The organism is Grimontia indica, assembly GCF_000333895.2.
In the GTDB taxonomy this organism is placed as follows: Bacteria; Pseudomonadota; Gammaproteobacteria; order Enterobacterales; family Vibrionaceae; genus Enterovibrio; species Enterovibrio indicus.
The window spans coordinates 1-57,671 of record NZ_ANFM02000055.1 but is presented as its reverse complement, the minus strand read 5'-3'; the positions used below and the strand labels follow the sequence as shown (position 1 = coordinate 57,671).

The following is a 57,671-nucleotide window of genomic DNA, read 5'->3' as shown; positions in this document are numbered from 1 at the left end:
GATCGATTTATTCGGTAAGCCCACGCTCATCATGCATGGCGACACATTGTGTATTCAGGATGAAGGGTATCAGCGCTACCGTAAAAAAGTGCACAACCCGCTAATCCAGTGGCTGTTCTTTAGATTGCCGCTTTTCGTCAGGCGCCGTATCGGCGAAAAAATCCGGGCTGGCAGCACCAAAAGCAACATGGAAAAATCGGAAGACATCATGGATGTCGACCAATCTGAGGTGTTGCGTGTAATGAAAGACAATGGCGTGACGCAACTCATTCATGGTCACACTCACAGACCGGATATTCATGACATTCGCATTGGAAATGATCCGGCTCAACGAATCGTACTCGGTGATTGGTACACTCAAGGCTCTGTTTTGGTCTGTACCGAAGAAGGCTGCACGCTGCAAACCCGCGCGTTTTAAATGCTCAATGCAAATCACGACGAGCTGACCGAACGGTCAAGATGAGAAAAGCATGAGTTTTCTCATTAATTTTCTTCGCGAAATATCAGCCATTATTAGCACTCTCAAATATGAGACTTTTTATACAATTGATTTCGTAATCCTCTTTAAGGAAACGTTGGCATTCTATGCGTTCAAACATTGCACGGCAGGCGATCTATAACTCAGAGCAAAAAGTCATTGCTTATGAGTTGTTGTTTCGCGAAGGCTACTGTGATTCTTTTCCTTGTATCGAATCTGACATCGCCACTGACAGTGTGCTGAATGATTTATTCTGCGAGACAACCGGCGGCGTCAGGCGTGTTTCTGATGGCCTCCCCTGCTTCGTTAACTTCTGTTACGACAGCCTTATTCAAGGCAAAGCACTTAACTATCCAGCTCAAGAATTGGTTATTGAGGTGCTTGAAGATTGTGTGGCGGACGCTGAGCTTTACAAAGCACTGGAAGACCTGAAGTCCCACGGCTATCAAATCGCGTTTGATGATTTTGTTCCGTCGTCCGACTGGCTCCCTTTCCTTCGATTGGCGGATTGCGTGAAAATCGACTTCCGGGCACAGACCCTGACTCAGATTTCCCAGTTTGTCAGCAAATACCGAAAGCGTTTTGAATTTAAACTGCTGGCTGAAAAGATAGAGACTGACGAGGAATATCACGCAGCGCTTGAAATGGGCTTCGACCTGTTTCAGGGTTATCAGCTAAGTAAACCCGAGCGCATTTTCTTTTCAAACGTCGCTTAACGTTCAATCATACCAATCACAGTAGGTAGCTGCTCAGAAATAGCGCAGGAAAAATGCTCGAGAACAAGGCGGAAAATTTCGATAAGTAGTTATTCTACAATCAAATTTTTCAACGCAGTTATCGAGCATTTTAACAAGCTAGGATGAGCAAATATTTACTACGATTGGTATCAGCACTCCACATGAAAAAAGGAACCGTTCGGTTCCTTTTTTCTTTCAGGCAAATTGCCATTATTTCATTGTTGGCATAATAAAATCGGCGTTCGCCCTGAGCCCGGTTGGCCATCGCGCGGTGATCGCCTTGCGTCTAGTGTAGAAGCGCACACCATCAGGACCGTGCACATGAAGCGAACCAAACAGTGAACGCTTCCAGCCGCCAAAACTGTGGAATGCCATTGGCACAGGGATGGGCACATTCACGCCAACCATACCTACCTGAATTTCATGACAGAACTGACGCGCTGCATCGCCATTTTGGGTAAAGATGGCCGTACCGTTGCCAAATTCATGATCATTAATCAGTTTCACCGCCGTCGCATAATCCGGCACGCGAACCACAGACAGAACCGGACCAAAAATTTCGTCGCGATAGATAGTCATTTCTGGTGTGACATTATCGAACAAGCAACCACCTAGGAAGTAGCCATCTCCACCTTCAGCCTGAACACCGCGGCCATCAACGAGGAGGTTCGCTCCTTCTTCCACACCTTTCGCCACATAGCCTTCCACTTTGCTCAGGTGTTCTTTCGTCACCAAAGGCCCCATTTCCATGCCTTCAATCACACCATTACCGACACGTAGTTCTTTCACTTTTGGCGTCAGTTTTTCAATCAGGGCATCTGCCACATTGCCTACCGCAACCGCCACAGAAATTGCCATACAACGCTCACCGGCAGAACCATAAGCTGCACCCATCAACGCCGCAACCGCCTGATCCAAGTCCGCATCCGGCATCACCACCATGTGGTTTTTCGCGCCGCCCAATGCCTGAACACGCTTACCATGCGCCGATGCCGTGCTGTAGATGTATTCAGCAATCGGAGTCGAACCCACAAAGCTGACCGCCTGCACATCTGGGTGAGTCAGCAATACATCTACGGCTTCTTTGTCCCCATTGACCACATTGAATACGCCATCTGGCAAACCCGCTTCAGTGAGTAACTCTGCGATACGCAGCGTTGAGCTTGGGTCTTTTTCCGAAGGCTTCATCACGAAGGTGTTACCACAGGCAATCGCGATCGGGAACATCCACATTGGCACCATCACCGGGAAGTTAAACGGCGAAATACCTGCCACCACACCCAAAGGCTGGTTGAGTGACCAGGCATCAATGCCCGAGCCAATTTGCTCTGTCATCTCGCCTTTCAATAAATGAGGAATACCGCAGGCAAACTCGACGACTTCCAGACCACGGGTTAACTCTCCTTTGGCATCATCCAGCACCTTTCCGTGCTCTTTGGTAATGAGCGCCGCGAGCTCGTCGATGTTTTCTTCCACCAACGCCTTGAACTTAAACATCACACGGGCACGGCGAAGTGGCGACATTTCGGACCATGCAGGAAAAGCGGCTTTGGCAGAAGCAATTGCAGCTTCGGTTTCGGCAACTGATGCCAAAGAGACTTCGCCACTTTGCTCGCCGGTCGCAGGGTTAAACAGCGCTTGCTTGCGCTCGCTTTCGGCTGTGTATTTGCCATCAATGTAGTGCGTTACAGACATATCCTTATATCCCCTTAAAGTTAAATCGCTTGCTTGATGGCGCGTTCCAGCGTGCTGACCATCTGATCGATGTGTTTCGATTCCATAATAAGTGGCGGCGACATGGCGATGATGTCGCCCGAAGCGCGCACTAACACACCGTCGTAGAAACAGCGTGTAAAGATGTCATAACCGCGTTTACCGACACCCTCACTGCTCGGCGAAAACTGAATGCCGGCAATCAAGCCTGTGTTTCGAACATCAATCACATTCGGCAAATTATCGAGCGAATGCAGTGCCTCTTCCCATTCAGTTTCCAGTTGCCTTGCGCGCTCGAACAGATTCTCGTCACGGTAAATATCGAGCGTTGCCAGCGCTGCTGCTGCCGCAACCGGGTGACCGGAATAGGTATAACCGTGGAAAAGCTCGATCGTGTCCTCCGGCGCTGCATTCATGCAGGCATCGTAAATACGATCACTCACCATTACTGCACCCATTGGGATCGCGCCATTGGTCAAGGCTTTCGCGGTAGTAATAATGTCTGGCGTAACATCCCAGCGCTGCGATGCAAAGGCATCACCCACACGGCCGAAGCCCGTGATCACTTCATCGAAGATCAACAGAATGTCGTGTTTGGCCGTGATTTCACGAAGACGTTTTAGATAACCTTTTGGCGGAAGAATAACCCCACCCGATCCTGACATTGGCTCAACCATCACCGCTGCGATATTTTCAGCGCCGTGCAGGGCAATCAGCTGTTCCAGCACCTCAGCACGTTCGATACCGTGCTCTGGCAAACCTTTCGAGAAGGCATTGCGTTCTATGTCCAAAGTATGTGGAAGATGAGCAACACTTGGCAGCAACTGACTGTTAAACGCTTTGCGGTTATTCACCATACCGCCCACAGAAATACCGCCAAAACCCGTGCCGTGATAGCCCTGCTCGCGACCAATAAACATGGTGCGATTGGCATGACCACGGGCCCGCTGATAGGCCAGTGCAATTTTCAACGCCGTATCGGCAGATTCAGAACCAGAGTTGGTGAAGAACACGCGGTTCAAATCGGCAGGAGCCAATTCTGCTAAACGCTCAGCGAGTTCAAATGGGAGAGGATGCCCCATCTGGAAAGTTGGCGCATAGTCGAGTTCTTTGATCTGTTTACTTACAGCGTCAGTGATTTGATCACGGCTATGACCCGCGTTGCAGCACCACAATCCGGCCGTCGAATCCAGCACTGAATTCCCCTCAACGTCGGTGTAATACATGCCTTCCGCTTTTGCGAGTAATCTTGGCGTGGTTTTGTACTGACGGTTTGCGGTGAAAGGCATCCAGAAGTTATCCAGACGTGCTCCTTCACTCTGCGGTTTGTTCACTGCCATAGTCAGGGTTCCTTGCTTGCTTCCGTTGTTAACAAGATGTTGCCTAGCGGCCAATATTTGCAATACTATGTCAAATATAACGAACAGTAAACGGCCTATGTTCAATATCTAAAGAATAATTTGCACCAATTGTAAAATATTTTGAAATGGTGCACAGTGGCCATACTCATCGCACATAACAGGGAAAAGGGGCTGCTATGACTTCGCACAAGTCTCGTCAAGACTGGGATGCACTCGCACAATCTATAACAATCAAAGGACAGGCATTCATCGATGGTGAATACCGCGATGCGGTTTCTAGAGAGACCTTTGCCTGCATCAGTCCGGTTGATGGTCGTGTGCTGGCTGATGTTGCCAGTTGCGATCTTGCTGACGCCAACCTCGCTGTCAGCAATGCCCGTGCAACGTTTGAGTCTGGTGTATGGGCTCACCTTCCTCCTGCTGAACGTAAGAAAATCGTGATCCGTTTTGCGGAATTAATTGAAGAAAACGGCGACGAACTGGCGCTTCTGGAAACACTGGATATGGGTAAACCTATCCGCTATTCCAAAGCGGTTGATGTGAACGGCGCCGCCCGTGCTATTCGTTGGTCAGGCGAAGCGGTCGACAAGATTTATGACGAACTCGCCCCCACGCCACACAATGAAATCGGTATGGTTACCCGTGAGCCTGTGGGCGTTGTGGCCGCTATCGTGCCCTGGAACTTCCCTATGCTGATGGCCTGTTGGAAGCTTGGCCCTGCCCTCGCCTCTGGTAACTCTGTTGTCCTAAAGCCCTCCGAGAAATCTCCACTTACTGCCATTCGTCTTGGCGAACTTGCCATTGAAGCTGGCATGCCCAGAGGTGTGCTAAATGTACTCCCTGGCTTTGGACACACAGTGGGCAAAGCGCTGGCGCTGCACATGGATGTCGATACGCTGGTGTTCACTGGCTCAACCAAAATCGCCAAACAACTGATGATTTACGCTGGCGAATCAAACATGAAGCGTGTCTGGCTGGAGGCTGGGGGTAAGAGCCCGAATATCGTCTTTGCTGATGCGCCAGATTTAGATGCCGCAGCCTCTGCTGCTGCGTCTGCCATTGCCTTCAACCAAGGTGAAGTCTGTACAGCAGGCTCACGCCTGTTGGTGGAAGCGTCTATCAAAGATGCCTTTATCGAAAAGGTCGTCGAAAACCTGAAAGGCTGGCAACCAGGGCATCCGCTCGATCCGGAAACTCAGGTCGGTGCCGTGGTTGACCAACAACAGTTGGATACCGTGCTTACCTACATCGACAAGGGCGCACAAGGCGGCGCCAAGATGGTATGTGGCGGTAGCCGTGTCATGGCAGAAACAGGCGGTTTGTTTGTCGAGCCCACAGTGTTCGATAATGTGAACAATGAGATGGCGATTGCCCGCGAAGAGATATTCGGCCCTGTATTGTCGGTGATCACCTTCGACACACCCGAGCAAGCAGTCGCGATTGCCAACGATACCGATTATGGCCTTGCTTCTGCGGTATGGACATCTGACATCGGTAAAGCGCACAAAACCGCGAAAGCGCTGCGCACTGGTATGGTGTGGATTAACCATTATGATGGCGGCGACATGACTGCGCCATTTGGTGGCTACAAGCAATCCGGTAATGGCCGCGATAAATCACTCCACGCGTTCGAGAAATACACGGAAGTGAAAGCTACCTGGATTGCGCTTTGATCTGACTAACACCTTAACTTGCGCAAAAAAGACCGGCTCATCGAGCCGGTCTTTTATATTTACCGATACCGTATTACTTATCTTTCAGTTCGGTAGTGATAACAATCTTGCCTTCCAGTGTTTTGTGTACCGGACACTTATCGGCAATTTCCAGTAAACGCTGACGCTCGTCATCTGTTAGGTCACCAAACAGTTCAATTTCGCGGGACATGACCTCGACCTTCGCGTTGTTTTCATCACAGTGCTCGCAATCTTCACCGTGCTGACGACTGTGCGACAGGGTCACTTTTACATCATCCAATGGCAGCTTCTTGCGGTTGGCATACATACGCAGCGTCATAGATGTACACGCACCCAATCCAGCCAGCACATGTTCGTAAGGGTCAGGACCTAGATTGTCGCCGCTGTAATCGACAGGTTCATCGGCAAACCACTGATGATGATCGGTCTGGATGGTACGGGTAAATTGTTTGTTGTGCTCATGCACCAGAACCTCACCACGTTTCACGCCTTCTTCAGCCTCTTTGACTGGCGCCGCCCTGTCTATGTAACGGTGAGACCAGGCCGCGATAAGCTCAGCAACATACTGAGCATCGTTTTTGTTGGTCAGCAAGTGATCGGCAGAATCCAGCGTCACAAAGCTCTTAGGATGCTTAGCGCGGGTGTAGATTTTCTCGGCTTCTTTAATCAGCACGATGTTATCGATTGGGGAATGCATCACCAGCAGCGGTACACGCAGGTTTTCGATATCGTCATTGTTGGCGCGGATATCATCAAGGAACTGTTTCTTGATCGTGAAAGGACGGCCAGCCAAAGAAAGCTCTGCTTCACCTTCAGCCTCAATTTGCTCCACGTGAGCCGCAAACTGTTTAGACACATGTTCAGCATCTGCTGGCGCGCCAATGGTCGCCACCGCTGAGACTTCTGGAATGCGATGTGCCGCCGACAGCACCGCGCGGCCACCCAGACTGTGACCAATCAGCAGCAGTGGCGCTTCATAGTTATCGCGCAGGAAATCTGCCGCTGCGACCAAATCATCAACGTTGGAAGAAAAGTTGGTATTGGCGAAATCACCGTCACTGCCGCCCAACCCCGTAAAGTCAAAGCGAAAGACCGCAAAGCCGATGTTCACTAAAGCGCGTGAAATACGGGAAGCCGCCGCCACATCTTTTCCACAAGTAAAGCAATGTGCAAACAAGGCATAGCCTCTCGCATTTTGCTCTGGTGTCTCCAACATCCCAGCCAACTCAAGTCCATTGCTTAGGAAGGTAACTTTGTTTCTTTTCCCTGCCATTTCCGTCTCCCGGTTATTTGATTCGCGTCATTTAGCTCACGCTAACATTCACAGACATGACCGGAACAGGGCATAAAAGATAACAAAGCGCCTCAGGCTTAAGCTTGAGACGCTTTAAACGGATGATTTAAGTATGAGGTTTATTGCAGTGCTTCTTTCAAACGGTGATAAGTCATGCCGATCGCCAACAAAGGCGAACGCAACAGAGGCCCACCAGGAAAGGTCATATGTTTCACCTTGGCGAACACATCAAAGCGCTCTGCGGTACCTGAGATCGCTTCTGCGATGACTTTGCCTGCCATGTGAGTAGCATTCACACCGTGACCGGAATACGCCTGTGCGAAGAAGATATTCGGGGCATCCGGCAACCGACCAATTTGAGGTAAACGGTTCGCACCAATGCCAATCATGCCGCCCCATTCGAAATCAATGCCAACACCTTTCAGCTGCGGGAAAACCCGCTCAAGATTTGGCAGCAAGGCTCCCGTAATGTCTTTCGGATCTTTTCCGGAATAAGTACACAGCCCACCGAACAGTAATCGGTTGTCGCCGGAGAGGTGGTAGTAATCAAGCGCGATGCTGAGGTCAGCAAACGCCATGTTCTTTGGTATGGTGCTGGCGACTTGTTCGTCTGACAGTGTTTCAGTGGCGATGATGTAACTACCTGCTGGAAGCACCTTCCCACCTATATAAGGTTCCAGTTTGTGGCCGATATACGCGTTACCTGCCAATAGCAGATAGTTGCAAGTTACTTGCCCTTGCGCCGTTTTCACGATGGGCTTTTGGCCCTTGATGATTTCCGTCGCAGCACTGTCTTCGAAAAGCTGGACGCCCAGACCAGCAGCTGCTGCCGCTTCACCTGTCACCAGGTTCAGAGGATGTAAATGGCCACTGCCCATATCCAACATACCGCCGATGTAACGGTCAGACCCAATAACTTCCGCAAGATCTGCTTTTTCGAGCATGCGGATTTCATGTGGATACTGGTTTGCGCTCAGATCATCAAAATCTTCCTGAAGCTCTTTCATGTGAGAAGGTTTCATCGCCAGATCGCAATATCCCATGGCGAGATCGCAATCGATGCTGAACTCATCTACACGATCTTTGACGATCTGCACTGCTTCCAAACCCATCTGACTGATGGCGGCGACACCTTCTTTACCTATTTGATTAGTGAACTGCTCGATGCCATGGCCAATACCACGGATCAATTCGCCACCATTGCGGCCTGACGCCCCCCATCCAATCTTGTTGGCTTCCAGCACAGCCACGGAATAGCCACGTAGAGCCAACTCAATCGCACTGTTTATGCCGCTGAATCCACCACCGACAATACACACATCCACACTGATTGATTCCGTCAAAGCAGGATAACGCTGCGGGTATTTCGCAGTGGCTGCGTAATAAGAAGAGGTATGGGGAAAATTCGATGGTGTATGCGCCATGCCTTACATCCTTTGTAAAATATAATTAACAAAGACTACCGTATTTTCCTTCGGGGGGTGAAGCAAAAATTGTACGGTGTGGTCAGGTTATCACCATCAGCTCAAGATACTTAACAAAGCAAAAGCCGCCTTCTAAAGGCCGAGCTGTAAGTGACCACCGAGAAAAGATGTTGATCAATAAGGTGCATAATACAATGCAAATTTGTGGTTTATATTTTTTACATAATGACGAAGTCATCACAAAACACTTGATTACTCACCTTATGGAAGTAGGATCGCTTGTTCAAAATCTATTACAGTGACTGAAGCTAGCTAACAAAACCCAGTCAAAGCAGGGAGAATCGAACATTGGACATTGGTGCAAACCTTAAAGCCGTTAGAAAAAGTCGCGGACTCTCGCAACGCGAACTCGCTAAACGCGCAGGCGTAACCAACAGTACCATCTCGATGATTGAGAAAAACAGCGTCAGTCCTTCTGTCAGTTCGCTGAAGAAAGTTTTGTCTGGTATTCCCATGTCTTTGGTTGAGTTCTTCTCTGCCGATATTGGACAAACAGAGTCAGCGCCTGTCATCTATCGCCAACAGGATCTACTCGAAATCGGCGATGACTCCGTATCAATGAAGCTTATAGGCAAAGAGTTCCCCAACCGAGCTATCTCTGTGCTTTCCGAAACCTATCCACCAGGTGCGCATTCCGGTGAGGAGATGCTACAGCATGAAGGCGAAGAAGCGGGTTTGGTTGTGGAAGGCAAGCTCGAACTGACCGTCGGTGACGATATTTTCGTTCTGGAAGTCGGCGACAGCTATTACTTTGACAGTAACCGCCCGCATCGTTTTGCCAACCCATTCGATGCCACTTGCCGTCTGTTTAGCGCAACAACGCCAGCGAATTTCTAAGCCATCAACCAAGTTGAAAAAACGCCCGGAAGACGAACCGGGCGTTTTTGTTTTCCCGTTATACCAATCACAGTAGGTAGCTGATCAGAAATAGCGCAGGAAAAATGCTCGAGAACAAGGCGGAAAATTTCGATAAGTAGTTATTCTACGGTCAAATTTTCCAACGCAGTTATCGAGCATTTTAACAAGCTAGGATGAGCAGATATCTACTACGATTGGTATTAAATGCCGAACTTGTCCCTGACTGAGTAATACCATGCTCCCAGCGCTGAAAACGGCACACTCAGCATGTGTCCACCGGGGAACGGCAAGTGCGGTAGGTTGGCAAAAGCATCAAATCGCTCCGCCTGCCCTTTCAGCACTTCCGACATTAATCTGCCTGCCAGATGGGTATAAGTGACACCGTGACCACTACAGCCTTGTGAGTAATAGATATTGTTACCGATACGTCCCACTTGCGGTAAGCGCGATAGGGTCAGCAGGAAATTGCCCGTCCAGCGGTAATCAATTTTCACACCGCTTAGCTGCGGAAAGGTATTCAGCATCTTTGGGCGGATAATAGCGTCTATATCAGCAGGATCCCGCGCACCGTAAACGACACCACCGCCATAGATCAGCCTTCTATCGCCAGACAAACGGAAATAGTCGAGCAAGTAGTTGCAGTCTTCGACACAGTAATCCTGTGGTAACAAACTCTTTGCCTGTTCTTCAGTAAGTGGCTCAGTGGCGATGACCTGTGTGCCGCAAGGCATAGATTTAGCACGAAGCTCTGGCACTAGGTTTCCCAGATACGCATTGCCCGCCACGATAACGAAAGAGGCAGTGACAGAGCCCTGCTCTGTTATCACTTTTGCTGGCTCACCGCGCTCAATGTTTACCACCGGTGAATGTTCGTAGATTTTCCCGCCCAAGCTTTCAACCGCAGCAGCTTCTCCCAGCGCAAGGTTAAGTGGGTGGATATGTCCGCCGGATTTATCCAGTAATCCACCAACATAGCGCTCCGTATCCACCACACAACGGATGTCGCTGTCATTCAGCATTTCGAGTTGGGTATTACCGTATTTCTCCCACAGCGCTTTTTGATGTTCCAGCTCCTGCATTTGCTTGTCATTCAACGCAGCAAACACACCGCCGTTTTTCATATCACAATGGATGTTGTATCTTTCAACGCGCTCACGGATGATTTTCCCGCCTTCAAAGGCCATTTCACCAAACAGGCCAATTTTTTCCTTACCGACGGTTTTCTCAATCACATCAATATCGCGACTGAAGCTATTCACTATCTGGCCACCGTTGCGGCCTGATGCCCCCCAGCCAACTTTGGCGGCTTCCAGCACCACAACCTTGAAACCGGCTTCAAGTAAATGCAGTGCGGATGAAAGCCCCGTATAACCGGCACCAACAATGCAAATATCGGTAGTGATATCTTCATTCAGCACTTCGCGCAGCGCTGAAGTGTTGGCAGAAGCGGCGTAATACGAAGGAGCATGTGCCTGACTGGCTTCCTGTCTGGTGTGTTGATACTGATTTTGTTGGTTCTGAATCGAACTGACTTGTTCCATGATGACAATCCTATTCCTGAAGCTCTTGGTTAAGGCGCTTCATGTCTTCCAGCGATTTTTGCTCTGCGCGACGTGCCACGTACCAGGACAAAAACGCAAACAGCGACACAACCAAAATGATGATGGTGGCAAGTGCATTGATTTTCGGTGAAACCCCAAGCCTGACAGAAGAAAAGACCACCATAGGCAACGTGGTAGAACCTGGCCCAGAGACGAAGCTCGCGATAACCAGATCATCAAGGGAAAGACTGAAGCTCAGCAGCCATCCTGCCACCAGCGCAGGGGCAATCATGGGTACCGTGATAACGAAGAAGACTTTAAACGGTGTCGCACCTAAATCCATACCTGCCTCTTCAATCGAAAAATCCAGTTCCCTTAGTCTTGAAGAGACTACCACTGCGACATAAGCAGCACAGAAAGTAGAGTGCGCGATCCATACCGTGGTCATGCCGCGCTCTGCAGGCCAACCAAACAGTTCCCCCATCTGCACAAACAGAAGCAGCAAGGATAGACCGATAATCACATCCGGCATGACGAGCGGTGCGGTGATCATATTGGAGAGTGTTAACCGTCCCCATGAACGTCTAAACCGCGTCATCACAAAGGCTGCCAGCGTACCGATAATCACCGCCATGGTAGAACTGTAGAAAGCAATGCGAAGGCTGGTCCAAACCGCCTGCAGGATTTGCTCGTCTTTGAACAGCTCGGCATACCATTTGGGCGAAAAACCACCCCAGACGGTGACCAGCTTGGATGCGTTGAAAGAATAAATCACCAGGATCAGCATGGGCAGATAGAGGAAAACCAAACCTACCCAAAGCATGACCGTCGAAAATTGCCAGCGTTTCATCGGTCAGCCTCCATGTCCTTGGACTGATAGTGATGGAACAGCGTGATAGGGATAATGAGTAGAAGCAGCATCACTATCGCCAACGCTGAAGCAACGGGCCAGTCACGGTTATTGAAGAATTCCTGCCACAGCACTTTGCCTATCATCAGAGTTTCTGGGCCGCCCAGAAGTTCTGGGATCACCACTTCACCCACCACAGGGATAAACACCAGCATTGAGCCCGCAATAATGCCGCCTTTCGACAGCGGCAAGGTCACTTTCCAGAAGGTGTTGAAGTTGCGTGAACCCAAATCTGCAGCCGCTTCTAGCAAGCTGCCATCCAGCTTCACTAGATTGGCGTATAGCGGAAGCACCATAAATGGCAGGTAGGTATAAACAATACCAATGTAGACAGCAGTGTTGGTATTGAGGATCTGGATCGGATCGGAAATCACGCCCAGCCACATCAGGGTGTTGTTGATGATCCCTGTGTTGCTAAGTAGCCCCATCCAGGCATACACACGGATCAGAAATGAGGTCCAAGATGGCAGCATGATCAGCAGCAAAAGCACCGTTTGCATTCTTGCTGGCGCGCGGGCAATCGCATACGCCATGGGGTAACCCAAAAGCAAACAGCCTAGCGTTGATACAAAGGCGATTTTTACCGAGCTCAGATAGGCAAGGTAGTAGAGATCATCATCCAAAATCCGCAAGTAGTTCTCGAGATTCAGGGTGATTTCGATGACTTCATCAACATAAGCGACAATGGCCTCGTAAGGAGGGATTGCCAACGCAGCCATCGAAAAACTGATTTTGAAAACGATAAGGAATGGCACAGCAAAAAAGAGCAGCAGCCACAGGTAAGGAATACCCATGGTGATGTGCCGTCCCTTGGGAAACAACATCTTATTTTTATGCGGCGCTTTGCTTGGTGCTGGCGTTTTCGTCTGCGAGTTCGTCAAGGTCGTCATAAGCGTAATACCACACCACCGGTGGCCTCCCAGCTGATGAACACCTCGTCATCCCAAGTGGGGCGATCCTGATGGCGGGAAACATTGGCCATACTGCACATCACCACTTTGTTGCTCGGTAACTTCACGTAGTACATGGAAGTACCACCAAGGTAGGCGATGTCATGTACTGTGCCCTTCGACCAATTATATTCACCGTCCGGTTGCTCTCGGCTAATAAAAGCTTTTTCAGGGCGAACTGCTAACCACACTTTTCTGTCTTCCACGTTGGTTGCCACACCGTGCCCCACGTAGATTTGTTGCGCTGTGTCGCTGGACGAAATGACACAGTGATCAGTTTCATCCACCACGATTTCGCCTTCAAACAGGTTCACCGAACCAATGAATTCGGCAATCATGCAGCTGTTTGGCGACTCGTAAATATCTGTGGGTGTGCCAGTTTGGGCAATCCAGCCTTCATGCATAATGGCTATGCGCCCTGCCATCGTCATGGCTTCTTCCTGATCGTGGGTCACCATCACACAGGTCACGCCAACACGCTCAAGAATATCTACCACTTCCAGCTGCATCTGGTTACGAAGCTTCTTATCCAATGCGCCCATCGGCTCATCAAGCAGTAAGAGTTTCGGGCGTTTCGCCAAAGATCGAGCCAGTGCTACGCGCTGACGCTGACCACCTGATAATTGGTGTGGCTTACGCTTGGCATATTGCTCCATGTGCACCAACTTCAGCATCTCTTTAACCCGATCCTGAATATCGGCTTTCTTGAGCTTGTCCTGCTTGAGACCAAACGCAATATTCTGTTCAACCGTCATATGCGGAAACAAAGCGTAAGACTGAAACATCATGTTGATGGGTCTGTCATAGGGCGCCATGTCGGTAATGTCTTCCCCATCGAGATAGATACGTCCGCTCGACGGGGTTTCAAAACCCGCCAATATACGAAGCAAGGTAGATTTCCCAGAACCGGAACCACCGAGTAAAGAAAAAATCTCACCTTTCTCAATCGTTAAGGAAACATCATCTACCGCGCGGACATCCCCGAACAGCTTGCTGACACGATCGATTCTCAACAGCTCCGGCTTCTTCGCGCCATTGCCATTAGGGTTGCTGGTCACCATCTCATCCTCCCTGTGACTGCCCCGGAACACACGAAAACAGGGAGCTGACATTTCAGCTCCCTGACGAAGCCATTACTGGCCAGTTTTCATGCGCGTCCAGGTTCGGTTGGACGTGCGGCTGATTTTCAGTGGAAGCACTTCAGAGACAAAGAGTTTGTCCATCACTTCTTGAGGAGGGTAAATAGACGGGTTGTTGAGCACTTCCGGATCCACCAGCTTGTTGGAAGCTGGGTTCGGGTTTGCATACGCCACGTAGTCAGTGATTGGTGCGATCACTTCTGGACGCAGAATGTAATTCATAAATGCATGGGCGTTTTTGGCATTTTTGGCGTCAGCTGGAATTGCCATCATATCGAACCAAATCTGCGCGCCTTTGCTTGGAATGGAATAATCAATCACCTGACCGTTACCCGCCTCTTCTGCACGATAAGCCGCCTGGAAGATGTCACCAGAGAAGCCATAAGCGAGACATATATCGCCATTGGCAAGGTCTGTGATGTAGCGGGATGAATGGAAGTAAGTCACGTAAGGACGGACTTTCGCTAGCACTTCCCCAGCTTCTTTGTAATCGCCTTTCTTGGTGGAGTTAGGATCTTTGCCGATGTATTGAAGCACCTGAGGCATTACCTCATCCGCAGAATCCACAACAGCAATGCCGCAATCCTGGAGTTTGGCGGCGTATTTTGGATCCAGCAGCAAATCGAGTTTGTTTTCTGGAATATCATCGCCCAAACGCTCTTTCACTTTATCGACGTTGTAGCCAATGCCATTCGTGCCCCACATGTAGGGAATCGCGTATTGGTTACCCGGGTCAGCCATTTCCAAGCGCTTCATCAGTTTTGGATCCAGGTTGCCACTGTTGGTCAAAAGACTCTTATCCAACGGCTGGAAAGCACCTGCTTTGATTTGTTTAGCGAGGAAGTTATTCGACGGAACAACGAGATCGTAGCCAGAGTTACCGGAAAGCAGCTTTGCTTCCAGCACGTCATTGCTGTCGTAAACATCATAGGTGACCTTGATGCCAGTCTCTTTCTCGAAGTTTTCTATCGTGTCTTCCGCGATATAGTCACTCCAATTGTAAATTCGAAGGATTTCTTCAGCCTGTAGCCCGGTTGAAACCATCAATCCTGCCAACACGACGGCAGAAACTTTGTTGCGGATTACCATCTTCATGTTTTCTCCTTTTGACCCGAGTCCTATCGAGGTCGTTACTACATTCCAATGTCCAAACCTGAACCAATCTTTGACTCTGGTTTTGATGGTTTGCCAGCATCAGGGTCTGTAGACCTTGAGTGCCGACAGAATTTCAATTCTTTCCGGGCTAAAGCGCGCCCTTGTCCTTAAGTGCCTGCAGCGTTAAATCCAATGCCAGCTTTGCCTTGTGGATCAGTTCATCCACCTCTGCGTGGGTGATAACTAGCGGCGGGCTGATGATCATGGTGTCGCCACACGCACGCATTACAAGACCGTTCTCCACGCTAATATCACGACAAACTTCGCCAATGCTGACTTCTTCATCAAAGCGTTTGCGGGTTGCTTTGTCTTGCACCAATTCAATCGCCGCCACCAGCCCAACACCGCGCGCTTCGCCAACCAGTTCGTGCTCGGCCAGCGTTTGCCATTGGGATTGCAGGTAAGGTCCAATATCTTCCTTCACATACTGAACCAGATTTTTCTCTTTCATCACTTTGAGGTTTTCCAGTGCAACCGCTGCTGCTACCGGATGACCGGAGTAGGTGTATCCGTGATTGAAATCACCACCTTTTTCTTCAAAAGCATTGGCAACGCGGTCACTGACAATCACGCCGCCCATTGGGATATATCCGGAGGTCATGCCTTTCGCAATTGGCATAAAGTCCGGTTTGATATCGAATGTCTGGCTACCGAACCATTCACCGGTGCGGCCAAAACCACAAATCACTTCATCAGCAATCATCAGGATGTCGTACTTCGCCAGAATACGATTGATTTCCGGCCAGTAGGTTGAAGGCGGAATGACTACGCCACCAGCACCTTGGACGGGTTCAGCGATAAAGGCCGCGACCTTGTCTTCACCAATCTCCAGAATGGCTTTTTCCAATTCCTGTGCCGCTTTCACACCAAATTCTTCAGGCGTTAAGTCCCCACCCTCGCCAAACCAATAAGGCTGCGGAATATGGTGAATACCTGGAATTGGAAGGCCGCCTTGCTTGTGCATGGCTTTCATGCCACCCAGACTTGCCCCTGCTACCGTGGAGCCGTGGTAACCGTTATGGCGGCCAATGATAGTGAATTTTTCCGGCTGACCTTTCAGCGTCCAGTAATGGCGAACCATACGCAGAACCGTGTCATTGGATTCTGAACCTGAGCCAGCAAAGAACACTTGATTCATGTGATCCGGTGCGAGTTCAGCAATCTCTTTAGCCAACTCAACCACAGGTGGATGGGCACACTGGAAAAAGCTGTTGTAATAAGGCAATTCCAGCATTTGCTTGTGGGCAGCATCAGCCAGACGTTTCTCGCCATAACCAATGTTGGTGCACCATAGTCCAGCCATACCATCAAGAATACGGTTGCCGTCACTGTCCCAGATATACACGCCCTGAGCGCGAACAATCATACGCGCTCCCTTTTCCCTCAGCGTTTTATGATCGCTGAATGGGTGAAGATAATGCGCATTATCCAATGCCTGTAGCGTTTGGGTGTCTGGGTGTTGTACGACGTGTGTCATTCTGACCTCCACATCCTTGAAGTTTGAAACATTGGCAACCGTCTTGGTTGTCTCCCTTGTAAAACAATGACTAAACGAGTCTGACCGTCTTCACATTACACAGTGAGCAACAGGAACTCCCGTTCCCAGGAACTGATGACACGTTTGAAGTTCTCCTGCTCTTTGCGCTTCACCGCGATGTAGCCACGAGCAAAGGACTCCCCTAAATACTCTGCAACCTCATCACACTGTTCCATGCGCTCCAATGCGCCTTCTAAGGTGTAAGGCAGCGCCGGGCTGCGCAGCTCATAGCCACGTCCCTGTACAGGGGGCGTTGGTTTCAAACCACGCTCCATACCGATGTAACCACACAAAAGACTGGCGGCAATGGCGAGGTAACAGTTAGCATCCGCCCCCGGCAAGCGGTTTTCTACACGACGCGCCTGAGGAGAACAGCTCGGCACACGCAAGCCACAAGTGCGGTTTTCTTCGCCCCACTCCACATTTACCGGCGCTGAGGTATCTGGCAGGAAGCGACGGAATGAGTTTACGTTCGGGGCGAACATAGGAAGCATTTCCGGAATGAACTGCTGAAGGCCAGCAATATGCCCATAAAAGAGTGGTGAGCTGGTACCGTCTTCATTGGTGAAAATGTTTTTACCGGTTTTCACATCAACGATGCTCTGGTGAAGGTGCATCGCACTGCCCGGCTCATCAGTGATGGGCTTAGACATAAAGGTCGCCACCACCTGATGCTTGAGCGCGGCTTCACGCAGCGTGCGCTTGAACAGGAACACCTGATCTGCCAGCACCAAAGGATCGCCATGACGGAAGTTGATTTCCATCTGAGCGACGCCTTCTTCGTGGATCAAGGTATCAATGGCGAGCCCTTGCGTTTCACACCATTCGTACATGTCTTCAAACAGCGGATCGAATTCGTTGGCAGCATCAATAGAAAAAGACTGCCGACCTGTCTCCATCCGTCCAGAACGGCCAATCGGCGGCTCAAGCGGTAAGTCAGGATCTTCGCACCGAGCTGTTAGATAAAACTCCATTTCCGGTGCAACAACCGGTTTCCAACCCTTCTCTTCGTAGAGCTTCAGCACCTTCTTCAACACGTTACGCGGTGTCAGTTCAATGGGGTTCCCCATTTTGTCGAAGGTGTCATGAATGATTTGAGCGGTTTTCTCAATCGTCCATGGAAGCAGGTAGACGGCGTCTTCATCCGGCTTACAGATGAAGTCAATGTCTGCCTCATCCAGCAAGGCGTAATAGATGTCATCATCCACATAGTCGCCCGTCACTGTTTGCAGTAAAACACTCTCTGGCAGACGCATTTCGCCTTCGTTAATGAACTTATCGACAGGTGCGATCTTTCCGCGAGCAATGCCGGATAAGTCACTGACAACGCACTCAACTTCCGTAATCTCGTTTTCTTTCAACCACTTCTTAAGCTTGTCCATATTCTTTCTCACGCTGATTCGCCCTTATTCGGCAGGCTTCCCCAAACATATCGAAGATAGCTGAATAAAAAGGATTTTTTGTGACTTTCCACTCAGGATGCCACTGAACTCCTAAGGCGAAGTTTTTTGCATCGATGACAGAGACTGCCTCTATTAGTCCGTCCGGGGCGTACGCTTCTGGTCGCAGTCCTTTGCCTAATCTGTCTATGCCCTGAGTATGGACAGAGTTCACGTCAGCAGAGGTGCGACCCCAAGCCTCGTAGAGAAGCCCCCCGGGTTCGATGTTTACGGTGTGAGAAATGCCGTATTGAATATCTACCGCAGCGGTTTTGTCTTCGCGGTGTTCGATAAATCCGCCCACCTCATGAAGTTTTTGATGCAGGCTTCCCCCCATGACCACGTTCATTTCCTGAAAGCCGCGGCAAATCGCTAAAACGGGGACGCCCATTTCTATGGCTAATGCAAGGAGGGGTAAGGTGGTGGCGTCCCGGGCTGGGTCATGATCTGTGCCCGCTTCGCTCGGTGAGCCTTTGTAATGATGAGGCTCAATGTTTGATGGGGATCCTGTGAAGAGTATCCCGTCGAGTGAAGCTAAAACGCGTTTCATGGGCAAAGCTTTGCCCAACGCAGGGATCACCATTGGGCAACCCCCAAAAGTGTCAGCCACACTCCTGACGTACTTATCGCCAACAATATGGAAAGGATGCAGACCCAGCTGAGAGGTACACCCTGTCACGCCAATCATTGGGATAGTTGAGTCTTCCATATCTTCCTCTGCATTGACTACCGAATCACAAAGCAAATCGCTATCTACTATCAGTATGCTATGCGTTCGTTTTTTTTCACGCTACACGTTAAAAATAAATTACGCAAGTGACACACACAACAAAATCGCACGAATTGTTTATCATTTCATTAACATTATTAAACCCATGAAGTTTCGAGGCTTATCGTATTGATTTGCAGTAAAAACAGAGGTTTTGTGACGTGAAACGCTGTTGACATAATCAAGGCTTTACTATTCACTCAGAACTACACACAGAGGTGATTGATATAATTTACACTCAGGTAGGTGTTTCATGCGATATCAAACAGACAGGGAAATGTTTACGTCTGAAGATGCACAATTGCCAGATGCAAACGAAGCCATTGAATTTCTTGAACAGAACCCGGATATAGAGTTCGTCGACCTGCTCTTGCTCGACATGAATGGCATCGTGCGTGGTAAACGTGTAGAGAAAGATAAGCTGCAAAAAGCCTATGAAAACGGCATAGCCTTACCCATCTCCATCTACGGTATGAATATCAAAGGGACACCGGTTGAAGAAACGGGGCTTGGGCTAGAAATCGGCGAGTCTGATGCGATTTGTTACCCAGTAGCAGGTTCACTCACCCGCCAGCCTTGGCAAAAGCGTCCTATCGCTCAGTTAATGCTGGAAATGTATGAAGATAGGGAAACACCACTCTTCGCTGACCCGCGGATGATCTTACGCCGCATTGTCCGCCAGTTTAAAGCCCGCGGACTGACACCCGTTTCGGCCTACGAGCTAGAGTTCTACCTGATTGACAGCAAGGTGCCCGGCAACGCTCCTCTTCCTCCTGTTTCACCTATCACTGGCAAGCGACCTGAAAATACCCAGGTTTATTCGCTCGATGAACTGGATGAATACGCAGAGCTTCTTACCCAAATCATCGAAGCCGCCCGCGAACAAGGTTTGCCTGCAGACACCATTGTTGCGGAATCTGCGCCTGGCCAGTTTGAAATTAACCTCAAGCATACTGATGATGCGCTCGCTGCCTGTGATCATTCCATCCTACTCAAGCGTGTTATCAAGCAAGTCGCTCATGATAATGATCTCGACACTACCTTTATGGCAAAGCCTTATGCTGATCAAGCGGGCAATGGCATGCACCTGCACATCAGCCTTCTCGATGACGATGGCAACAATGTGTTCGAACCAGAAGCCGAAGGTGAAATGACAGATATGCTTCGTTACGCGCTGGGAGGAATGTTAGCGCTGATGCCACAGTACTTGGCAATCATGTGTCCAAACATCAACTCTTACCGACGGTTCGCGCCTGATTTTTATGTGCCGAATGCTGCAACTTGGGGGATAGAAAACCGCACCACTGCCCTTCGCATTCCGGGGGATGTACCTGCTGCGACGCGCATCGAACACCGTGTGGCAGGTACAGATGCCAACCCTTACCTGATGATGGCAGCTTTGCTGGCATCCATCATGTATGGCATTGACAACAAAATCGAACCTTCCGAACCTGTGGTCGGTAATGCTTACGACTTGGATAACGAGCCACTGCCTACCAACCTGCGCGACGCATTGAGAGAGCTTTCTTCCTCTGATGCAATGCGACAGTTCCTCGGCACGGACTTTGTAGACGTGTTCGTCACCTGCAAAGAAAAAGAGCTTGAAGAGTTTGAGCAGCACGTCACTGCGCTCGAATACGATTGGTACTTGCACGCCTTCTGATTTCTCGCCTTCCCCAGACCGTTTTTATCGCGGTCTGGGTCGGCACTTCACCTTGACTCACTTCACGCTCACTTGGACAATACTGCCGTTATTTATTCAACGCGGTTTCTAGCTATGACGACAGCGCTTTGCCCTTGTGGCAGCCAAAAACCTTACAGCGAATGCTGTGAGCCAATCCATCAAAATCACGCCAATGCCGACCATCCAGAAAAGCTGATGCGTTCTCGCTATTCTGCACACGTAAAGGGGCTGGTTGATTATGTGGTGAAAACCTATCATCCCTCTTGTGGCGCGGAGCAACATCGTGACGCAATCGCTGATTCGGTTAACAGCGAATGGTTGATGCTGGAAGTGCTTTCAAGCTCAGTTGAACCGGGCGAAAAACAAGGTTTCGTTGAATTCAAAGCCCATTACAAAGACGTTGATAAACAATATTGCCTGCACGAGAAATCTCGCTTCGTCACCGAAGTAAAGGACGGCGAGACACTTTGGTATTACATCGACGGTGAATACCCGAAGGCTGAGAAAGTTGGACGTAATGACCCCTGCCCATGCGGTAGCGGAAAAAAACACAAGAAGTGCTGCGGTTAAAAAAACATCAAGTAACTACGGTAATTGCCGATAAAGAGGGGAAGCAACCATGAGGATAATACGATGGATTGGTTCCCCAAAATCTCAGATTACTCGCCACAAAAAGTGGGTAACGTCGTCAAACAGGATAAGACCAAGCAACAGCAACAAAAGCGCGCTGAGGAAGAAGAACGCCACGACGACAATAAAGAAACCACCACAGAGGAAAACAAGAAGAACAACGATGGTTTACTCGATATCTATGTTTGAACCTGATTGGAAAAGCTGACTTTTACCGGCGCCTAGTTTCTGATTCCCTAACTTTTTCTCTTCCAACTTCCTACTTTTTGGCCCGAAAGACTCACATGCCGCTCAAAGCGAATCAAATACGGTAAATCAGATTTAACTTATAAAAATACCTCCTAGGATGAAGTTTCGGCTGGTTCATCTCTAAATAGGATGTTTTATATGAAACAGAAGTTATCTCTTATCGCGACACTATTTATCTCCACCTATGCAACGCATTCAGCTGCAACCGATATCTATGTCGTTACCAATAAAGCTGACGGTAACACGATCGCCCATTTCAAAGATGACAAAGGAACCTTTGCAATGGTCGCTGAATATTCTTCCGGCGGCACAGGAACAGGCGATTTGGAAATCCCTGCTCTTGAGAAAAATCCAGACCATCCGTTAGCTAATGGCGATGACCCACTCATCTCAGCCAATGCCATTCGCGCTTCTGCAGACGGTAATCTCATTGTCTCGGTCAATCCCGGTGACGCCACCATCGCGCTGTCTGAAAGGCAAAAAGGCGGAAAGCTCACCTTGGTGAACACGGCGAAAGCATCCGATCTGTTCCCTATCTCTGTCGATATTTCCGGTGATTTAGTCGTTGCAGCAAGCGTGGGTGACAACAATGGCTCAGGTTCCATCGCACTTTACCAAATCAAAGATGGCAAACTGACGATAGTGGCAGATAGCCGACGCGACCTAAAAGCCCGCCCTTCTACGATCAGTTTCTCGACCAATGGTGAGTTTGTTTACGTCAATGAGCTGGTCACAGGAAAAGTGAAGGTTTTCGGTATTGAAAACGACAACCTGACTGAGTCCCCAGTTTCCAGCATCGACAGTCCCCGTGCTGAGGCATCCCGTTTTCAGGCCATTCCTGTTGGGTTTGATGTGCGTGGTGACAACAATAAAGATGTCATCCTGATGTCGAAAGCACGCTTCCTGACACCAGATTTCAAGCTCCGAGAGGGTAATGGCGAAGTGGTACAAAGCCCGCTTTATAGCTGGCAAACGGGTTCACTCTCGACATACACCGTAGATAAAAAAGGCCAGATTGCGGCCGTATCACAGGACGTGCTCACCGGAAGCAATGTAGAGGGCGATGAAATTGCCAACTGTTGGGTAGCCCTCTCTCCGGACGGCAAGACGCTGTGGGCTGCGAATGCACTTTCTAGCTCAATCAGTTCGTTTTCGGTCAGCAAAAAAGGCGATGTCACGTTAAAAAATGACGTTGCGTATAAAGACAGTTCAGAGACAGCATTTTACAGTGATATGACAGTGAGCCGCGACGGCAAACACCTCTATCAATTAGTCGGTAACCAAGGCGCGATTCTGGTTTTCGACATCAAGCCCAATGGCGACCTGACACTGAACCAACAAGTTGGCGGAATGCCAGAACTTGGCACCTACGGTATGCTCGCGCTTGATTAGGGGTTTCCTACTAAACGCCCGGCAAATCAGCTGGGCGTTTTCATTTCAATTTCCATCAATTTCAAGCATTCCCTCCAATAAGCACTGCTAAGGTTGTTTTTAAGTCGTTTTTAATCGAAATAATGTGTTGCAATCTTTATCGATTTTGTTAGTGTTGATGCCAAGCAAACGTTAAATCGTTACAGCACTTAGAGAAGAAAAATATGCAAAAATCGCTCATGACCATTCATCACCACCATCATCCTGACTAGTCTTTCGGGAGATGTGGTTTCGACTGGAAGACAAGGAGTAAGGTTCTTCCACCGGTCATCAAAGCGAACACAAGATTCAGACCCCCGGAAGCGAACCTTCCGGGGGTTTTTACTTTTAGGATTCAAAAAATTGCGATGACACTTTAAGGAAACGGGAAGTCGTCATAGCGAAAAAGATACAGGGAATAGATCATGCAAACAGAACGTCTAAGAATTGCCATTCAGAAAAAAGGCCGCCTTGCGAAAGAGTGTCACGAACTGCTCAAGCGCTGCGGTGTGAAAATTAACTTTTCCGGCGACCGTCTGATCGTTCACGCCGAGAATATGCCAATCGATTTGCTGCTGGTACGTGACGACGATATCCCAGGCCTCATCATGGATGGTGTGGTTGATTTGGGTGTTATCGGCGAAAACGAACTCGAAGAAGTGCGTTTAGAGCGCGTTGCACTGGGCGAGCCAAACGAGTACGTGAAGCTTCGTCGTCTCGACTTTGGTGGCTGCCGCCTGTCTGTCGCTATCGATAAAGACAAAACTTACAACGGCCCACAGGATCTGGCTGGCAAGCGTATTGCCACGACTTATCCAAATATCCTCAAAGATTACCTCGACAAACAAGACGTTAAATTCAGCACTTGTATGTTAAACGGCTCTGTTGAAGTCGCGCCGCGCGCCGGTCTTGCAGATGCTATCTGTGATTTGGTGTCTACAGGTGCAACGCTGGAAGCTAACGGCCTGAAAGAAGCAGAAGTTATCTTCCGCTCTAAAGCGGTACTTATTCAGCGCATGGGTGAATTCGACGCAGACAAAACTGCACTGATTGAACGCCTGCTGACCCGTATCAAGGGCGTTATCCAAGCAAAAGAATCGAAATACATCATGCTTCACGCGCCAAGCGAAACCTTGGAGCAAGTGGTTGAATTGCTGCCAGGCGCAGAAGACCCAACTATCCTGCCTCTTGCACACGACAAACAACGTGTCGCTGTTCACCTGGTGAGTACCGAGAACCTGTTCTGGGAAACCATGGAAAAACTGAAGGCCTTGGGTGCGAGCTCCATTCTGGTGCTGCCAATCGAGAAGATGATGGAGTAAGCCATGAAAACAGTGGTTTGGAAATCCCTCAGTGATACACAGCAGGCGAAAGCGCTTGAGCGCCCTGCTATCTCTGAAAGTGCATCAATCACTGAAGCCGTTGAAGGCGTGATCAAACAAGTCCGCACTGGCGGTGATGCTGCGCTGAAAGCGCTGACAGAGAAATTCGACAAAGTGCTGCCTGAGAATATTCAGGTTTCACAGAGCGAAATCGATGCGGCGGAAGCTCGTCTGGGTGAAGAAATCAAAACAGCACTCAAACAGGCTTATGACAACATCGCTTGCTTCCACAAAGCGCAAAAAGCAGAGCCACTGACGGTAGAAACTATGCCGGGTGTAGTATGTGAGCTGGTGACCCGCCCGATTAACCGTGTTGGTCTTTACATTCCAGGTGGCAGCGCGCCGCTGCCATCAACCGTATTGATGTTGGGTGTGCCTTCTCAAATCGCCGGTTGCCGTAAAGTGGTGCTTTGTTCGCCACCGCCAATCGCTGATGAAATTCTTTACGTTGCCAAGCTTTGTGGCATCGATGAAGTCTACAACCTCGGTGGCGCGCAGGCTGTTGCAGCCATGGCTTACGGCACTGAGACCGTAAGCAAGGTTGATAAGATTTTTGGTCCGGGTAACGCCTTCGTGACCGAAGCTAAGCGTCAGGTCAGCAATGATCACCAAGGTGCAGCGATTGATATGCCGGCTGGCCCTTCTGAAGTGTTGGTGATTGCAGATGAAGATGCTGATGCGGATTTCGTTGCTGCAGATTTGCTGAGTCAGGCTGAACATGGCCCAGATTCTCAGGTTGTGCTTGTCACACCGTCGCCAGTGCTGGCAGAGAAAGTGGCCGATGCCGTCAAAGCCCAGCTCAGGGTATTGAGCCGCGCTGACATCGCAAGCCAGGCACTGGGTTCTAGCATCATCATCATTGCAGACAGCCTGACCCAGTGTGTTGCGATTTCAAACAACTACGGTCCTGAGCACTTGATTGTCCAGACCAAGAACCCACGTGAATTGCTGCCACTGCTGGATAACGCAGGCTCGATTTTCCTGGGGGCATGGTCACCGGAATCTGTTGGCGATTACGCATCTGGCACCAACCACGTGCTGCCAACTTACGGCTATACGCGCACCTACTCGAGCCTTGGCCTTGCCGATTTCAGCAAGCGCATGACAGTACAAGAGTTGTCATCTGATGGCCTGCAAGCATTGGCCCCGACAGTCGTTGCGATGGCCAACGCTGAAGGTCTGGATGCGCACCGAAACGCCGTGACCCTTCGTGTTGAAAAACTCAATAACAAAAAATAATAAAGGGGAAGCAATGGACATTGAAAAATTAGCCCGTAAGGACGTTCAGGCACTGACCCCTTACATGTCCGCCCGCCGACTGGGTGGTTCTGGTGATGTTTGGCTGAATGCTAACGAATCACCATTTAACAACGAATACACCATCAATGGCGCTGGCCTTAACCGCTACAGCACCTGTCAGCCTGAAGAACTGATCCGTGCTTACGCAGACTACGCAGGTGTTCGCCCTGAGCAGGTCCTCACCTCTCGTGGCGCAGATGAAAGCATCGAACTGCTGATCCGTACATTCTGTGAAACCGGTGAAGACAGCATTCTGTTCTGCCCACCAACGTATGGCATGTATGCCATCAGCGCAGAAACAACCGGTGTTGTGCGCAAAACAGTGCCACTGACCGATGAGTGGCAATTGAATCTGCCGGAAATCGAAAAGAATCTTGATAGCGTCAAACTGGTGTTTGTGTGTAGCCCAAACAACCCGACCGGTAACCTGATTAACCGCGACGATATTGAAACGCTACTGGAAATGACGGCTGGCCGCGCGCTGGTAGTCATGGACGAAGCCTACATCGACTTCTGTCCAGAGGCCTCAACTGTGGACCTGCTGGTACGTTACCCGAATCTTGCGATTCTTCGTACTCTGTCAAAAGCTTTCGCATTAGCGGGCTTGCGCTGTGGCTTCACGCTGGCGAATCAGCAGATCATTCAGTTGATGACCAAAGTGATTGCGCCATACCCAGTGCCAGTGCCTGTTACTGAAATCGCTGTACAGGCGCTAAGCGAAGCAGGCCTTGCCCGCATGAAGTATCAGGTGCTGGATTTGAATGCCAACCGTGCTTATCTGCAGGCGGGTCTTGCGATGCTGCCGGGCGTGGAAGTGTTTGATGGCTACGGCAACTACCTGCTGGTGAAATTCCCAGACGCTGATCTTCTGTTCTCAGCCCTTTGGGACAACGGCATTATCTTGCGCCGTTCGCCAATTGAAGGATGCATCCGAATCAGCGTGGGCAACCGCGAAGAGTGTGAAAAGACCCTGACCTTTATCCGCCAGCAACTGGCATAAAGAGCGCAACAAAAGGAATTTGTAGTGAAAGAAAAAATCCTCTTTATCGACCGCGATGGCACGCTGATTGTTGAGCCACCTGTAGATTTTCAGGTCGACCGCCTCGACAAGCTCAAGCTTGAGCCATTCGTGATCCCTGCCCTGCTGGCACTGCAAGACGCTGGCTACAAGCTGGTGATGGTGACCAACCAAGATGGTCTGGGCACTGACAGCTACCCACAAGAAGATTTCGACGCTCCACACAACATGATGATGGAGATTTTCGAATCTCAAGGCGTGAAATTTGCTGACGTTTTGATTTGCCCACACTTCGACCACGAAGATTGCAGCTGCCGCAAGCCAAAACTTGGTTTGGTTAAAGACTACCTCCAGCAAGGCCGTGTGGATTTCAAAACCTCTGCCGTGATTGGCGACCGTCAGACCGACCTGCAGCTTGCTGAAAACATGGCGATCCGCGGTATTCAATACAACCCGGAAACCATGGGCTGGCAGCAAATTCTGAAGGATTTGACCACCAACCCTCGCGTGGCAACCGTTGTTCGTACCACCAAAGAAACGGACATCCGAATCACGGTGAACTTGGACGAAACTGGCGGCAATAAGATCAGCACTGGCCTTGGTTTCTTCGACCACATGCTGGATCAAATCGCGACCCACGGTGGCTTCCGTATGGAAGTGGAGGTTGATGGCGACCTACACATCGACGATCACCACACAGTAGAAGACACGGCGCTCGCGCTGGGTCAGGCGCTGAAAGAAGCGCTGGGTGACAAACGCGGTATCGGTCGTTTCGGTTTCAGTCTGCCAATGGATGAGTGTCTTGCGCAATGTGCTCTGGATTTGTCTGGCCGTCCTTACCTCAAGTTCGAAGCGACCTTCTCTCAGGACAAGGTTGGCGACCTCTCTACAGAAATGGTCGAGCACTTCTTCCGCTCACTGACTGACACCATGGCCTGTACTCTGCACTTGTCATCAGACGGCGACAATACACACCACATCGTGGAAAGCCTGTTTAAAGCCTATGGCCGCACTTTGCGTCAGGCGATTCGCGTAGAAGGTAACGAGCTGCCAAGCAGCAAAGGGGTGCTGTAATGAGCGATGCAAAGATTGTCATCATCGACACGGGTTGTGCAAACGTCAGCTCTGTGCGTTTTGCGATTGAGCGCCTCGGTTACGACGTCACGATCAGCCGCGACCCAGACGTTGTGCTGGCAGCAGATAAACTCTTCCTACCGGGTGTAGGCACCGCGTCCGAGGCGATGAAAAACCTGGAAGAGCGCGACCTGATTTCGCTGGTACGCGAAGTCAAACAGCCTCTTCTCGGCATTTGCCTTGGTATGCAGCTTCTGGGTAAATCCTCACAGGAAGGCAAAGAGCAGGTGAACTGCCTCGGCCATGTTGATGCCGACACCAGCCTGATGGAAACCGGCGAGCTGCCGCTTCCCCACATGGGTTGGAACACGGTGACCCCTGTGAACAATCACCCGCTGTTTAAAGACATTCCAGAAAACAGCTACTTCTATTTTGTTCACAGCTACGCCATGCCAGTTGGTGATTACACCATTGGTGAGTGCGACTACGGCAAGCCTTTTACCGCAGCAGTGCAGAGTGGCAACTATTACGGCGTGCAATTCCACCCTGAGCGCTCAAGCAAAGCTGGTGCGCAACTGATTAAGAACTTTTTGGAGATGTAATTAAGGATGATTATTCCCGCTTTGGATTTAATCGATGGGCAGGTCGTCCGTCTCTATCAGGGTGACTACGGACAAGTTACCGAATACAAAGTTGACCCAAGCGAACAGTTCGCGATTTACCATAACGCAGGCGCAAACTGGCTGCACTTGGTAGACCTGACCGGAGCAAAAGATACTTCTGCCCGTCAGCTGCCATTGATTGAAAAGCTGATTGCGAGCACACCAGCCAACATCCAAATTGGCGGTGGAGTGCGAAAAGAAAGCGACGTGGTAGAGCTGCTGCGTGCCGGCGCAAAACGTGTTGTCATTGGCTCTACTGCTGTTAAGCAACCTGAACTGGTTAAAGGCTGGATGGAAAAATACGGCGCCGAGCAAATCGTGCTGGCGCTCGACATCAACATTGATGACAACGGCAACCGCATGGTTGCGGTTTCCGGCTGGCAGGAAGACTCTGGCGTGACCATCGAAGCGCTGCTGGACGATTTCCTGACGGTTGGTCTCAAGCACGTGCTGTGTACTGATATCTCCCGTGACGGCACCTTGGCTGGTTCCAACGTCGATCTATACAAAGACTTGTGTGCAGCGTACCCACAGGTTCAGTTCCAGTCTTCGGGTGGTATCGGCTCACTGGCTGACATCGAAGCACTGAAAGGCACAGGCGTCGCAGGTGTTATCGTCGGCCGAGCCTTGCTGGACGGCAAGTTCACTGCAGAGGAGGCATTCGCATGCTGGCAAGAAGGATAATCCCATGTCTTGATGTTCGCGATGGTCAGGTGGTGAAAGGCGTTCAGTTCCGTAACCACGAAATCATTGGCGATATCGTCCCGCTGGCCGCACGTTATGCAGCTGAAGGCGCAGACGAACTGGTGTTTTACGATATCACCGCATCCAGTGATGGCCGAGTGGTCGATAAAAGCTGGGTCGCGCGTGTGGCAGAAGTCATCGACATTCCATTCTGTGTCGCTGGCGGCATTAAAACCGCAGAGGACGCTAAGCGTATTCTGGAATTTGGAGCAGATAAAATCTCCATCAACTCCCCTGCGTTGGCTAACCCAGAACTCATCACCGAACTTGCGGAGAAATTTGGCGTGCAGTGTATCGTGGTCGGTATCGATTCCTACTACGACAAAGACACAGGCAAGTATCAGGTTTATCAGTTCACGGGTGATGAAACCCGCACCAAAGCAACCCAATGGGAAACCCGCGACTGGGTGCAGGAAGTGCAAAAACGTGGTGCCGGTGAAATCGTACTGAACATGATGAACCAGGATGGCGTACGCAACGGCTACGACCTCAAGCAATTGAACATGGTTCGCGAAGTGTGCCACGTCCCACTGATCGCTTCGGGCGGCGCAGGTGAAATGGTGCACTTTGCCGAAGCTTACAAGAAAGCGAATGTTGACGGTGCGTTGGCAGCGTCTGTATTCCACAAGCAGATCATCAACATTGGTGAACTGAAACAATACTTAAAACAACAAGACGTGGAGATCCGCTTATGAGCCAGACACAATCAAACGCGGCGCTCGCTGAAAGCATCGACTGGGAAAAAGTCGACGGCTTGGTACCTGCCATTGTCCAAAACTCGCAGAGCGGACAGGTTCTGATGATGGGTTACATGAATCAGGACGCGCTGGCAAAAACGCTCGATACCGAGCAAGTGACCTTTTTCTCTCGCACCAAGGAGCGTCTTTGGACCAAAGGCGAAACCTCAGGTAACGTGCTGCGTCTCAAGCACATCGCTGTGGACTGCGATAAAGACACCCTGCTGGTGCAAGCCGACCCAATCGGCCCAACCTGTCACCTTGGCACTGAAACCTGCTGGGGCGAAGACGACGCGAACAAACCTACTCTGGTGTTTCTTCATCAATTGGAGCAGGTGCTGGCTTCCCGTCGAGGATCCGATCCTTCAACGTCTTATACGGCGTCCTTGTATGCCAAGGGCACCAAGCGCATTTCGCAGAAAGTGGGCGAAGAAGGCGTCGAAGTCGCGCTTGCAGCGACGTCGGGCGATAAGGAGGAGCTAATCAACGAGTCTGCAGACCTGATGTACCACTTGCTGGTGCTGCTGCAAGACCAAGGCTTCTCGCTCGAAGATGTAGCAAATAAGCTGAAGGAACGTCACAAGTAAGCTTCTAAGCAAACCGCAGAAAAAGGCAATTTCGAAAGAGATTGCCTTTTTTTTCGTCATCCAATCACGGTGTAGGCAATTTTCTCCCACCGAAATTGGCGCTATCAGTTAAAATTTCAATCAGATACTGAGACTAATGCTTAAGGATTGAAATGTTTAACGGCAAGTCGATTTTGATCACCGGTGGTACCGGATCATTTGGAAAGAAATACACCAAGACCATCCTTGCGCGTTACAAGCCTAAGCGACTCATCATTCTCTCGCGCGATGAATTAAAGCAATTCGAAATGCAGCAAGAGTTTAATGACCCTTGCATGCGCTACTTTATCGGCGATGTACGCGACGCTGGCCGCATGATGGAAGCCATGAATGGCGTTGATTATGTCATTCATGCAGCTGCTCTCAAGCAGGTTCCTGCCGCCGAATACAACCCGATGGAATGCATCAAGACCAACGTCCACGGTGCAGAAAATATCATCCGCGCAGCCATTGCTAACAAGGTCGAAAAGGTTATCGCCCTTTCTACTGACAAAGCCGCCAGCCCAAATAACCTCTACGGTGCCACCAAGCTTTGTTCAGACAAACTCTTCGTTGCAGCGAACAACATGACCGGTGGCGGACAAACCCGCTTTGCCGTTGTTCGCTATGGCAATGTGGTGGGCTCCCGTGGTTCTGTGGTGCCGTTTTTCAAAAAGTTGGTTGAAGAAGGTGCAGATGCGCTGCCAATTACCCACCCTGACATGACCCGTTTTTGGATTACCTTGCAGCAAGGCGTCGACTTTGTTCTGAAGAACTTCGAGCGCATGCAAGGCGGTGAAATCTTTGTCCCGAAAATCCCATCAGTGCGCTTGATGGACTTAGCGACCGCTTACGGTAATGGTTTGCCGGTGAAAGAGATTGGTATTCGTCCCGGCGAGAAAATGCATGAAATTATGTGCCCAAGTGATGACTCTCATCTGACGTTGGAATTTGCTGGCCACTATGTGATGCGCCCAACTATCAAATTCTATGCGGCTGATTACGACTATTCGGTGAATCCTCTCGGCGAAAAAGGCGAGCCTGTCGCGGCGGGTTTTGAATACCATTCAGGCAGTAACCCGGATTTTCTGAACGTCGAGCAGATCCTGGAATTTGAGCGACAAGCATGATCCCTTACGGCAAACAAAACATTAGCCAAGACGATATCGATGCTGTCGTTGACGCTTTAACGTCTGACTTCATCACTCAAGGGCCGCGTGTTACTCAGTTCGAAAATGCTGTCGCTCAGAAAGTCCGGGCCAAACACGCCGTCGCCGTGAACAGTGCAACTTCCGCGTTGCATATCGCTTGCTTGGCACTGGACCTTGGCAAAGGTCAGCGTCTATGGACGTCTCCCAACACTTTTGTGGCCTCAGCAAACTGTGGTTTGTATTGTGGTGCAGATGTCGACTTCGTCGATATCGATCCAGCCACATACAACCTTTGTCCAAAGCGTTTAGCTGAGAAGCTGGAACACGCAAAGCTGACAGACACCCTGCCGCATATTGTGGTCGTGGTACATATGTGCGGCCAAAGCTGCGATATGGAGGCTATCCACCAGCTTTCCGAGCAATATGGTTTCAGCATCATCGAAGACGCCTCTCACGCCATCGGCGGAAAATATCAGGATCAGTATGTTGGTAACTGCCAATACAGCGATATCACCGTTTTCAGCTTTCACCCGGTAAAAATCATCACCACCGCAGAAGGCGGCATGGCGCTGACCAATAATCCAGCGCTCGCCAAAGCGATGGAGAATCTTCGCAGCCACGGTGTTACGCGTGATTTGGAATCTTTGGTCAACAGCAACCAAGGCGCCTGGTACTACGAGCAGCAGTTACTGGGTTTCAACTACCGCATGACCGATCTTCAAGCCGCGCTGGGAACTTCTCAGCTGGCAAGACTGGATGCATTTGTAGAACGCCGACAAGTACTTGCAGATCGCTACGCTGAAAAGCTGTCGGCACTGCCACTGACCACACCAACATTACTTCCCGCCAGTAAATCGGCATGGCATTTGTATGTCATCCAGTTAGCGGAACCTGATTGCCGCCGCCGCGTATTTGATGAACTTCGCGCGAAAGGCATCGGTGTACACGTGCATTACATTCCGGTTCACACCCAACCGCATTACCGCGAGTTGGGATTTGAGTGGGGACAATTCCCTGCTGCAGAACATTATTATCAAGCTGCGCTCAGCCTGCCGCTTTACTTTGATATGACGGAAGATGAGCAGGACATAGTGATTCAGGCACTGGCTGACGCGCTGCGCTGAGGACGAAATGAAAGTCTGTATTATTCCTGCCCGTGGTGGCAGTAAGCGTATTCCGGGAAAAAACCTCAAGACCTTCATTGGCAAGCCAATCATTGCCTATGCCATTGATGTCGCTAAAAAGTCTGGCCTGTTTGACCGCATCATTGTCTCGACAGACAGCGAGGATATTGCCGGTGTCGCCAAAGAACATGGCGCAGAGGTGCCTTTCCTTCGTCCTGCAGATATCGCGAATGACCATGCGACAACGTTGGACGTGATCAAACATGCCATCGAATGGCTTCAGGAGAACGACACCCGTCCATTGGGCTCGGTCTGCTGTCTTTACGCCACCGTGCCGTTTACCCGCGCAAAGGATCTTGAAGAGGGTCTTGCGCTATTGGAAAAAGAACAGACCCAGTACACTTTCGCCGCCACACGCTTTTCATTCCCCATTCAGCGTAGTATCCGAATGAATGGCGAAGGCAATGTGGAGATGTTCTGGCCTGAGCATTTCTCCACCCGCTCACAGGATTTAGAGACTGCATATCACGATGCGGGGATGTTCTACTGGGGCAAGCCGGACGCTTTCCTCTCCGGCAAACCGATTTTCGCACCACATTCCAAAGCCGTTCAGATCCCTCATTTCCGGGTTCAGGATATCGATGAGCCCGACGATTGGATCCGCGCTGAAATGCTCTATCAAATTCTTGAACAGCGGGGAGAGCTATGAGGGTTGCGATTCGCGTCGATGCCTCCAGCCAGATTGGTACCGGACATATCATGCGCTGTCAGGTGCTGGCAAAAAAGCTGATTGAGCGCGGCCATGAGGTTGTGCTTCTTAGCCGCCCTCTGACAGGCAACCTTATCGATTACAGCAAAGCTCAGGGTGTCGATGTCATTTCCCTGAAAACTATTCAGGAAACCTTCTTACCCGATGCCGGTGATTACAAACACTGGCTTGGCGTGACACAGGAAGCTGATGCAAACGAAAGCTTGGCAGCACTGGAAGGATTTAAGCCTGACTGGATTGCCATGGATCATTATGCGCTCGACAGCGAGTGGCAAAACCTGATGCGTACATCGGGTGCCAGAATCTTTACCATCGACGATCTGGCTAACCGCGAACACAAGTGTGATGTGCTCTTAGACCACAACCCATGGCCGGATTTTGAAAACCGCTATCATCAGGTTGTGCCAAAGGAATGTACTCAACTTCTGGGACCAAAGTTTGGCCTGCTGCGTCCGCGCTTTTCCGAGCTTCGCCAACAGCCTCCAGCGCTAAAGAATGTCGTACTGGCTTTTTTCAGTGGCACAGACCCAAGTGGCGAATGCATTAAACTTCTGAACGCCAGTAGACACTTCGATTCACTCCCCTTCCGGCTGCATGTTGTGCACGGGTTAGCGAATCCGAGAAAAGATGAAATTGCGTCGCTGCCTTTACCGGAGTTCGTGACGCTTTCTGAAAACCTGCCCGACTACGAAGCTGAACTCGCCGCCTGCCGATATGCTTTTGGCGGTGCCGGTGTCAGCGCGATTGAACGCGCCAGTCTCGGTGTGCCGGGAACCCTCGTTTCCGTTGCAGAAAACCAACGTCAAATGGCCGAACACCTTGGGGCCAGCGGTCTGTATCGTTACCTTGGTGTCAGCGATAAAACCACCGAGCACGATTACGCCAATGAGCTGAAATGGCTGGCGGAACATTGGAAAACTTTGCCTTATCGCTTGGAAAAATCAGACATCGATGGCAATGGTGCTCAGCGTGTAGTCGAAGTCATGGAGAGATTTTGTCCGCCTGAAACAAATAGTCAGATGACATTTCGCCTCATGACGACCGAAGACTTACCCATGGTTCGGGGTTGGCGAAATGACCCTGGCGTTCGCGAGATGATGTTTACCCAACATGAAATCAGCGCTGAGGAGCATGAGCGTTGGTTTGCCAAAGCTTCAACTGACGCCACCAAACAGTTTTTTATTGGGCACGCTGAGGGAACGCCAGTTGGCATGGTCTCCTTCACTGAGATTGAAAGGAAATCCAACACCGCAGAATGGGGGTTTTATAAGTCCCCTGAAGCGCCCTCAGGCACTGGATTTACGCTGTTATTTGAAGCATTACATCTAGGCTTTGATAAGTTGGAGCTTGAAGGTATTCGCAGCCGGGTGCTTTGCAGCAATCCAAAAGTCCTTTACCTTCACCACAAGCTTGGTTTTTCAAAGGAAAAGGACACGCAAACCCTAATCACAGCAGAGGGAGACAAAGATTATTTTGCTTTCTTCCTTTCACGTGAAGACTGGAACGGTAACACAGCATCATGACCCCGTTTATTACCATCGATGGCCGTAAAATTGGCCCAGACCACAAGCCTTACATCATCGCTGAAATGTCAGCAAACCATAACGGCTCCATCGAACGTGCTTTCCAGACCATTGAAATGGCCAAACGCGCTGGCGCTGATGCGATTAAGATGCAGAGCTACACCGCTGACACCATCACCCTGAATTGCGATTCTGACGAATTCCAAATCAAAGGCGGACTCTGGGATGGTCGCACTCTTTATGACCTTTACCAAGAAGCACACACGCCCTTTGAATGGCACAAGCCTCTATTTGATAAAGCACGCGACGTTGGCATTACACTGTTCAGTACGCCGTTTGATTTTACAGCAGTAGACTTGCTGGAAGATCTCAATGCGCCCGCTTACAAGATAGCGTCGTTTGAAGCGGTCGATTTACCGCTTATCCGTTATGTGGCGCAAACCGGAAAACCGATGATCATCTCCACAGGCATGGCTAACGGTGATGAAATTTCCGAAGCGGTAGCGACTGCCCGTGACAATGGTTGTGGGCAATTGGTGCTTCTTCATTGCATCAGCGCCTACCCTGCCCCAGCTTCCCAAAGCCATCTGCGCACCATTCCCGATCTCGCGGAGAAGTTCGGTGTCATTGGTGGTCTGTCTGACCACACATTGGGTACAACAGTGTCTGTTGCTGCTGTTGCGCTCGGCGCGTCCGTGATTGAAAAACACGTCACTCTGAGCCGCAATGACCCAGGCCCAGACTCTACCTTTTCTCTGGAGCCTGATGAACTGGCATCACTCTGTCGGGACACAGAAACCGCGTGGCAAGCATTGGGACAAGTAGGCTATCAAATTAAAGAAGCGGAGAAAGGCAATGTGCAATTTCGTCGTTCCCTCTATGTTGCTCAAGACATCAAGAAAGGTGAAACCCTCAATCCAGACAACGTGAGAAGCGTTCGTCCGGGGTTTGGTTTAGCGCCCAAGCACTATGACGCAGTCATGGGACGAATCGCGCTCTCAGATATTCCCGCAGGCACTGCCCTTAATTGGGAACTTATTTCCAAATAGCCATTTCCAAACAAGCAACAGTGTTCTAGAGACTCTGTTGCTTAGTTCTAGCTCCAAATATGAAGCTTTCATGACATACCTTATTTCCTGTTGACTCATGCCTTATTGAAATTAATATATGGATATTCGCATATGGAGATATTCAAATGTTACCTCATCAGTTTTTCAAACTGCTCGCAGATGAAACCCGCGTGAGATGTTTATTGCTAATCGCGCGGGAAGAAAAAATCTGCGTGGGCGAGCTAACGGAAGCACTCAACGAGAGCCAGCCAAAGATCTCCCGACACTTGGCACAACTTCGTTCAAGCGGCGTGATTTTGGATACCCGCCAGGGTCAATGGGTGTTTTACCGCTTGTCTGACCAACTTCCCGGTTGGATGCGCAAACAAATTCAGGGGCTGGTCGATTCGAACTGCCTTAAACAAGAATACCAGCAAGATATCCAGCGTCTCTCGGAGATGAAATCTCGCCCAGAGTGCTGTGTTTAGAGGAAAATTGAGATGTCTATTAAAGTAGGAATTAATGGTTTTGGCCGTATCGGCCGTCTGGCACTTCGCGCCGCATTCGACTGGCCTGAACTGGAGTTTGTTCAAATCAACGATGTCGCTGGCGATACAGCGACGCTGGCTCACCTTCTGGAGTTCGACTCTGTTCAGGGCCGCTGGCACCATGAAGTCTCCACCGATAGCGATACCATGCTGATCAACGGTAAAACCATCCGCACGACACAGCAAAAGAACATCAGTGATATCGATTGGTCTGGTTGTGACGTTGTTATCGAGGCAACAGGTGTACACCGTAAATCCGAGTTTCTGAATCAATACCTCGAGCAAGGCGTTAAACGCGTGGTTGTCTCTGCACCCGTGAAAGAAGACGGTATTGCCAACATTGTTGTGGGCATCAACGACAACATCTTCGATCCTGAAGTCCACCGCATTGTGACCGCAGCATCGTGCACCACCAACTGTATCGCTCCTGTAGTGAAAGTGATTCACGAGAAGCTGGGTATCGAGCAATCTGCTTTCACAACGATTCACGATCTCACCAACACCCAAACCATTCTGGATGCACCGCACAAAGACCTTCGTCGTGCGCGCGCCTGTGGCATGAGTTTAATCCCAACCACCACAGGATCAGCAAAAGCTATCGTTGAAATCTTCCCTGAGCTGGAAGGTAAAATTAACGGCCACGCAGTCCGTGTTCCGCTGGCGAATGCCTCTCTGACTGACATCATCTTCGATGTGAAGCGAGACACTACCGCAGAAGAAGTGAATGCCCTGCTGAAAGAAGCGTCTGAAGGCGAGCTGAAAGGTATTCTTGGCTTTGAAGAGCGCCCACTGGTATCTATCGATTATAAAGGCGACCAGCGCTCTACCATCGTCGATGCCCTCTCGACTATGGTCGTTGGAAAGCGCATGGTGAAAGTCTACGCCTGGTATGACAATGAAATGGGCTACGCAACGCGCACCGCAGAGTTGGTTCGCAAAGTAGGCTTGGCATAAACATAAAAGAGATATCAAGAGCTGCAAACGCAGCTCTTTTTTGGGCGAGTTGTTATGCTGTCTCAATTAAATTCCCACGTTCGCCAGTACATGCTGGTGACATTCAATTACTGGAATTTCACCATCACCGACGGTGCACTGCGCATGTTGGTGGTGCTTTATTTTTATGACCTGGGTTACTCCAGTCTGGAAATCGCTTCACTCTTTCTTTTCTATGAATTCTTTGGTGTGGTGACCAACCTGATTGGCGGCTGGCTCGGTGCAAGGTTGGGTCTCAACCGAACTATGAACATTGGTCTCGGCATGCAAATTGTCGCGCTCGCCATGCTGGCAGTCCCGACGGCTTGGCTAAGCATTCCTTGGGTAATGGCAGCGCAGGCCATGTCCGGTATAGCCAAAGACCTCAATAAGATGAGCGCAAAGAGCTCAATCAAAACACTGGTTCCTGAAGATGCACAAGGCGCACTCTACAAGTGGATTGCAATTCTCACAGGATCTAAGAACGCATTGAAAGGTGCCGGTTTCTTCCTGGGCGGTGCACTGCTTTCCTTGATTGGTTTCCAATCTGCGGTTGCTGCGATGGCAGGTGTCTTGCTGCTGGTATTTTTCGGCAGTCTGCTGTTCCTGAAGTCAGACATGGGCAAAGCGAAAACCAAGCCTAAGTTCTCAGAGATATTCTCGAAATCCAGCAGTGTGAATATTCTGTCTGCTGCCCGTATGTTCCTGTTCGGTGCCCGTGATGTCTGGTTTGTGATTGCCCTTCCCATCTATCTCGGTACCACCTTTGGCTGGGACCACAGTGCCGTCGGCGCATTTCTGGCAACTTGGGTGATTGGCTATGGCTTTATTCAGGGGATTGCTCCGAAGATCACAGGTAAAGCTTCTGGTAAAACGCCGGATGGCAAAGCCGCAATTTATTGGGCTATGTTGCTTTCCGTCGTCACCGGAATCATCGCCATCAGTGTGCAACAACAGTGGCATCCGGAAACCGTTATCATTGTTGGCTTGATGGTGTTCGGTGCGGTGTTCGCTGTGAACTCTTCACTGCACTCTTATCTGATTGTTAGTTATGCAAAAGGTGACGGCGTTTCGCTGGATGTGGGTTTCTATTACATGGCGAACGCGATGGGACGCTTGATTGGTACCATTCTCTCGGGGTGGGTTTTCCAGGTCTGGGGGTTTGCAGCATGTCTCTGGGTATCTTTCGCTTTCCTCGCGACAACCACAGTGATTTCGTTTTGGCTGCCTACGGCCAAAAACGAACCTATCATCTAGGGGCTGTTGACCTTTGCAATAAGCACAAAAAAGCCCGCACTTGCGGGCTTTCGTTTACTTGCCTAAACGTCAGGTACTTTGTTGCTCTTTCGCTTCTGTCGTTTGAGAACTGCTTTGGCCTTGCACTTCGTCCAGCCAAAGCTTGTGGTGTTGCTTCGCCCAACTTTCATCCACGTAGCCTGTTGCCATCCCTTCAAGCGCACCTTCAGTACCCACTGTACCGATGTAGATGTGCCCTAACGCAGCTGCGAACAAACCCAAAGAAGCGATACCGTGTAGCAGGTTTGCTATCTGCATATCCTCACGGGTTTGACCAAAGAGTGGGAAATCCATCACCAGACCAGTAATACAAACCACCACACCAACGGTTGCCAGCAGCCAGAACCAAATCTTCTCGCCACCATTACAAAAACCTGCGTCCGGGTGTTTACCGTTTGGCAGAATACCACCGCCCTGCTTGAACCATTCAATGTCGACTTTGTTGATGAAATTGTTCTTCATCCACTTCACCAACATACAAAGCAGTCCGAGCACAAACAGCGGACCCAGATAGTTATGCGACACTTTAGCCGCATAGATGATGCTGCCCCAAACTGCTTCAGGCGCCACAGGTTTAATAAAGTGCTTACCGTATAGCAAGAGCACGCCACTGAACCCCAGAATCAGGAAGTTGATGGCGGTAAACCAATGCATGGCACGCTCAAAAGGTGTCCAACGCATCACCTTTTTGCCAGTGCGCTTGTGCGATAACTCTATGCGTCCAGCCCAAAAGTAAAACAGCAGCAGACTACCTGCAGATACACCGAGAAAAATCAGCCCGAGTGGACTGATCCACTCATTACGAATTTCCCGCCAGCGTTGACCATCAACATTGATCAGTTGTCCAGCTTCTGCTCCCGTCGCAACCGTATATCCCGACTCTCCGCCTCGCACTTCTCTCCAGAATTCAGGGCCAGCCAGTTGCACTATTTCTTTCTGGGGATCCGCCTTGGCACCGCCTTCAGCAAGACTGACTGGAGACCAAAAGGTTGCTATCACCATTAGCATGGCGAGCAATGTTCTAAACATATCTCTCCTCCTGACTCCGTGGGACGAGCCACGTCCCACAGAGTTCCATGCTAATCAGCTTTTGGTCGCGTCGTAGGCGAGGTCATCGCCCTTAGTCCAGCCAGCCCCTTTTGCCCCACGTTCTACAACGCGCTGACGGAATACTGCAGAAATTTTCTCTGCATCCCCCGCCAACAGTGCTTTGGTAGAACACATTTCAGCGCACAAAGGCAACTTACCTTCGGCAATACGGTTTGCACCATATAGCTCTCGCTCTTTTGCCGAACCGTCCGGCTCAGGACCGCCTGCACAGAAGGTACATTTATCCATCTTGCCTCGCTCACCAAATGCCGCTGTTTTCGGGAACTGAGGCGCTCCAAACGGACAAGCAAACAAGCAGTAGCCGCAGCCAATGCAGGTCTCCTTGTTGTGCAAAACAATGCCATCTTCTGTTTTGTAAAAACAGTCAGCGGGACACACAGCCATACAAGGGGCATCGGCACAGTGCATACAGGCAACTGACACCGAGTTCTCACCCGCTTCACCATCATTCAGGGTGACGACACGACGACGCTGGGTTCCCCAGGTCACCACTTCAGAGTTAGCGTTACTACACGCGGTGACACAGCCATTACATTCAATGCAGCGTTTGGTGTCACATAAGAATTTCATATCAGCCATAACTATGCGCTCCCTTTACGCTGGTAAGATCTTACAAAGTGTCACTTTGGTTTCCTGCATCAGGGTAACCGGGTCATAACCGTAGGTGGTTGCAGTGTTCGCCGCTTCACCAACGACGTACGGGTCAGCCCCCTCTGGATATTTCGACCTCAGATCTTCACCCTGGAACACACCACCGAAGTGGAATGGCATAAAGGCGAGTCCTTTGTATACACGAGGCGTAATCATGGCCTTCACTTTCACGCGGCCTTTGTCAGGGCCTTCAACCCAGACATCCTGTCCATCCACAATCCCCAGATCGTTCGCGTCAGCAATGTTGACTTCCACGAACATCTCTTGCTGCAGTTTCGCCAGCCATGGGTTTGAACGGGTCTCTTCACCCCCACCCTCATACTCAACCAATCGGCCAGATGTGAGAATGATTGGATACTCTTTCGCCGCATCGATTTCCTGAATCGATTTGTACAACGTTGGCAGACGATAAATATCCGCTTTGTCATCCCAGGTCGCGTATTCAGGCAACAGGTCACGGCGCGGTGTATACAGTGGTTCACGGTGAAGTGGCACTTTGTCTGGGAAGGTCCAGACAATCGCACGGGCTTTGGCGTTACCAAATGGGATACAACCGTGATTGATGGCGACACGCTGAATACCGCCAGACAGGTCTGTCTTCCAGTTTTTACCTTCAGCAGCAGCTTTCTCTTCTGCTGTCAGATCATCCCACCAGCCAAGTTGTTTGAGCATCTTGTCAGTGAACTCCGGATATCCGTCTTCCAACTCACAGCCTTTTGAATAGCTATCGACTGCCAGCAGGCTTTCACCTTCATATTCCACGCCAAAACGTGCGCGGAAGTTACCACCACCGCGGGCGACTTCTTTTGATGTGTCATAGAGAATGTGTGTACCCGGATGCTTCATTTCCGGTGTTCCCCAACAAGGCCATGGCAGACCATAGGTCTCCCCATTAACCGGGCCACCTTCTGCTTCCAGTGATGTTTTATTGAAGGTGTGCCAGTTTTGCTGGTGCGTTTTGATACGTTCTGGGCTCTGGCCTGTGTAGCCGATTGTCCACATACCACGGTTGAACTCGCGGGTAATGTCTTCAATCAGAGGTTCATCGCCATTCACTTTCACGTTCTTAAACAGTTGGTCTGAGAAACCCAGTTTTTGGGAAAGCAGATACATGATGTTGTGATCAGGCTTTGAATCAAACAGAGGCTCAATCACCTTGTCACGCCATTGCAGTGAACGGTTAGAAGCGGTCACCGATCCGTAGGTTTCAAACTGAGTGGTCGTTGGCAGCAGGTAAACGCCGTTTTTACGGTTGTTCATGACTGCAGCAACGGTTGGATAAGGGTCGACGATGACCATCATATCCAGTTTTTCCATTGCCTTTTGCATCTCAGGACCACGGGTTTGCGAGTTCACCGCATGCCCCCAGTAAAACATGGCGCGGATATTGGCTTTCTGGGCAATTTTATCAGGGTCTTCCAGCACGCCATCAATCCAGCGTGAAACCGGTATACCGTTGCTGTTCATTGGTTTAGAGCCGTTGTATTCCGTTTGGTCAAAACGCCCCTGAACCCAGTCATAGTCCAGATCCCAGACTTTCGACCAGTGCTTCCATGCACCGTTAGACAAGCCGTAATAGCCCGGCAAGGTGTGGGACAACACGCCAAGGTCGGTGGCACCCTGCACGTTATCGTGTCCACGGAAAATATTGGCACCACCGCCTGATTTACCGATGTTCCCCAGAGCAAGCTCCAGCACACAGTATGCGCGGGTGTTGTTATTACCCGTGGTGTGTTGCGTACCACCCATACACCAAACCACACAGCCTGGGCGGTTTTCGGCAAGGATTTTCGCCGCCTGATACATGTCGTCACGTCCAACACCGGACACACGCTCTACTTCTTCAGGATTCCATTTCGCAACTTCTTCACGGATTTCATCCATGCCAAACACGCGCTGGTAAATGAATTCCTTGTCTTCCCAGTTGTTATCGAAAATGTGCCATAGCAGGCCCCAGATAAACGCAATATCTGTACCAGGACGTAGAGAAACAAAGTGATCACCTTTCGCGGCAGTGCGGGTGCGACGAGGATCAGCCACAACAATCTTACAGCCGTTTTTCTCTTTCGCGATGAGGATATGCTGCATCGCGACAGGGTGTGCTTCGGCAGGGTTGGAGCCGACAAAAAGGATCGACTTACAGTTATGCATGTCGTTAAAGGAGTTGGTCATCGCACCGTAACCCCAGGTATTCGCCACCCCTGCTACCGTGGTGGAGTGACAGATACGTGCCTGATGGTCGACGTTATTGGTTCCCCAAAGCGATGCCATTTTACGGAACATGTAGGCCTGTTCGTTGCTATGCTTTGCCGAACCCAGAAAGTACACAGAGTCAGGGCCGTCTTGCTTGCGGATTTCCAGACATTTGTCGCCAATTTCATTGATAGCGGTGTCCCAGCTGATTTTCTGCCACTTGCCATCCACCAGTTTCATTGGGTATTTGAGGCGACGTTCACCATGGCCATGTTCACGAAGTGCAGCCCCTTTGGCGCAGTGTCCACCGGCATTGAATGGGTGGTCAAACGCAGGCTCCTGACCCGTCCAGACACCATCCTGTACTTCTGCATACACGCCACAACCCACTGAGCAGTGAGAACAAATCGTGCGTTTTTGTTCAATCGGTTTGTTTGGGTCAACGTCTTTCGCTGCAGCTTTTTTCATCATACCTGGTGCAAACATGCCAGCAGCGGCAATACCACCTGCGGTAGCCAGTGTAGAATTACGCATAAAGGTACGGCGGGAAACACCCAGTTGCTTTTCGTCCTTGCTGACGGTGTCAGACCGTTTCGTCAGTTTCATCATCTCACTCCATCAGCCAGGTTAGAGGGAATCGTAGTAATCACGAACATGTTGCGTTTCGCGATAGCCCGAGGGGTTTTCCTGTTCCGGCTTAGCCACCGTGACTTCCGCTTGAGCCGCACCGCTCACCACAGTAGTGGCCGCTCCAGCTGCTGCAGCAACACCCAGTCCTTTAAGGAACTGGCGTCGCGCTTCATTTGGCTTGTCTGTCTCTTTTTGCTTCTCTGACATCACATTGCTCCTTGTACTTTTTATCAGCGCTTCTGTCCGCTTTCTGCAAGGCGGAACTACCACGGACGCTGGGTAAAGCTTATTTTTTCTATCGTTAAGAACTGTTTCGCGAGTGCAGCAACAGAGGAGTAAAACACGGCTGCATTCGCACGAATCACGTCGTCACATAATCGCTCAAACCACGGCGCAATATGACGGTTGAAAAAAGCCTTCTGGCTTTCCATATCCTCTTCATCCACCAGCATCGCCATCACTTCCAGCAATGCGGCGATATGATCTTCTGGCTCTTTGGTTTCTTCCTGACGCTCAAACCCCAATCGTCGTAAATCCTGACGAAGGTGTGCCAACGGCAGTTCCATCAAAGACCCGGTTAGATACCAGGAACCGAATGGCACCACTTCACCACGTCCGACACCGATAAATAGCTGTTGATACTCATCGGCCGCCTGCATGGGTGTGGTTTTACTAGCGGAAAGCCTGAGAACAGACCAAGCCGCTGCCATGCCTGCCTCTTCGTCGCCTTCCACTTCCAGTGTCGCAAGCCAGTTCAGTGCATCCTGATCAGGTGCCTGTCTGAACAGATGCGCCAGAAGGTGATAAATGTTGAGACGAATTTCATTTTCTTCACGGGTGACATCTTCCACGTTGATGATTTCCTGCATTGCCATTCGTCCCTCCTAAACCTTCATCTGTTTCTCTGGGTTGTTGATCATTGTTTCAGCGACAATGTCGCGAACCCGGCAGTCTTCGCACATCGAGAGACGTTTGATGGCATCACCTTCAAAGTGACTGTGGTTTTGCAGTTTTTCTATCAGCATGTTCACCATGGAAACCGGCGCAAATGGCTTACCGCAACTGGTGCATTTCGCCGCCTCCTCTTCATGTAAGATTTCTCTTTGCTGACGCGTTTCGGTGTCCCAGTTGTAGCGGGGTTCAAGCGTGATCACAGATTCAGGACAGCTCGTTTCACACAACCCACATTGCACACAGTCCTGCTCGCGGAATGTCATTCCCGGATGGGAACCTATCGCTAAGAGTGCATCAGTCGGGCACACGGCCACGCACCCCATACAAAGAGTGCATTCTTCAGTTTTCACGTTTACGCGGCCATATGGCGCATTTTGAGCAACCATTGATACTGTGAGAGTTTGAGCAGATTGCGCCGCCAACAGATCCAACGCTGCGCTTAGTTTCTCGCGCTTGGTACCAGTGAGCTTCTCTGTGTGAGAGAGCAGTGCATTGGAGTATTGAGTGAGTGACGAAAGCGAGTCGACAGCTTTCAACGCAATGCGGTCTGATTCGATGTTGAGGTCACTAAGGAAGGAAGCAGATACCGCAAGTTCCTGTTCCAGCACATGACGTGTTTTAACATGAAGGTTTGGCGCCATGGTCAATATCACCTGAGAAGCACCGTAAACCAATGCGCTGAGCCAGGTATCCAACCCGACGGATGCCAGCTCTTCCAGTCGGACTGGGATGGTGTTGTTCGGCAACATTGATATGGCATCAACCAAAGCGTCTTCATCCGCTTCGGCGTAGAAAAGGATTGCTGGAACCTCACCACCTTGTTGACGGTAACCTTGAATCAGGTCGAAGACAAAATGCTGGGTATTTTCCGAATCAGGTAAGGCGTAGCTGATGGCTTCTGTTGGACAAGCAGTCGCGCAAGAGCCCATCCCCTGACACAAGTAGGGATTGATGGTGATGGTTTGATTGAGCGAGCTTAGTGCGTCAGCAGGACAGGCATCGATGCAACGGGTGCAGCCTTCAAGGCCACGGGATGCATGAGCACAACGCTCATTGTCCAAACGGAAAAATTTAGGCTTGTCGAAGGTTCCTACCGTTTCAGATATCGCCTCTAAGGCTTCTTCTGTAGACACCAAGCCACGCCCGACAGCGTGATATCCCAGAGGAGGCAATTGTGCTGCATGGATACCGTTTTCAGTGAGGTCGATGATCAGGTCAAAATGCTCCCGCCCGACAGCAATTTGCGCCAAATTTTGCGGCGTTCCGTTTCGCTTCAAGATGACTTGAAAAGCCCCTAAGAAACCTTCGATGGTCACGTCGCTGCCATAGAACAATGCAAGACCCTCTGAAGGGTTCGATAGCGTCGCGCCCGCTTCTTTGCAAAGCAGCACAACGCGGTCACGGATATCATCTACGATTGATTGACTGAAAGTAGACAGTGCTTCAGCCGTTCCCACAACGAGAGCAAGCCCACGGCTTTCAAAGCTCACCGTAGGCGGGATAAGGTTTCCTAAAGTGACTGTGCTTTTCAGAGCATGCAGTCTGGCCAATCCATTGGTATCTGTTTGATTTTCTAGATACTGATTGAGTGTTGTTGTGTTATTTTCCGTCGACATATTCTCAATTGCTGTTGTCTGTGTAGCCATAAACACCTGCGTCCCTAGCCGGCAAACGGCGTTAATCTGCTTCAATGCGAGAGTTCTTCAAGGCTGGCTTTACACCGTTTAGCGTTGCTGAACAGGGATTTAGCTACGTCTTCGAGTAAGACACTTCTGTTACAGCAAGTAGCGAACCAGCTTTGAAGGAAGAAAAATGACCTAAACGGAGTCAGGATCCGTCCAAATTCTTATCCACACTTTCTATTGGGACATTTTGTCCCTCCGAGTGAGACAAATTGTCCTCTAATTCCTCATGGGTACTTTTTGTCTCACCTTCTGGTAATTCCTTGAGACTACCCTCGTTAACTGGTTGATCGCTTGGGGTTTCCTGAGCCAACGCTTCGTCTTCCGGTTTCTCCTCGGTCGCTTCTTCCAGCTTTTCCTTAGTCCACTTTCTCAAGGTTTCAGCCACTTCCGCACTGAGGTTGGCAGTTTTGGAATAATCGAGGTCATAGTCGTTCATGCCATCAAGCACGTTGTAAGCATCACTGAGAAATAGTTTGCGAAGCGCCGCTTTCTTCACCTGTGAGGACACACCTTTCGCCAGGAATGCTGCAGCGGAATCCCCTTCTCTCAAACGCTCAACGTCGTCCATGGACGGTGGGGGAAGCTCTGAGTCTTCCGACTCAGACGTAGCCTCGGAGACCACCAGCTCGGCATCGTCCTCAATCTGCTCAGTCTCTGGCGGCTTTTCATCTTCCGCCGTGCTTTGTTCCTGCTTTCGCTTGGACCAACGGTGTAAAAAGGAATCAGTTGCCACTCGCCCTCCCCGCGCCTTTGCGCTTCTTCTTACGCACTTCGAGGAGCTCGCCATGACGACCAATATATGCTTCCATCCAAGCCTGAACAGGCAATGGCATAGGCACCGACTGCACCAGATAATCACCATCCATAAAGCTGGCTGCGTTGGTCTGCGATGCCGTAACTTTCAGGGGTTTTAGGGATTCATCGTCTTCGACTTCGAAGATGAAAAAGAGGTGGGGATCACGGGAACTGAGGTTAAACCGATAGTCCGTGCGTTCGTCTTTAAATAGCTCTAAAGGCAAGGAAATCTGTTCCCCTGAACACTCTTCCTCCGTACGGGGCAGGTTCAGGTTCGCAATAGACCAGCGCTTAGTTTTCCAGCGACCGACATCAACCTCTGTGGCTTCAAGGTCAAATTGCATTAGCCAGTATTGAGGGTCTTTTATTATTTTCGTCACACATCACTCCTTGAGGTTCCAGGCTTCAAAAACGCTACCGCAGGCACGCAGAAGTCTGGTTTTCTAACCCCACAAAGCAAAACACATACCATAGCCCTGATGACCCTGCGTGATTGGAACGGGAATTGCTAACTTTGCTGATGATGTTCAGTTTTCGTGTCTCTACACACCCAAAAGGAAGCCGGGTAAATGACCCAACCAAAAATTATTCAAACCCAAACCGACATTCCTCAAACCATTGATGTGACAGTGTTCGACGAGTATGGCGAACCCATGACCAAGCAAATTGCCTGCGAACGCGCCTTGACGGTTTATCTCAACTGGAAGGAAATCGTGACTCTGATGACCTTGGGTGCCCGCCCGGACATGCTGGTATTGGGGTATCTCAAAAACCAAGGGTTAATTAACGATGCTGACGCGCTGGATTCAGTGATCATCGATTGGGAAACCCAATCCGCTGCTGTGGTTACTGCAGAGCAAAACGACGATATCGACGAGACGCTTTCCAAGAAAACCGTCACTTCGGGATGCGGTCAGGGCACAATGTTTGGCAACGTGATGAAAAAGCTCGAAGACCTGAAATTACCAGAGCACCGCATTACTCAGTCTTCCCTATATGGCCTGCTGGAAGCGCTCACTCACCATAATGACACCTACAAAGCGGCAGGCGCTGTTCACGGTTGTGCGGTATGTAAAGGCACAGAAATTCTCTCTTTCGTCGAAGATATTGGCCGTCACAATGCGGTCGATACCCTGACAGGCGAGATGTGGCTGAAAGGTGAAACCGGCGAAGATAAAGTCTTCTACACCACAGGGCGGTTGACGTCAGAGATGGTGATTAAAGTGGCGCAAATGGGGATCCCAGTGCTGCTCTCTCGCTCAGGAGTAACACAGATGGGTTATGACCTTGCCAAACAACTTGGCATTACCATGATTGCCCGCGCTAAAGGCCACCGTTTTCAGGTCTTCAATGGCGCAGAGAACATCGACTTCGATGTAAAAGGTGGTTCTGATGAGTGAATTTCCGGAGTTCATGAATGCCCGTCAGGTTGCAGAGTATCTCGATCTGAACGAAAAGAAGGTCTATAGCCTGGCCAATGATGGCGTGCTTCCAGCCACTAAGGTCACAGGAAAATGGCTTTTCCCAAAAAGCTTGCTTGACCGATGGCTGCTGGAATCCAGCCACAATGGCGTATTCAGTGACAGACTTTTGATTGCTGGCTCTGATGACCCTTTGTTGCAACACATTGTGAGCAAAATGGCGAATGCACTGGGAAGTACAGCATTGGTTGGTTACACCGCCACGGGCACTAAACAGGGTTTGTCGATGCTGGAAAAGGGCCACGTCGATATCTGCGCGATTCACTGGGGAAATGCCGAAGAGGCCAAGCTCCGTCACCCTGCACTTATCCAACAATATGCCGGACACAAAAACTGGGTGTTACTCCATGCTTTCGAACGTCAACAAGGCCTGATTGTTCGCCCTGAACTCGCCGAGCAATTGAACGACCCGCACCATTTCACGGGAAAAGAATGGCGATGGGCTGGTCGTCAAGGCGGCGCTGGCAGTGCTCGTGCGATGGAAGAGTGGCTATTCAGAAACGGCATTACCACTGACATGCTCAATACGGTCACTGTGTGTCTGAATGAACGGGAATTAGGCTCTGCGATTGCGCGGGGGGCGGCTGACATTGGGTTTGGTAGCCAAAGTGCCGCGGGAGAATTTGGCCTCGCTTTTCATCCCATTGCCAATGAAGCCTTTGAATTGGTCATCCCGAAAAACATCTATTTCCGCTCCTTGGTTCAACAGCTGATGCAACATCTGGATGACGAGGAAATTGTCAATCAGAGCGAGCAGTTCGGCGGTTACAACCTTCAACATGCAGGCAAGCAAATGTGGGCAGCTGGCTAAACGCCAGCCTTATTCCATTACCTGCAGCGAAGTAATTTCATCATCGGTCTGAATCTTCTCACGCAGATAAAGCGTGAAAGTGGTGCCCTCGCCAAGTTCGGATTCCACCTTAATCTCTCCACCCAATCCACTGACAATGCCGTGGGTTACCGCAAGCCCAAGCCCAGTTCCTGAGCGGCGCGTGGTGAAGAACGGGTCGAAGATTTTGGTGAGGTTTTCATTAGCAATACCACAGCCAAAATCCTGCACAGAAATGGTCGCTCCGATGGGGTTGCCACTCTCATCTAACCAATCAGACGAACGCACCACCAGCTTTCCCTTGTCATTCATGGCATGAACACCATTCATCTGTAAATTCACCAGTACCTGCAATAACTGATGGCGGTTGATTTCCACACAGCACTTGGCATTGAGTTCTGTTACGACTTCCACATCAGATTTCTTGGTACCGGAACGAACGAGGGTAACACTCTCTTCAATCACCGGATTGACGTGCTGCCAAGTGATTTCATCTTGCACACCACCCTGGCGGCTGTATTGGAGCAAGCTCCGGGTGATATTGCGAATACGGTCAATTTGCTCCAAGACCGCACTCATTTCTTCGGACACCAGCGTCGCGTTTTTTCCCAGCTCGTATTCCATCAACTCAATGTTGCCAAGGATCACCGCAGTCGGATTATTGATTTCGTGGGCAATCCCCGCTGTCAGCTCACCCAGAGCAGCAAGCTTCTCGTTTAGTAGCAGCTTACTTCGGGTTTGCTCTAATAAGGTGATGTTCCGGCGGAGCTCTTCAGTGGTTTCATGAAGACTCGCTGTGCGCTCTTTAACTTTGTCCTCAAGCTCCAAAGCATTCTGTCGAATGGCTTCATTTTGCTGTTTGAGCTGATCGAGCATGGTGTCGAACTGACGGGCAAGAATCGCGAGTTCGTGCTGCGGGTCTAGCCCCAACTTGCCAATGCGTGCATCCTGATCAAAGCGAACCAGACGTACGACCCGGTGAATACGCTCTATGGGCCGGAACAAGTCTTTCGCACCGCGATACACTAATAGCCCCGTCACAAACAACGTGGCGAGAATACCGAAGCCTAATTCCACCAAGTTAGTAAGATAACGGGAGATCAATGGCCATTCGAGATAGCCAGTGTACAGCATGCCAATCACCCGGTTATTGAAGTCTCGGATTGGCTTGTACGCCGAGATGTACCAAGCATCATAAACGTAGGCACGGTTGACCCACACATCACCATTTTCGAGTACTGACTTTCTCACTTCATCCGAAACGCGGGTACCGATCGCACGGCCAAACTTGTTGTCGGAATCAAGCGGGACATTGGTACTGACGCGAATGTCATCCATAAACAGGGTGACGGTTCCCACACTGGCATCAGGCAGCGTGCCTTCTGGAAAAACAAGGTCACGAATTCTGTCCACCAACTCGGTACTGTTGTTGAGCAAAATGCCGCCGTCGATTATCCACTCAAGCTCTCCTGTTTCATTGAATAAAGGGAGCAGACTACGGCTGATCAAACCGCGAGATTCGATTACTTGTTCATTCAGAAGCGGGATTTCAGCCCGAGCAGAAAGCTCAGGGGTAATGGATTCCAGTTCTATATCCGACATCACCTGAAAGAAAGTGCGCTCGCGACCTTCAATCAGTGGTTTTCGCAGGCTTTGCGGTAGTCTGTCTATTTCGTTGGCTGGGTAGACCGCAAGGAAATCAACATCATATTTCCCAGCTCTTGATTGCGCCCAGGAAAAGATACCCTCAGGGTCACGTTCAATCTGCATTTGGAAATCATAAGAGCCCGCAATGGCATTCAATTGCAGTCGCTGTTCGCGCTGTAACACTTCCATACTATTGCTCGCAACGGCAAGGTCAGCATTGACCCCGGCGAGCGCACTTTTCCAAGAGTACGCCAGCGTCCAGTACATGGTAAGAGCAATCAGCGCAAGCAGAGTAATAATGATAGGAACAGATGTCAGCACCAAGAGGCGATAACGCACCATAGTACGAAAACGCTGTCGCCATTTATTGAGCCATTTCATCCGTTATGCTCCATCATGTTACTCGTCGTTCCACTCTTTAAATTTTCGCTCCAATGTTTTTCTTGCCACACCCAGTTGTCGCGCAGCAGCAGATTTATTTCCTTCATGAGCATCGACGACTTTTTCGATATGCGCGCGTTCTACGTCTTTTAATTGCCATTCTTGCGGATAGCCATCTTCACAGACTGTCACGACTTGTGTTTCTCCGCCGGCGGTGGCTTTTGGCAATTCTCCGTCACTCCAGTGTTGCAGATCCGGCTTGCCCAGTAATACCGCCCTTTCAACGGTATTCTTGAGCTCACGAATGTTGCCCGGCCAGTCATAACCTTGCATGGCGGTCAATTCTTCCGTTGACCACACCACAGGTTTCAATCCCATTTCCCGCGAAAGTGTTTCGGAGAAATGATTGAGCAGTAATCCGATATCTTCAGTACGCTCTCGAAGCGGAGGTAATTCGACGGAAAGCACATTCAGGCGATAGTAGAGGTCTTTTCGGAATCGCCCTTCTTCTACTTCTTCCTGCAAGTTTCGGTTGGTCGCCGCGACGATACGCACATCGACTTGTACTTCCCGTTCTGCACCAACGGGACGAATGGTTTTTTGTTCAAGAGTTCTGAGCAGAGAAGCCTGCATCGGAAGTGGCATCTCTCCGATTTCATCCAGGAATAAAGTCCCTTTATCCGCAACTCTGAACAGGCCATCTTTGCTCTTGCGCGCACCAGTAAAGGCCCCGGAAACATGACCAAACAATTCACTTTCCAAAAGCTCAGGTGCTATCGCGCCACAGTTAAGCGGAACAAAAGGCCCACCCCGCCCACTTAGTGAATGCAGTGCGCGTGCCACTAGCTCTTTACCAGTCCCTGACTCCCCTTCAATCAAGACGGCTGCCGGAGATGGTGCCAGTCGGGAGACCATCTCTCGCATCGCGAGGGTTTTGGGCGCTTCACCAATAATATCGACAGGGAATGATCGGGCGACATCGCGCTGCAAGGCGACATTCCGTCGCTCCATCATGCGTTTATCGAGACAACGCTGAACCGACTGCAGCATTTGTTCGAGGTTGAAAGGTTTGAGAATAAAGTCGGAAGCACCAGCGCGAAGGGCTTTGATGGCGGTTTCGAGTTCCGCATAACCTGTCATGAAAATGATGTCGCTGCGTCTTTCATCATCGGTGAAGGCTTCATGCCAATCGATACCAGAACGCCCCGGCAGGTTGATATCAACGATCAATAGATCGAAATGGTTACGCTGTCTTAACGCCTCGGCTTCTTCCAATGAAGAGGCTGTTTCCACTTGGGTAAGCTTCTTGGAGAGTGCTTTATTTAAGATTGCGCGCATACCAGGTTCGTCGTCGACGACAAGCGCGGAGAAACCGAATTGCTGTAATGCGTCCTTCATTCAGTCATAAGCCTTCATGTTCTCGAGAGTTTCATCATACATGCGACATTTTGACTCAGTCCAACAAAGCCTTAAATGAATCATGTATATAAAGCTGGTCATCAGATCGCAGAACTGTGACGAACCTATTTAATTTTCAATTATTTATGCGCTTAAATGCACGCGCTCAATTTTTGGCATTTTTGTTGCAGTGTCCACAATTCGACCCATCCCAAGTGGTCGAGGCAACACCCTAAAACAAGAAAAGCAATCAAACGTCAGGAAGACAAAATGAACTTCATTAAAAACTCGAAAATATTTGCGCTCATCACTTTCCTCACTTTTTCCATGACGGCAAATGCCGCGGAGATCATCAGGCTAGCTACTACCACCAGCACCTATCACTCAGGTTTGCTGGATTATCTGTTACCTGAATTCAAAAAAGACACTGGCTATGAAGTACAGATCCTGGCGGCAGGCACGGGTAAAGCACTCAAAATGGGTGAAAACGGAGACGTGGATTTGGTCATGACGCATGCGCCAAATGCTGAAGCTAAGTTTGTCGACAAAGGTTTTGGCGTTCTGCCTCGCGGCCTGATGTATAACGATTTTGTTTTGGTCGGCCCATTGTCCGACCCTGCGGGTGTAAAAGGCGGGAAAGACGTCGCCGCCGCATTTAATGAGATTGCTGCGAAAAATGCTGATTTTATCTCCCGCGGTGATGACTCAGGTACCAATAAGAAAGAGCTGCTTCTATGGGAAAAGGCTGGTCAACGTCCTGAATTTGGTGCTTATAAAGCAGTCGGCCAAGGCATGGGGCCAACGTTGACCATGGCGAATGAAATGCAGGGCTACACACTGACTGACCGTGGTACCTGGTTAGCGTATGAAAGCAAGCTGGATATGGAAGTGTTGGTGGAAGGCGATACGCGTCTTTTTAACCCTTACCAAGTCATTTTGATCAACCCAAGCCGTTACCCAGACATGAACTACGAAGGCGCAAAAGTCTTCAGTGACTGGCTGGTTAATCCAAAGGCTCAAGCCATGATTAATGGCTTTAAAGTGAACGGCCAACAACTATTCGTTGCGGATGCTGGCTAATGGATATGCTGGAAACAACCCGACAGGCAGTTACCTTGCTGTTTAGTGGCGATACAACACTATGGGGTATTGTCGGGGTATCGTTTTCCGTATCGCTATTTGCTATCGGGCTGGTGATTTTACCTGCCCTTCTCATCAGCTTTGCACTTGCGTACTGGGATATTCCCGGTAAATGGGTGGTGTTGTCATTGGTTAACACCCTTCAATCTGTTCCTACCGTGGTCATCGGCCTACTGCTATATATGATGCTTTCAAGAGCAGGACCAATGGGCGACTGGAAAATGCTCTTCACCCAAAAAGCCATGATCCTCGGGCAGATTTTAATTGCGATGCCTATCTTGATCGCCATGATGCATGCCGCCTTTCAAAACAGCGATCGCCGCGCTTGGGAAACCGCCTACACACTGGGCGCTTCGATCCCCCGCGCTATGCTGACCCTGATGTGGGAAATTCGCTTTCCATTACTGGCAGCTGTCATCACCGCATTCAGCCGAATTATCACGGAAGTAGGTTGTTCCATGATGGTCGGCGGCAACATATTGAATTACACACGAAACATCCCCACGGCCATTGCGCTTGAAACGTCAAAAGGGGCATTTGCCCAAGGCGTTGCGCTGGGCATGGTTTTGTTGATCCTCGCGCTGACGATGAACTTCTTCATTAGCTACGCGCGTGGCAATGGTCACCTGAGAACGAGTTAGGGGCAAGGATGAGTCAGATTACATTGGAAGCTAGCGACCTGTCGGTGAAGTACAAACACCGGCTTTTGTTCCATATTCCTTCGCTGAAAATCACCCCTGGGGATGCCATCTATCTCACTGGGCAAAATGGCATCGGCAAAACGTCCCTGCTTAAGGTGCTGGCTGGTATCCAAAAACCAACCAGCGGTATTTTGAACCTCCGTAAACCAACACTGATGCAACGTCTGGCAGGATTCGCTGGGCAAAGCGGTGTTATCTACATGCACCAAGCTGCTTATCTTTTCGACGGTACCGTGGCTGAAAACGTGGCTTATGGTCTGAAAGGCAGGCATTTCTGTCAAAGAACCTGCCGCCAGCTTACAATGCAGGCCTTGCGAATGATTGGGCTGGAAAGCCTGAGTCGGGAGCATATCTCAGTGCTTTCCGGTGGTGAAAAACAAAAAGTGGCGATGGCTCGCGCTTGGGCGCTAAACCCTTCTATCCTTTTGATGGATGAGTCCTGCGCCAACCTTGACCCTGATGCCATCGAAGCACAGAAGGTCATGGTCGAAGATCTATTAGATCGTGGCTCAAGTCTGGTGATCACCAGCCATCACCCTAACTCGCTAACTGCTTGCTGCAATCAGCGCTGGTCGATCGAAAACCAGCGTTTGATCCATAAGCCAAAACTTAACTTAATCAACAAGGATAACCATGCAGTCGCTTCCTGAAACCACGTGGGTCATTCTTGCCGGCGGCCAAGCTCGCCGCATGGGCGGAAAAGACAAGGGCCTTGTGACCCTGAATAACAAACCTCTCATCGATTATGTTCACGACCGCCTGGCTGAACAAGGCGCGCATGTCGCGGTCAACGCCAATCGCAATCAGGAAACCTACGCACAATACGGACAGGTTTTCAGTGATGTGTTTGAAGGTTTTCCCGGGCCTTTGGGTGGTATCCATGCTGCCATGGCACAACTGGACAGTGAGTGGTACGGCTTCGTCCCTTGTGACTGTCCTAACCTGCCCCATAACCTGCTGGAAAAGATGTATCAAACTATCTCTGATGATACCGAAATTGTGGTCGCCCATGATGGCGAGTCCGTCCAGCCCGTGGTGACTATGTACAAACGCATTGTGTTTGAGCGATTAGAAAACTTCCTCAATAACGGTGACCGCAAAATCGTTCTGCTCTACGACATTTGTAAGACTGAATTCGTCGATTTCAGTGATGAGCATGATGCCTTCATTAATCTGAATACACCTGACGAGCTGGAAAAATTCGGGGCGCTTTCATGAGTCTTTCCAACTGTTCCTTACCTGTACTTGGGTTCGCGGCCTTCAGTGGCACGGGCAAAACCACCCTGCTTGAAAAACTCATTCCACAGTTAGTGGAATCAGGCGTGCGCATTGCCATGGTAAAGCATGCGCACCATGAGTTTGATGTCGATAAACCGGGTAAAGACAGTTATCGCCTCAGAAAAGCTGGCGCCTCCCAAATGCTGATCAGCTCGCGCAATCGCAATGCCTTGATGACAGAAACACCGGAAGAAGAATATACCCTCAATCAGTTGCTCAGCCGCCTTGACCAAAACCGCGCCGACCTTGTTCTTGTAGAGGGCTTCAAGCATGAGAGCTTCCCAAAAATCGAACTTCGCCGCGATGAGCTCGCTAAGCAGTGGCTTCACAAAGAAGATAAAAACATCATCGCGATTGCCTGCGACAGCAACCCGGATTCGGATTTGCCAACGCTCGACATCAATGATGTACCCGCAATTTGCAGCTTTATCTTGCGGTGGATGGAAGGCCACAAAGCGCAGACAGCCACCTGTGATTCCTTATCCCCAACCATGCTTTCAGTGGATGCCGGAAGGGAAAAGATTTTAGCAACCATTGATGAGCCAGCCTCCAGCGAAGTTCACCCGCTGGAGTCTTTATCTGGACGGGTTTTGTCAGAAGATGTTATCGCACCAGTCAATGTGCCTTCGAGCACCAACTCGGCCATGGACGGTTTCGCGATTCGCAGTGATGATTTAGAGCGCGACAGCTATCAAATCGTAGGCGAAATTTATGCAGGCCATGGTCTTGGCATACCACTGCAAAAAGGCGAGTGTGTCCGCATCATGACAGGCGCCCCTGTTCCCGAAGGTGCTGACACTGTCGTGATGCGAGAGCAAGCAGCGATGGACGGCGATTTGGTGATGTTCGACACCCGAAAAGGTGCCATCCGTCCAGGACAAAATGTGCGTCAGGCTGGCGAAGACCTTAAAAAAGGTACTGCGGTATTTAACGCAGGCACCCGCCTCAATGCAGCATCAGTGGGTATGATGGCGTCACTGGGTTTCAATAAAACCAAGTGTTACAAGCCTCTCACCGTTGCCCTGTTTTCAACCGGTGATGAAGTGCAGGCTCCCGGAACACCCGCCAGAGAAAGCTGCATCTATGATGCCAATCGTTTTACGGTTCGCAGCATGTTGGAAAACCTCGGTTGCCGAATTCTTGATTTGGGCATTATTGAAGACAGTGAGCAAGCACTGACAAACACACTGACCACGGCTATGGAAAAAGCCGATGTGGTGATTTCCTCCGGCGGTGTATCAGTCGGTGATGCGGATTACATCAAGAACGTTCTGGATGCCTTGGGTGATATTAACTTCTGGCGCGTAAATATGCGTCCAGGTCGTCCTCTAGCCTTCGGCAAGTTAGGCAATACACCTTTCTTTGGCTTACCGGGTAACCCAGTAGCTGTTATGGTGACCTTCCTGCAGTTTGTAGAACCTGCCATTCGTAAAATGCAGGGTGATGTGAACTGGCAACCTCAGCTCTTCTCGGCAGTGACCCAAGAGAAAATTCGCTCCCGTCTCGGCCGCACAGAATACACACGCGGTATTTATTCCATAAGCGCCAATGGGCAGATTGAAGTGCGTTCAACGGGCTCGCAGGGCTCGGGTATTTTGCGCTCGATGCATGAAGCAAACTGCCTGATTGAGGTGTCACCGGAAGTGGAGAGCGCAGAAGTGGGTGATCGCGTTAGCATCATTCCTCTCGCTTCAAGGCTCTAAGCTTATACCAATCACAGTAAGTAGGTGATCAGAGATAGCGCAGGAAAAATGCTCGAGAACAAGGCAGAAAATTTCGATAAGTAGTTATTCTACAATCAAATTTTTCAACG

At 50.1% G+C, this 57,671-nt stretch carries 53 protein-coding genes and 1 other annotated feature (1 of these 54 running past the window's edge); of the genes, 31 read left to right on the top strand and 22 right to left on the bottom strand.

The annotated features are described in order from the left end of the window. Nucleotides 1–418 carry the 3' portion of a UDP-2,3-diacylglucosamine diphosphatase gene (gene lpxH, locus D515_RS23110; RefSeq protein WP_002542183.1) on the top strand. 305 nt of this gene lie to the left of the window's left edge, so 418 of the gene's 723 nt are visible here — the last part of the coding sequence; its start codon lies beyond the left edge, outside the window; it ends in the stop codon at nucleotides 416–418. Nucleotides 419–585: 167 nt separating this feature from the next. After that, nucleotides 586–1,194 carry an EAL and HDOD domain-containing protein gene (locus D515_RS23105; RefSeq protein WP_002542181.1) on the top strand — a complete coding sequence of 203 codons (609 nt, stop codon included), beginning with the start codon at nucleotides 586–588 and terminating at the stop codon, nucleotides 1,192–1,194. A 231-nt stretch (nucleotides 1,195–1,425) separates the two neighbouring features. On the opposite strand, the gene D515_RS23100 is transcribed toward D515_RS23105, so the two are convergent. Further along, nucleotides 1,426–2,910, bottom strand: a complete 1,485-nt coding sequence (locus tag D515_RS23100; protein WP_002542180.1) for a CoA-acylating methylmalonate-semialdehyde dehydrogenase — start codon at nucleotides 2,908–2,910, stop codon at nucleotides 1,426–1,428. Nucleotides 2,911–2,930: 20 nt separating this feature from the next. Further along, nucleotides 2,931–4,268: an omega-aminotransferase AptA gene (aptA, locus tag D515_RS23095; RefSeq protein ID WP_002542179.1), complete on the bottom strand. Its 1,338-nt coding sequence runs from the start codon at nucleotides 4,266–4,268 to the stop codon at nucleotides 2,931–2,933. Nucleotides 4,269–4,465: 197 nt separating this feature from the next. On the opposite strand from aptA, the gene D515_RS23090 reads away from it, so the two are divergent. Continuing rightward, on the top strand, nucleotides 4,466–5,962 hold the full coding sequence (locus tag D515_RS23090) for an aldehyde dehydrogenase (protein WP_002542178.1): 1,497 nt from the start codon (nucleotides 4,466–4,468) through the stop codon (nucleotides 5,960–5,962). Between the two features lie 73 nt (nucleotides 5,963–6,035). On the opposite strand, the gene D515_RS23085 is transcribed toward D515_RS23090, so the two are convergent. Further along, nucleotides 6,036–7,256: a bifunctional alpha/beta hydrolase/OsmC family protein gene (locus D515_RS23085; protein WP_002542177.1), complete on the bottom strand. Its 1,221-nt coding sequence runs from the start codon at nucleotides 7,254–7,256 to the stop codon at nucleotides 6,036–6,038. 140 nt (nucleotides 7,257–7,396) lie between these two features. Further along, nucleotides 7,397–8,701, bottom strand: coding sequence for an NAD(P)/FAD-dependent oxidoreductase (locus tag D515_RS23080; protein ID WP_002542176.1), 1,305 nt, complete (start codon nucleotides 8,699–8,701; stop codon nucleotides 7,397–7,399). A gap of 348 nt (nucleotides 8,702–9,049) precedes the next feature. On the opposite strand from D515_RS23080, the gene D515_RS23075 reads away from it, so the two are divergent. Further along, a complete protein-coding gene (locus D515_RS23075; RefSeq protein WP_002542174.1) occupies nucleotides 9,050–9,598 on the top strand; it encodes a cupin domain-containing protein in 549 nt (182 codons plus the stop codon). A 221-nt stretch (nucleotides 9,599–9,819) separates the two neighbouring features. Here the strand turns inward: D515_RS23075 and D515_RS23070 are convergent, their stop codons facing one another. From D515_RS23070 to D515_RS23035, 8 genes are all read right to left on the bottom strand, one after another. Further along, entirely contained in the window at nucleotides 9,820–11,160 is a 1,341-nt protein-coding gene (locus D515_RS23070; protein WP_002542172.1) for an NAD(P)/FAD-dependent oxidoreductase, read from the bottom strand. Between the two features lie 10 nt (nucleotides 11,161–11,170). Beyond that, a complete protein-coding gene (locus D515_RS23065; RefSeq protein WP_002542171.1) occupies nucleotides 11,171–12,010 on the bottom strand; it encodes an ABC transporter permease subunit in 840 nt (279 codons plus the stop codon). Beyond that, the gene (locus D515_RS23060; protein ID WP_002542170.1) at nucleotides 12,007–12,864 is read right to left on the bottom strand and encodes an ABC transporter permease subunit; all 858 of its coding nucleotides are present in this window, start codon (nucleotides 12,862–12,864) and stop codon (nucleotides 12,007–12,009) included. The genes D515_RS23065 and D515_RS23060 overlap by 4 nt, the downstream gene beginning before the upstream one ends. Nucleotides 12,865–12,956: 92 nt before the next feature. Beyond that, nucleotides 12,957–14,081: an ABC transporter ATP-binding protein gene (locus D515_RS23055; protein WP_002542169.1), complete on the bottom strand. Its 1,125-nt coding sequence runs from the start codon at nucleotides 14,079–14,081 to the stop codon at nucleotides 12,957–12,959. A 72-nt stretch (nucleotides 14,082–14,153) separates the two neighbouring features. Continuing rightward, nucleotides 14,154–15,254 carry a polyamine ABC transporter substrate-binding protein gene (locus tag D515_RS23050; protein WP_002542167.1) on the bottom strand — a complete coding sequence of 367 codons (1,101 nt, stop codon included), beginning with the start codon at nucleotides 15,252–15,254 and terminating at the stop codon, nucleotides 14,154–14,156. Nucleotides 15,255–15,402: 148 nt separating this feature from the next. After that, a complete protein-coding gene (locus D515_RS23045) occupies nucleotides 15,403–16,791 on the bottom strand; it encodes an aspartate aminotransferase family protein (protein ID WP_002542164.1) in 1,389 nt (462 codons plus the stop codon). Between the two features lie 95 nt (nucleotides 16,792–16,886). Continuing rightward, nucleotides 16,887–18,233, bottom strand: coding sequence for a glutamine synthetase family protein (locus D515_RS23040; protein WP_002542163.1), 1,347 nt, complete (start codon nucleotides 18,231–18,233; stop codon nucleotides 16,887–16,889). Then, complete coding sequence (locus tag D515_RS23035) at nucleotides 18,220–18,999, bottom strand: gamma-glutamyl-gamma-aminobutyrate hydrolase family protein (protein WP_002542161.1); 780 nt, start codon at nucleotides 18,997–18,999, stop codon at nucleotides 18,220–18,222. The genes D515_RS23040 and D515_RS23035 overlap by 14 nt, the downstream gene beginning before the upstream one ends. A gap of 313 nt (nucleotides 19,000–19,312) precedes the next feature. Here D515_RS23035 and D515_RS23030 point away from each other — a divergent pair, with 313 nt between their 5' ends. The 20 genes from D515_RS23030 to arsJ all read left to right on the top strand — a co-directional run bounded on the left by D515_RS23030 (nucleotide 19,313) and on the right by arsJ (nucleotide 38,946). Further along, nucleotides 19,313–20,722 (top strand): glutamine synthetase family protein, encoded by a 1,410-nt coding sequence (locus D515_RS23030; protein WP_002542160.1) that lies wholly within the window; start codon nucleotides 19,313–19,315, stop codon nucleotides 20,720–20,722. A 114-nt stretch (nucleotides 20,723–20,836) separates the two neighbouring features. Next, the gene (locus tag D515_RS23025; protein ID WP_002542159.1) at nucleotides 20,837–21,313 is read left to right on the top strand and encodes a YchJ family metal-binding protein; all 477 of its coding nucleotides are present in this window, start codon (nucleotides 20,837–20,839) and stop codon (nucleotides 21,311–21,313) included. Nucleotides 21,314–21,376: 63 nt separating this feature from the next. Beyond that, a complete protein-coding gene (locus D515_RS23020; RefSeq protein WP_002542157.1) occupies nucleotides 21,377–21,562 on the top strand; it encodes a hypothetical protein in 186 nt (61 codons plus the stop codon). A gap of 198 nt (nucleotides 21,563–21,760) precedes the next feature. Further along, nucleotides 21,761–23,014: a beta-propeller fold lactonase family protein gene (locus tag D515_RS23015; RefSeq protein ID WP_002542156.1), complete on the top strand. Its 1,254-nt coding sequence runs from the start codon at nucleotides 21,761–21,763 to the stop codon at nucleotides 23,012–23,014. A 226-nt stretch (nucleotides 23,015–23,240) separates the two neighbouring features. After that, nucleotides 23,241–23,380, top strand: a sequence feature (His leader region). A gap of 77 nt (nucleotides 23,381–23,457) precedes the next feature. Next, entirely contained in the window at nucleotides 23,458–24,354 is an 897-nt protein-coding gene (gene hisG, locus D515_RS23010) for an ATP phosphoribosyltransferase (RefSeq protein ID WP_002542155.1), read from the top strand. A gap of 3 nt (nucleotides 24,355–24,357) precedes the next feature. Beyond that, nucleotides 24,358–25,653 (top strand): histidinol dehydrogenase, encoded by a 1,296-nt coding sequence (gene hisD / locus D515_RS23005; RefSeq protein WP_002542154.1) that lies wholly within the window; start codon nucleotides 24,358–24,360, stop codon nucleotides 25,651–25,653. A 19-nt stretch (nucleotides 25,654–25,672) separates the two neighbouring features. Further along, the gene (gene hisC / locus D515_RS23000; RefSeq protein WP_192815527.1) at nucleotides 25,673–26,713 is read left to right on the top strand and encodes a histidinol-phosphate transaminase; all 1,041 of its coding nucleotides are present in this window, start codon (nucleotides 25,673–25,675) and stop codon (nucleotides 26,711–26,713) included. Between the two features lie 24 nt (nucleotides 26,714–26,737). Beyond that, the gene (gene hisB, locus D515_RS22995) at nucleotides 26,738–27,805 is read left to right on the top strand and encodes a bifunctional histidinol-phosphatase/imidazoleglycerol-phosphate dehydratase HisB (RefSeq protein ID WP_002542151.1); all 1,068 of its coding nucleotides are present in this window, start codon (nucleotides 26,738–26,740) and stop codon (nucleotides 27,803–27,805) included. Beyond that, a complete protein-coding gene (hisH, locus tag D515_RS22990) occupies nucleotides 27,805–28,407 on the top strand; it encodes an imidazole glycerol phosphate synthase subunit HisH (protein WP_002542150.1) in 603 nt (200 codons plus the stop codon). Before hisB ends, hisH begins: the two co-directional genes overlap by 1 nt. A gap of 6 nt (nucleotides 28,408–28,413) precedes the next feature. Further along, entirely contained in the window at nucleotides 28,414–29,151 is a 738-nt protein-coding gene (hisA, locus tag D515_RS22985) for a 1-(5-phosphoribosyl)-5-[(5-phosphoribosylamino)methylideneamino]imidazole-4-carboxamide isomerase (RefSeq protein WP_002542149.1), read from the top strand. Further along, entirely contained in the window at nucleotides 29,133–29,906 is a 774-nt protein-coding gene (hisF, locus tag D515_RS22980; protein ID WP_002542147.1) for an imidazole glycerol phosphate synthase subunit HisF, read from the top strand. The genes hisA and hisF overlap by 19 nt, the downstream gene beginning before the upstream one ends. Beyond that, nucleotides 29,903–30,535, top strand: a complete 633-nt coding sequence (hisIE, locus tag D515_RS22975; protein ID WP_002542146.1) for a bifunctional phosphoribosyl-AMP cyclohydrolase/phosphoribosyl-ATP diphosphatase HisIE — start codon at nucleotides 29,903–29,905, stop codon at nucleotides 30,533–30,535. The genes hisF and hisIE overlap by 4 nt, the downstream gene beginning before the upstream one ends. A gap of 152 nt (nucleotides 30,536–30,687) precedes the next feature. Next, nucleotides 30,688–31,683, top strand: coding sequence for a UDP-N-acetylglucosamine 4,6-dehydratase (inverting) (gene pseB, locus D515_RS22970; protein ID WP_002542144.1), 996 nt, complete (start codon nucleotides 30,688–30,690; stop codon nucleotides 31,681–31,683). Continuing rightward, complete coding sequence (gene pseC / locus D515_RS22965; protein WP_002542143.1) at nucleotides 31,680–32,828, top strand: UDP-4-amino-4,6-dideoxy-N-acetyl-beta-L-altrosamine transaminase; 1,149 nt, start codon at nucleotides 31,680–31,682, stop codon at nucleotides 32,826–32,828. Before pseB ends, pseC begins: the two co-directional genes overlap by 4 nt. Nucleotides 32,829–32,835: 7 nt before the next feature. Next, nucleotides 32,836–33,537, top strand: a complete 702-nt coding sequence (gene pseF / locus D515_RS22960; protein WP_002542141.1) for a pseudaminic acid cytidylyltransferase — start codon at nucleotides 32,836–32,838, stop codon at nucleotides 33,535–33,537. Then, complete coding sequence (gene pseG / locus D515_RS22955; protein ID WP_002542140.1) at nucleotides 33,534–35,120, top strand: UDP-2,4-diacetamido-2,4,6-trideoxy-beta-L-altropyranose hydrolase; 1,587 nt, start codon at nucleotides 33,534–33,536, stop codon at nucleotides 35,118–35,120. Before pseF ends, pseG begins: the two co-directional genes overlap by 4 nt. Continuing rightward, nucleotides 35,117–36,169 carry a pseudaminic acid synthase gene (pseI, locus tag D515_RS22950; RefSeq protein ID WP_002542139.1) on the top strand — a complete coding sequence of 351 codons (1,053 nt, stop codon included), beginning with the start codon at nucleotides 35,117–35,119 and terminating at the stop codon, nucleotides 36,167–36,169. The genes pseG and pseI overlap by 4 nt, the downstream gene beginning before the upstream one ends. A 146-nt stretch (nucleotides 36,170–36,315) precedes the next feature. Then, complete coding sequence (locus D515_RS22945) at nucleotides 36,316–36,657, top strand: metalloregulator ArsR/SmtB family transcription factor (protein WP_002542138.1); 342 nt, start codon at nucleotides 36,316–36,318, stop codon at nucleotides 36,655–36,657. A 12-nt stretch (nucleotides 36,658–36,669) separates the two neighbouring features. Beyond that, the gene (locus tag D515_RS22940) at nucleotides 36,670–37,671 is read left to right on the top strand and encodes an ArsJ-associated glyceraldehyde-3-phosphate dehydrogenase (protein WP_002542136.1); all 1,002 of its coding nucleotides are present in this window, start codon (nucleotides 36,670–36,672) and stop codon (nucleotides 37,669–37,671) included. Nucleotides 37,672–37,725: 54 nt separating this feature from the next. After that, nucleotides 37,726–38,946 (top strand): organoarsenical effux MFS transporter ArsJ, encoded by a 1,221-nt coding sequence (gene arsJ / locus D515_RS22935; RefSeq protein ID WP_002542135.1) that lies wholly within the window; start codon nucleotides 37,726–37,728, stop codon nucleotides 38,944–38,946. A gap of 69 nt (nucleotides 38,947–39,015) precedes the next feature. On the opposite strand, the gene D515_RS22930 is transcribed toward arsJ, so the two are convergent. The 8 genes from D515_RS22930 to D515_RS22895 all read right to left on the bottom strand — a co-directional run bounded on the left by D515_RS22930 (nucleotide 39,016) and on the right by D515_RS22895 (nucleotide 47,383). Then, complete coding sequence (locus tag D515_RS22930; RefSeq protein ID WP_002542133.1) at nucleotides 39,016–40,014, bottom strand: formate dehydrogenase subunit gamma; 999 nt, start codon at nucleotides 40,012–40,014, stop codon at nucleotides 39,016–39,018. A gap of 54 nt (nucleotides 40,015–40,068) precedes the next feature. Continuing rightward, a complete protein-coding gene (fdh3B, locus tag D515_RS22925) occupies nucleotides 40,069–40,674 on the bottom strand; it encodes a formate dehydrogenase FDH3 subunit beta (RefSeq protein WP_002542131.1) in 606 nt (201 codons plus the stop codon). A gap of 15 nt (nucleotides 40,675–40,689) precedes the next feature. Continuing rightward, on the bottom strand, nucleotides 40,690–43,545 hold the full coding sequence (locus D515_RS22920; RefSeq protein ID WP_039850581.1) for a formate dehydrogenase subunit alpha: 2,856 nt from the start codon (nucleotides 43,543–43,545) through the stop codon (nucleotides 40,690–40,692). 21 nt (nucleotides 43,546–43,566) lie between these two features. Next, nucleotides 43,567–43,776 (bottom strand): twin-arginine translocation signal domain-containing protein, encoded by a 210-nt coding sequence (locus tag D515_RS22915; RefSeq protein ID WP_002542129.1) that lies wholly within the window; start codon nucleotides 43,774–43,776, stop codon nucleotides 43,567–43,569. A 56-nt stretch (nucleotides 43,777–43,832) separates the two neighbouring features. Next, nucleotides 43,833–44,444, bottom strand: a complete 612-nt coding sequence (locus D515_RS22910; protein ID WP_002542128.1) for a TorD/DmsD family molecular chaperone — start codon at nucleotides 44,442–44,444, stop codon at nucleotides 43,833–43,835. 9 nt (nucleotides 44,445–44,453) lie between these two features. Further along, complete coding sequence (locus D515_RS22905; protein ID WP_002542127.1) at nucleotides 44,454–46,169, bottom strand: 4Fe-4S binding protein; 1,716 nt, start codon at nucleotides 46,167–46,169, stop codon at nucleotides 44,454–44,456. A gap of 181 nt (nucleotides 46,170–46,350) precedes the next feature. Next, the gene (locus D515_RS22900) at nucleotides 46,351–46,941 is read right to left on the bottom strand and encodes a DUF3306 domain-containing protein (protein ID WP_002542126.1); all 591 of its coding nucleotides are present in this window, start codon (nucleotides 46,939–46,941) and stop codon (nucleotides 46,351–46,353) included. Then, on the bottom strand, nucleotides 46,931–47,383 hold the full coding sequence (locus D515_RS22895; RefSeq protein WP_002542125.1) for a DUF3305 domain-containing protein: 453 nt from the start codon (nucleotides 47,381–47,383) through the stop codon (nucleotides 46,931–46,933). The genes D515_RS22900 and D515_RS22895 overlap by 11 nt, the downstream gene beginning before the upstream one ends. A gap of 189 nt (nucleotides 47,384–47,572) precedes the next feature. On the opposite strand from D515_RS22895, the gene D515_RS22890 reads away from it, so the two are divergent. Both D515_RS22890 and D515_RS22885 read left to right on the top strand, forming a co-directional pair. Then, the gene (locus D515_RS22890; protein ID WP_002542124.1) at nucleotides 47,573–48,403 is read left to right on the top strand and encodes a formate dehydrogenase accessory sulfurtransferase FdhD; all 831 of its coding nucleotides are present in this window, start codon (nucleotides 47,573–47,575) and stop codon (nucleotides 48,401–48,403) included. Continuing rightward, on the top strand, nucleotides 48,396–49,295 hold the full coding sequence (locus tag D515_RS22885) for a helix-turn-helix transcriptional regulator (protein WP_002542123.1): 900 nt from the start codon (nucleotides 48,396–48,398) through the stop codon (nucleotides 49,293–49,295). Before D515_RS22890 ends, D515_RS22885 begins: the two co-directional genes overlap by 8 nt. Before the next feature lie 9 nt (nucleotides 49,296–49,304). Here D515_RS22885 and D515_RS22880 read toward each other — a convergent pair whose 3' ends face one another. Both D515_RS22880 and D515_RS22875 read right to left on the bottom strand, forming a co-directional pair. Next, nucleotides 49,305–51,341 (bottom strand): sensor histidine kinase, encoded by a 2,037-nt coding sequence (locus D515_RS22880; protein ID WP_002542122.1) that lies wholly within the window; start codon nucleotides 51,339–51,341, stop codon nucleotides 49,305–49,307. Between the two features lie 18 nt (nucleotides 51,342–51,359). Beyond that, entirely contained in the window at nucleotides 51,360–52,739 is a 1,380-nt protein-coding gene (locus D515_RS22875; RefSeq protein WP_002542121.1) for a sigma-54-dependent transcriptional regulator, read from the bottom strand. A 270-nt stretch (nucleotides 52,740–53,009) separates the two neighbouring features. Here D515_RS22875 and D515_RS22870 point away from each other — a divergent pair, with 270 nt between their 5' ends. From D515_RS22870 to D515_RS22850, 5 genes are read left to right on the top strand one after another with little or no spacing between them, the layout of a single operon-like run. Beyond that, nucleotides 53,010–53,819 (top strand): ABC transporter substrate-binding protein, encoded by an 810-nt coding sequence (locus D515_RS22870; protein ID WP_002542120.1) that lies wholly within the window; start codon nucleotides 53,010–53,012, stop codon nucleotides 53,817–53,819. Then, nucleotides 53,819–54,520, top strand: a complete 702-nt coding sequence (locus D515_RS22865; RefSeq protein WP_002542119.1) for an ABC transporter permease — start codon at nucleotides 53,819–53,821, stop codon at nucleotides 54,518–54,520. The genes D515_RS22870 and D515_RS22865 overlap by 1 nt, the downstream gene beginning before the upstream one ends. A gap of 8 nt (nucleotides 54,521–54,528) precedes the next feature. Next, the gene (locus D515_RS22860; protein WP_002542118.1) at nucleotides 54,529–55,230 is read left to right on the top strand and encodes an energy-coupling factor ABC transporter ATP-binding protein; all 702 of its coding nucleotides are present in this window, start codon (nucleotides 54,529–54,531) and stop codon (nucleotides 55,228–55,230) included. After that, complete coding sequence (mobA, locus tag D515_RS22855) at nucleotides 55,214–55,798, top strand: molybdenum cofactor guanylyltransferase MobA (protein WP_002542117.1); 585 nt, start codon at nucleotides 55,214–55,216, stop codon at nucleotides 55,796–55,798. The genes D515_RS22860 and mobA overlap by 17 nt, the downstream gene beginning before the upstream one ends. Further along, the gene (locus D515_RS22850; RefSeq protein WP_002542116.1) at nucleotides 55,795–57,561 is read left to right on the top strand and encodes a bifunctional molybdopterin-guanine dinucleotide biosynthesis adaptor protein MobB/molybdopterin molybdotransferase MoeA; all 1,767 of its coding nucleotides are present in this window, start codon (nucleotides 55,795–55,797) and stop codon (nucleotides 57,559–57,561) included. The genes mobA and D515_RS22850 overlap by 4 nt, the downstream gene beginning before the upstream one ends. Nucleotides 57,562–57,671: the final 110 nt, after the last annotated feature.

Excerpts from the sequence above, each read along its gene's own strand:
- pseG (WP_002542140.1), top strand. The coding sequence starts at position 33,534 with ATGAGGGTTGCGATTCGCGTCGATGCCTCCAGCCAGATTGGTACCGGA.
- D515_RS22905 (WP_002542127.1), bottom strand. The coding sequence starts at position 46,169 with ATGGCTACACAGACAACAGCAATTGAGAATATGTCGACGGAAAATAAC.
- hisF (WP_002542147.1), top strand. The coding sequence starts at position 29,133 with ATGCTGGCAAGAAGGATAATCCCATGTCTTGATGTTCGCGATGGTCAG.
- D515_RS23105 (WP_002542181.1), top strand. The coding sequence starts at position 586 with ATGCGTTCAAACATTGCACGGCAGGCGATCTATAACTCAGAGCAAAAA.
- D515_RS23035 (WP_002542161.1), bottom strand. The coding sequence starts at position 18,999 with ATGGAAGACTCAACTATCCCAATGATTGGCGTGACAGGGTGTACCTCT.
- D515_RS23030 (WP_002542160.1), top strand. The coding sequence starts at position 19,313 with ATGCGATATCAAACAGACAGGGAAATGTTTACGTCTGAAGATGCACAA.
- D515_RS22865 (WP_002542119.1), top strand. The coding sequence starts at position 53,819 with ATGGATATGCTGGAAACAACCCGACAGGCAGTTACCTTGCTGTTTAGT.
- D515_RS22870 (WP_002542120.1), top strand. The coding sequence starts at position 53,010 with ATGAACTTCATTAAAAACTCGAAAATATTTGCGCTCATCACTTTCCTC.
- fdh3B (WP_002542131.1), bottom strand. The coding sequence starts at position 40,674 with ATGGCTGATATGAAATTCTTATGTGACACCAAACGCTGCATTGAATGT.
- D515_RS23100 (WP_002542180.1), bottom strand. The coding sequence starts at position 2,910 with ATGTCTGTAACGCACTACATTGATGGCAAATACACAGCCGAAAGCGAG.
- D515_RS22930 (WP_002542133.1), bottom strand. The coding sequence starts at position 40,014 with ATGTTTAGAACATTGCTCGCCATGCTAATGGTGATAGCAACCTTTTGG.
- D515_RS23020 (WP_002542157.1), top strand. The coding sequence starts at position 21,377 with ATGGATTGGTTCCCCAAAATCTCAGATTACTCGCCACAAAAAGTGGGT.
- D515_RS22945 (WP_002542138.1), top strand. The coding sequence starts at position 36,316 with ATGTTACCTCATCAGTTTTTCAAACTGCTCGCAGATGAAACCCGCGTG.
- D515_RS22940 (WP_002542136.1), top strand. The coding sequence starts at position 36,670 with ATGTCTATTAAAGTAGGAATTAATGGTTTTGGCCGTATCGGCCGTCTG.
- D515_RS22920 (WP_039850581.1), bottom strand. The coding sequence starts at position 43,545 with ATGAAACTGACGAAACGGTCTGACACCGTCAGCAAGGACGAAAAGCAA.
- pseC (WP_002542143.1), top strand. The coding sequence starts at position 31,680 with ATGATCCCTTACGGCAAACAAAACATTAGCCAAGACGATATCGATGCT.
- pseI (WP_002542139.1), top strand. The coding sequence starts at position 35,117 with ATGACCCCGTTTATTACCATCGATGGCCGTAAAATTGGCCCAGACCAC.
- D515_RS23070 (WP_002542172.1), bottom strand. The coding sequence starts at position 11,160 with ATGGAACAAGTCAGTTCGATTCAGAACCAACAAAATCAGTATCAACAC.
- hisIE (WP_002542146.1), top strand. The coding sequence starts at position 29,903 with ATGAGCCAGACACAATCAAACGCGGCGCTCGCTGAAAGCATCGACTGG.
- mobA (WP_002542117.1), top strand. The coding sequence starts at position 55,214 with ATGCAGTCGCTTCCTGAAACCACGTGGGTCATTCTTGCCGGCGGCCAA.
- hisD (WP_002542154.1), top strand. The coding sequence starts at position 24,358 with ATGAAAACAGTGGTTTGGAAATCCCTCAGTGATACACAGCAGGCGAAA.
- pseB (WP_002542144.1), top strand. The coding sequence starts at position 30,688 with ATGTTTAACGGCAAGTCGATTTTGATCACCGGTGGTACCGGATCATTT.
- D515_RS22915 (WP_002542129.1), bottom strand. The coding sequence starts at position 43,776 with ATGTCAGAGAAGCAAAAAGAGACAGACAAGCCAAATGAAGCGCGACGC.
- hisA (WP_002542149.1), top strand. The coding sequence starts at position 28,414 with ATGATTATTCCCGCTTTGGATTTAATCGATGGGCAGGTCGTCCGTCTC.
- hisH (WP_002542150.1), top strand. The coding sequence starts at position 27,805 with ATGAGCGATGCAAAGATTGTCATCATCGACACGGGTTGTGCAAACGTC.
- D515_RS23050 (WP_002542167.1), bottom strand. The coding sequence starts at position 15,254 with ATGAAGATGGTAATCCGCAACAAAGTTTCTGCCGTCGTGTTGGCAGGA.
- D515_RS23045 (WP_002542164.1), bottom strand. The coding sequence starts at position 16,791 with ATGACACACGTCGTACAACACCCAGACACCCAAACGCTACAGGCATTG.
- D515_RS22860 (WP_002542118.1), top strand. The coding sequence starts at position 54,529 with ATGAGTCAGATTACATTGGAAGCTAGCGACCTGTCGGTGAAGTACAAA.
- D515_RS23090 (WP_002542178.1), top strand. The coding sequence starts at position 4,466 with ATGACTTCGCACAAGTCTCGTCAAGACTGGGATGCACTCGCACAATCT.
- D515_RS23060 (WP_002542170.1), bottom strand. The coding sequence starts at position 12,864 with ATGGGTATTCCTTACCTGTGGCTGCTGCTCTTTTTTGCTGTGCCATTC.
- pseF (WP_002542141.1), top strand. The coding sequence starts at position 32,836 with ATGAAAGTCTGTATTATTCCTGCCCGTGGTGGCAGTAAGCGTATTCCG.
- D515_RS23015 (WP_002542156.1), top strand. The coding sequence starts at position 21,761 with ATGAAACAGAAGTTATCTCTTATCGCGACACTATTTATCTCCACCTAT.
- D515_RS23040 (WP_002542163.1), bottom strand. The coding sequence starts at position 18,233 with ATGGACAAGCTTAAGAAGTGGTTGAAAGAAAACGAGATTACGGAAGTT.
- hisG (WP_002542155.1), top strand. The coding sequence starts at position 23,458 with ATGCAAACAGAACGTCTAAGAATTGCCATTCAGAAAAAAGGCCGCCTT.
- D515_RS22880 (WP_002542122.1), bottom strand. The coding sequence starts at position 51,341 with ATGAAATGGCTCAATAAATGGCGACAGCGTTTTCGTACTATGGTGCGT.
- D515_RS22875 (WP_002542121.1), bottom strand. The coding sequence starts at position 52,739 with ATGAAGGACGCATTACAGCAATTCGGTTTCTCCGCGCTTGTCGTCGAC.
- D515_RS23055 (WP_002542169.1), bottom strand. The coding sequence starts at position 14,081 with ATGGTGACCAGCAACCCTAATGGCAATGGCGCGAAGAAGCCGGAGCTG.
- aptA (WP_002542179.1), bottom strand. The coding sequence starts at position 4,268 with ATGGCAGTGAACAAACCGCAGAGTGAAGGAGCACGTCTGGATAACTTC.
- D515_RS22885 (WP_002542123.1), top strand. The coding sequence starts at position 48,396 with ATGAGTGAATTTCCGGAGTTCATGAATGCCCGTCAGGTTGCAGAGTAT.
- D515_RS23065 (WP_002542171.1), bottom strand. The coding sequence starts at position 12,010 with ATGAAACGCTGGCAATTTTCGACGGTCATGCTTTGGGTAGGTTTGGTT.
- D515_RS23080 (WP_002542176.1), bottom strand. The coding sequence starts at position 8,701 with ATGGCGCATACACCATCGAATTTTCCCCATACCTCTTCTTATTACGCA.
- D515_RS22850 (WP_002542116.1), top strand. The coding sequence starts at position 55,795 with ATGAGTCTTTCCAACTGTTCCTTACCTGTACTTGGGTTCGCGGCCTTC.
- arsJ (WP_002542135.1), top strand. The coding sequence starts at position 37,726 with ATGCTGTCTCAATTAAATTCCCACGTTCGCCAGTACATGCTGGTGACA.
- D515_RS23085 (WP_002542177.1), bottom strand. The coding sequence starts at position 7,256 with ATGGCAGGGAAAAGAAACAAAGTTACCTTCCTAAGCAATGGACTTGAG.
- D515_RS22910 (WP_002542128.1), bottom strand. The coding sequence starts at position 44,444 with ATGGCAATGCAGGAAATCATCAACGTGGAAGATGTCACCCGTGAAGAA.
- D515_RS22890 (WP_002542124.1), top strand. The coding sequence starts at position 47,573 with ATGACCCAACCAAAAATTATTCAAACCCAAACCGACATTCCTCAAACC.
- D515_RS23025 (WP_002542159.1), top strand. The coding sequence starts at position 20,837 with ATGACGACAGCGCTTTGCCCTTGTGGCAGCCAAAAACCTTACAGCGAA.